The sequence below is a fragment of the Sphingobium sp. SA2 genome (assembly GCF_032227065.1).
In the GTDB taxonomy this organism is placed as follows: domain Bacteria; phylum Pseudomonadota; class Alphaproteobacteria; order Sphingomonadales; family Sphingomonadaceae; genus Sphingobium.
Genome location: NZ_JAPMXX010000001.1, coordinates 215,001 through 270,841, shown reverse-complemented (window position 1 = coordinate 270,841; position 55,841 = coordinate 215,001). Strand labels below are relative to the sequence as shown.

Annotated in this window: 54 protein-coding genes and 1 pseudogene (2 of these 55 cut by a window edge); 30 read left to right on the top strand and 25 right to left on the bottom strand. The window is 64.1% G+C overall.

Translation table 11 applies throughout. The features are described 5' to 3' along the window. On the bottom strand, positions 1–220 hold the 5' portion of the coding sequence (locus tag OVY48_RS01385) for a hypothetical protein (protein WP_313921709.1). The gene continues 41 nt to the left of window position 1, outside the view; the window shows 220 of its 261 coding nt (coding positions 1–220); the start codon lies at positions 218–220; its stop codon lies off the left edge, out of view. A gap of 287 nt (positions 221–507) precedes the next feature. Between OVY48_RS01385 and copC the strand changes: the two genes are divergently transcribed. Together copC and copD are read left to right on the top strand one after the other, a co-directional pair. Next, a complete protein-coding gene (copC, locus tag OVY48_RS01380; RefSeq protein ID WP_313921708.1) occupies positions 508–888 on the top strand; it encodes a copper homeostasis periplasmic binding protein CopC in 381 nt (126 codons plus the stop codon). A gap of 6 nt (positions 889–894) precedes the next feature. Next, complete coding sequence (gene copD / locus OVY48_RS01375; protein ID WP_313921707.1) at positions 895–1,743, top strand: copper homeostasis membrane protein CopD; 849 nt, start codon at positions 895–897, stop codon at positions 1,741–1,743. A gap of 80 nt (positions 1,744–1,823) precedes the next feature. Here the strand turns inward: copD and OVY48_RS01370 are convergent, their stop codons facing one another. From OVY48_RS01370 to OVY48_RS01360, 3 genes are all read right to left on the bottom strand, one after another. After that, positions 1,824–2,531: a cupin domain-containing protein gene (locus OVY48_RS01370; RefSeq protein ID WP_313921706.1), complete on the bottom strand. Its 708-nt coding sequence runs from the start codon at positions 2,529–2,531 to the stop codon at positions 1,824–1,826. A 117-nt stretch (positions 2,532–2,648) separates the two neighbouring features. Then, positions 2,649–5,162, bottom strand: a complete 2,514-nt coding sequence (locus OVY48_RS01365) for an ABC transporter permease (protein ID WP_313921705.1) — start codon at positions 5,160–5,162, stop codon at positions 2,649–2,651. Then, the gene (locus tag OVY48_RS01360) at positions 5,159–5,860 is read right to left on the bottom strand and encodes an ABC transporter ATP-binding protein (RefSeq protein WP_313921704.1); all 702 of its coding nucleotides are present in this window, start codon (positions 5,858–5,860) and stop codon (positions 5,159–5,161) included. The genes OVY48_RS01365 and OVY48_RS01360 overlap by 4 nt, the downstream gene beginning before the upstream one ends. On the opposite strand from OVY48_RS01360, the gene OVY48_RS01355 reads away from it, so the two are divergent. Both OVY48_RS01355 and OVY48_RS01350 read left to right on the top strand, forming a co-directional pair. Further along, the gene (locus tag OVY48_RS01355; RefSeq protein ID WP_313921703.1) at positions 5,859–6,581 is read left to right on the top strand and encodes an arylesterase; all 723 of its coding nucleotides are present in this window, start codon (positions 5,859–5,861) and stop codon (positions 6,579–6,581) included. The two genes, OVY48_RS01360 and OVY48_RS01355, sit on opposite strands and share 2 nt — an antisense overlap. Next, positions 6,574–7,626, top strand: coding sequence for an oxidoreductase (locus OVY48_RS01350; protein ID WP_313921702.1), 1,053 nt, complete (start codon positions 6,574–6,576; stop codon positions 7,624–7,626). Before OVY48_RS01355 ends, OVY48_RS01350 begins: the two co-directional genes overlap by 8 nt. A 30-nt stretch (positions 7,627–7,656) precedes the next feature. Here the strand turns inward: OVY48_RS01350 and OVY48_RS01345 are convergent, their stop codons facing one another. Continuing rightward, the gene (locus OVY48_RS01345; RefSeq protein ID WP_313922040.1) at positions 7,657–8,829 is read right to left on the bottom strand and encodes a MaoC family dehydratase N-terminal domain-containing protein; all 1,173 of its coding nucleotides are present in this window, start codon (positions 8,827–8,829) and stop codon (positions 7,657–7,659) included. A gap of 204 nt (positions 8,830–9,033) precedes the next feature. Here OVY48_RS01345 and OVY48_RS01340 point away from each other — a divergent pair, with 204 nt between their 5' ends. From OVY48_RS01340 to OVY48_RS01315, 6 genes are all read left to right on the top strand, one after another. Beyond that, positions 9,034–9,567, top strand: coding sequence for a nuclear transport factor 2 family protein (locus OVY48_RS01340; RefSeq protein WP_313921701.1), 534 nt, complete (start codon positions 9,034–9,036; stop codon positions 9,565–9,567). Between the two features lie 13 nt (positions 9,568–9,580). Beyond that, a complete protein-coding gene (locus OVY48_RS01335) occupies positions 9,581–10,462 on the top strand; it encodes an SDR family NAD(P)-dependent oxidoreductase (protein WP_313921700.1) in 882 nt (293 codons plus the stop codon). Beyond that, positions 10,452–11,000 (top strand): nuclear transport factor 2 family protein, encoded by a 549-nt coding sequence (locus tag OVY48_RS01330; RefSeq protein ID WP_313921699.1) that lies wholly within the window; start codon positions 10,452–10,454, stop codon positions 10,998–11,000. The genes OVY48_RS01335 and OVY48_RS01330 overlap by 11 nt, the downstream gene beginning before the upstream one ends. Positions 11,001–11,435: 435 nt before the next feature. Then, on the top strand, positions 11,436–12,626 hold the full coding sequence (locus OVY48_RS01325; RefSeq protein ID WP_313921698.1) for an AAA family ATPase: 1,191 nt from the start codon (positions 11,436–11,438) through the stop codon (positions 12,624–12,626). After that, the gene (locus tag OVY48_RS01320) at positions 12,623–13,639 is read left to right on the top strand and encodes a ParB/RepB/Spo0J family partition protein (protein WP_096062799.1); all 1,017 of its coding nucleotides are present in this window, start codon (positions 12,623–12,625) and stop codon (positions 13,637–13,639) included. Before OVY48_RS01325 ends, OVY48_RS01320 begins: the two co-directional genes overlap by 4 nt. Positions 13,640–13,794: 155 nt before the next feature. Further along, positions 13,795–14,982, top strand: a complete 1,188-nt coding sequence (locus OVY48_RS01315; protein WP_409592942.1) for a replication initiator protein A — start codon at positions 13,795–13,797, stop codon at positions 14,980–14,982. Between the two features lie 429 nt (positions 14,983–15,411). Here OVY48_RS01315 and OVY48_RS01310 read toward each other — a convergent pair whose 3' ends face one another. Then, a complete protein-coding gene (locus OVY48_RS01310) occupies positions 15,412–16,470 on the bottom strand; it encodes a hypothetical protein (RefSeq protein ID WP_313921696.1) in 1,059 nt (352 codons plus the stop codon). 34 nt (positions 16,471–16,504) lie between these two features. After that, the gene (locus OVY48_RS01305; protein ID WP_313921695.1) at positions 16,505–16,729 is read right to left on the bottom strand and encodes a hypothetical protein; all 225 of its coding nucleotides are present in this window, start codon (positions 16,727–16,729) and stop codon (positions 16,505–16,507) included. Here OVY48_RS01305 and OVY48_RS01300 point away from each other — a divergent pair. The 6 genes from OVY48_RS01300 to OVY48_RS01275 all read left to right on the top strand — a co-directional run bounded on the left by OVY48_RS01300 (position 16,728) and on the right by OVY48_RS01275 (position 23,862). Further along, the gene (locus OVY48_RS01300) at positions 16,728–18,176 is read left to right on the top strand and encodes an NAD-dependent succinate-semialdehyde dehydrogenase (protein ID WP_313921694.1); all 1,449 of its coding nucleotides are present in this window, start codon (positions 16,728–16,730) and stop codon (positions 18,174–18,176) included. The genes OVY48_RS01305 and OVY48_RS01300 overlap by 2 nt on opposite strands. A gap of 27 nt (positions 18,177–18,203) precedes the next feature. After that, positions 18,204–18,875 carry an SDR family NAD(P)-dependent oxidoreductase gene (locus OVY48_RS01295; protein WP_313921693.1) on the top strand — a complete coding sequence of 224 codons (672 nt, stop codon included), beginning with the start codon at positions 18,204–18,206 and terminating at the stop codon, positions 18,873–18,875. Positions 18,876–19,088: 213 nt separating this feature from the next. Beyond that, a complete protein-coding gene (locus tag OVY48_RS01290) occupies positions 19,089–19,349 on the top strand; it encodes a hypothetical protein (protein ID WP_313921692.1) in 261 nt (86 codons plus the stop codon). A gap of 194 nt (positions 19,350–19,543) precedes the next feature. After that, positions 19,544–21,181: an FAD-dependent oxidoreductase gene (locus tag OVY48_RS01285; protein ID WP_313921691.1), complete on the top strand. Its 1,638-nt coding sequence runs from the start codon at positions 19,544–19,546 to the stop codon at positions 21,179–21,181. A gap of 79 nt (positions 21,182–21,260) precedes the next feature. Beyond that, positions 21,261–22,826: a right-handed parallel beta-helix repeat-containing protein gene (locus OVY48_RS01280; RefSeq protein WP_313921690.1), complete on the top strand. Its 1,566-nt coding sequence runs from the start codon at positions 21,261–21,263 to the stop codon at positions 22,824–22,826. Positions 22,827–22,896: 70 nt separating this feature from the next. Continuing rightward, entirely contained in the window at positions 22,897–23,862 is a 966-nt protein-coding gene (locus OVY48_RS01275) for an enoyl-CoA hydratase/isomerase family protein (protein WP_313921689.1), read from the top strand. Here OVY48_RS01275 and OVY48_RS01270 read toward each other — a convergent pair. The 3 genes from OVY48_RS01270 to OVY48_RS01260 are packed head-to-tail and all read right to left on the bottom strand — an operon-like array spanning position 23,784 to position 27,370. Then, positions 23,784–25,172 (bottom strand): amidohydrolase family protein, encoded by a 1,389-nt coding sequence (locus OVY48_RS01270; protein WP_313921688.1) that lies wholly within the window; start codon positions 25,170–25,172, stop codon positions 23,784–23,786. The genes OVY48_RS01275 and OVY48_RS01270 overlap by 79 nt on opposite strands. Continuing rightward, positions 25,166–26,449: a CoA transferase gene (locus OVY48_RS01265; protein WP_313921687.1), complete on the bottom strand. Its 1,284-nt coding sequence runs from the start codon at positions 26,447–26,449 to the stop codon at positions 25,166–25,168. The genes OVY48_RS01270 and OVY48_RS01265 overlap by 7 nt, the downstream gene beginning before the upstream one ends. A 9-nt stretch (positions 26,450–26,458) precedes the next feature. Beyond that, positions 26,459–27,370: a dienelactone hydrolase family protein gene (locus tag OVY48_RS01260; protein ID WP_313921686.1), complete on the bottom strand. Its 912-nt coding sequence runs from the start codon at positions 27,368–27,370 to the stop codon at positions 26,459–26,461. Positions 27,371–27,536: 166 nt separating this feature from the next. Here OVY48_RS01260 and OVY48_RS01255 point away from each other — a divergent pair, with 166 nt between their 5' ends. Further along, positions 27,537–28,550: an aldo/keto reductase gene (locus tag OVY48_RS01255; protein WP_313921685.1), complete on the top strand. Its 1,014-nt coding sequence runs from the start codon at positions 27,537–27,539 to the stop codon at positions 28,548–28,550. 5 nt (positions 28,551–28,555) lie between these two features. Here the strand turns inward: OVY48_RS01255 and OVY48_RS01250 are convergent, their stop codons facing one another. From OVY48_RS01250 to OVY48_RS01240, 3 genes are all read right to left on the bottom strand, one after another. Beyond that, complete coding sequence (locus OVY48_RS01250) at positions 28,556–29,500, bottom strand: acyl-CoA dehydrogenase family protein (protein WP_313921684.1); 945 nt, start codon at positions 29,498–29,500, stop codon at positions 28,556–28,558. Next, positions 29,497–30,690: an acyl-CoA dehydrogenase family protein gene (locus OVY48_RS01245; protein ID WP_409592764.1), complete on the bottom strand. Its 1,194-nt coding sequence runs from the start codon at positions 30,688–30,690 to the stop codon at positions 29,497–29,499. The genes OVY48_RS01250 and OVY48_RS01245 overlap by 4 nt, the downstream gene beginning before the upstream one ends. 91 nt (positions 30,691–30,781) lie before the next feature. Further along, complete coding sequence (locus OVY48_RS01240) at positions 30,782–31,102, bottom strand: non-heme iron oxygenase ferredoxin subunit (protein WP_313921682.1); 321 nt, start codon at positions 31,100–31,102, stop codon at positions 30,782–30,784. A gap of 117 nt (positions 31,103–31,219) precedes the next feature. Between OVY48_RS01240 and OVY48_RS01235 the strand changes: the two genes are divergently transcribed. Together OVY48_RS01235 and OVY48_RS01230 are read left to right on the top strand one after the other, a co-directional pair. Continuing rightward, complete coding sequence (locus OVY48_RS01235) at positions 31,220–32,365, top strand: acyl-CoA dehydrogenase family protein (protein ID WP_313921681.1); 1,146 nt, start codon at positions 31,220–31,222, stop codon at positions 32,363–32,365. Then, the gene (locus OVY48_RS01230; RefSeq protein ID WP_313921680.1) at positions 32,365–33,279 is read left to right on the top strand and encodes an acyl-CoA dehydrogenase family protein; all 915 of its coding nucleotides are present in this window, start codon (positions 32,365–32,367) and stop codon (positions 33,277–33,279) included. The genes OVY48_RS01235 and OVY48_RS01230 overlap by 1 nt, the downstream gene beginning before the upstream one ends. Positions 33,280–33,362: 83 nt before the next feature. Here the strand turns inward: OVY48_RS01230 and OVY48_RS01225 are convergent, their stop codons facing one another. Continuing rightward, positions 33,363–34,760, bottom strand: a complete 1,398-nt coding sequence (locus OVY48_RS01225; protein WP_313921679.1) for an aromatic ring-hydroxylating dioxygenase subunit alpha — start codon at positions 34,758–34,760, stop codon at positions 33,363–33,365. A gap of 204 nt (positions 34,761–34,964) precedes the next feature. Next, positions 34,965–36,149, bottom strand: a complete 1,185-nt coding sequence (locus OVY48_RS01220; protein ID WP_313921678.1) for a CoA transferase — start codon at positions 36,147–36,149, stop codon at positions 34,965–34,967. Between the two features lie 181 nt (positions 36,150–36,330). Here OVY48_RS01220 and OVY48_RS01215 point away from each other — a divergent pair, with 181 nt between their 5' ends. The 5 genes from OVY48_RS01215 to OVY48_RS01195 all read left to right on the top strand — a co-directional run bounded on the left by OVY48_RS01215 (position 36,331) and on the right by OVY48_RS01195 (position 41,937). Further along, a complete protein-coding gene (locus tag OVY48_RS01215; RefSeq protein ID WP_069064081.1) occupies positions 36,331–37,497 on the top strand; it encodes an acyl-CoA dehydrogenase family protein in 1,167 nt (388 codons plus the stop codon). Positions 37,498–37,511: 14 nt separating this feature from the next. After that, positions 37,512–38,405, top strand: coding sequence for a CoA ester lyase (locus OVY48_RS01210; RefSeq protein WP_313921677.1), 894 nt, complete (start codon positions 37,512–37,514; stop codon positions 38,403–38,405). After that, the gene (locus OVY48_RS01205; protein WP_313921676.1) at positions 38,402–39,664 is read left to right on the top strand and encodes an acetyl-CoA hydrolase/transferase C-terminal domain-containing protein; all 1,263 of its coding nucleotides are present in this window, start codon (positions 38,402–38,404) and stop codon (positions 39,662–39,664) included. Before OVY48_RS01210 ends, OVY48_RS01205 begins: the two co-directional genes overlap by 4 nt. Before the next feature lie 155 nt (positions 39,665–39,819). Beyond that, the gene (locus tag OVY48_RS01200; protein ID WP_313921675.1) at positions 39,820–40,587 is read left to right on the top strand and encodes an enoyl-CoA hydratase/isomerase family protein; all 768 of its coding nucleotides are present in this window, start codon (positions 39,820–39,822) and stop codon (positions 40,585–40,587) included. An 18-nt stretch (positions 40,588–40,605) separates the two neighbouring features. After that, a complete protein-coding gene (locus tag OVY48_RS01195) occupies positions 40,606–41,937 on the top strand; it encodes an aromatic ring-hydroxylating dioxygenase subunit alpha (RefSeq protein WP_313921674.1) in 1,332 nt (443 codons plus the stop codon). Positions 41,938–42,013: 76 nt separating this feature from the next. Here OVY48_RS01195 and OVY48_RS01190 read toward each other — a convergent pair whose 3' ends face one another. From OVY48_RS01190 to ligK, 7 genes are all read right to left on the bottom strand, one after another. Beyond that, positions 42,014–42,859 carry a TauD/TfdA dioxygenase family protein gene (locus OVY48_RS01190; protein WP_069064076.1) on the bottom strand — a complete coding sequence of 282 codons (846 nt, stop codon included), beginning with the start codon at positions 42,857–42,859 and terminating at the stop codon, positions 42,014–42,016. Positions 42,860–42,939: 80 nt separating this feature from the next. Beyond that, on the bottom strand, positions 42,940–43,515 hold the full coding sequence (locus OVY48_RS01185) for a TetR/AcrR family transcriptional regulator (protein ID WP_096062843.1): 576 nt from the start codon (positions 43,513–43,515) through the stop codon (positions 42,940–42,942). 67 nt (positions 43,516–43,582) lie between these two features. Continuing rightward, on the bottom strand, positions 43,583–44,335 hold the full coding sequence (locus OVY48_RS01180; protein WP_313921673.1) for an SDR family NAD(P)-dependent oxidoreductase: 753 nt from the start codon (positions 44,333–44,335) through the stop codon (positions 43,583–43,585). A 117-nt stretch (positions 44,336–44,452) separates the two neighbouring features. Beyond that, positions 44,453–44,956 carry a nuclear transport factor 2 family protein gene (locus OVY48_RS01175; RefSeq protein WP_313921672.1) on the bottom strand — a complete coding sequence of 168 codons (504 nt, stop codon included), beginning with the start codon at positions 44,954–44,956 and terminating at the stop codon, positions 44,453–44,455. A gap of 94 nt (positions 44,957–45,050) precedes the next feature. After that, entirely contained in the window at positions 45,051–45,929 is an 879-nt protein-coding gene (locus tag OVY48_RS01170; RefSeq protein ID WP_313921671.1) for an amidohydrolase family protein, read from the bottom strand. A gap of 111 nt (positions 45,930–46,040) precedes the next feature. Continuing rightward, entirely contained in the window at positions 46,041–47,105 is a 1,065-nt protein-coding gene (locus tag OVY48_RS01165; RefSeq protein ID WP_313921670.1) for a 4-oxalomesaconate tautomerase, read from the bottom strand. Further along, positions 47,098–47,772 (bottom strand): 4-carboxy-4-hydroxy-2-oxoadipate aldolase/oxaloacetate decarboxylase, encoded by a 675-nt coding sequence (gene ligK, locus OVY48_RS01160; RefSeq protein ID WP_096062773.1) that lies wholly within the window; start codon positions 47,770–47,772, stop codon positions 47,098–47,100. Before ligK ends, OVY48_RS01165 begins: the two co-directional genes overlap by 8 nt. A gap of 106 nt (positions 47,773–47,878) precedes the next feature. Between ligK and OVY48_RS23805 the strand changes: the two are divergent. From OVY48_RS23805 to OVY48_RS01125, 6 genes and pseudogenes are all read left to right on the top strand, one after another. Further along, a pseudogene (locus tag OVY48_RS23805) lies at positions 47,879–49,033 on the top strand (LysR family transcriptional regulator). Positions 49,034–49,097: 64 nt separating this feature from the next. After that, on the top strand, positions 49,098–50,054 hold the full coding sequence (locus OVY48_RS01145; protein ID WP_313922038.1) for a DUF1932 domain-containing protein: 957 nt from the start codon (positions 49,098–49,100) through the stop codon (positions 50,052–50,054). A gap of 89 nt (positions 50,055–50,143) precedes the next feature. After that, complete coding sequence (locus OVY48_RS01140) at positions 50,144–51,166, top strand: amidohydrolase family protein (RefSeq protein WP_313921667.1); 1,023 nt, start codon at positions 50,144–50,146, stop codon at positions 51,164–51,166. Beyond that, a complete protein-coding gene (gene ligA / locus OVY48_RS01135; protein WP_037475071.1) occupies positions 51,163–51,615 on the top strand; it encodes a protocatechuate 4,5-dioxygenase subunit alpha in 453 nt (150 codons plus the stop codon). Before OVY48_RS01140 ends, ligA begins: the two co-directional genes overlap by 4 nt. A gap of 1 nt (position 51,616) precedes the next feature. Next, entirely contained in the window at positions 51,617–52,513 is an 897-nt protein-coding gene (locus tag OVY48_RS01130; protein ID WP_313921666.1) for a class III extradiol dioxygenase subunit beta, read from the top strand. Between the two features lie 105 nt (positions 52,514–52,618). Then, positions 52,619–53,557, top strand: a complete 939-nt coding sequence (locus tag OVY48_RS01125; protein WP_037475066.1) for a Gfo/Idh/MocA family oxidoreductase — start codon at positions 52,619–52,621, stop codon at positions 53,555–53,557. Positions 53,558–53,620: 63 nt separating this feature from the next. On the opposite strand, the gene OVY48_RS01120 is transcribed toward OVY48_RS01125, so the two are convergent. The 3 genes in view from OVY48_RS01120 to OVY48_RS01110 are tightly spaced (at most 31 nt apart) and all read right to left on the bottom strand, a layout consistent with a single transcriptional unit that may run on beyond the window. Further along, a complete protein-coding gene (locus tag OVY48_RS01120; RefSeq protein WP_037478237.1) occupies positions 53,621–53,848 on the bottom strand; it encodes a hypothetical protein in 228 nt (75 codons plus the stop codon). A 31-nt stretch (positions 53,849–53,879) separates the two neighbouring features. After that, complete coding sequence (locus OVY48_RS01115) at positions 53,880–54,752, bottom strand: helix-turn-helix domain-containing protein (RefSeq protein ID WP_313921665.1); 873 nt, start codon at positions 54,750–54,752, stop codon at positions 53,880–53,882. Positions 54,753–54,755: 3 nt separating this feature from the next. Next, positions 54,756–55,841 carry the 3' portion of an MFS transporter gene (locus tag OVY48_RS01110; protein ID WP_037478235.1) on the bottom strand. Its footprint extends 207 nt past the window's final position, so only the last 1,086 of its 1,293 coding nucleotides appear in the window; its start codon lies off the right edge, out of view — the gene reads right to left on this strand; the stop codon is at positions 54,756–54,758.

Below are 55,841 nucleotides of genomic sequence, written 5' to 3'. Positions count from 1 at the left end.
CGATCGGCGCAGGCGCAGCCTGCGCCGGTGCGCCCGGCACGATGCTGCCCGCCCAGCCGATGCCGATGGCGAGGAAGCCTGCCAGCATCAGGCTGCGCCGTGCCGCGCCTTGCTCCCGGCGGCGGGCAACGCCCTGCATCACCGCATCGTCCAGGCCCTCAAGCCGGGCATCGGTCGGCATGGCGCGCACTTGGCCCAGCCATTGATCGAGATCATTCATCGCACATACTCCATCCTCATCGCACCATACGCGCGGCGCGCGCCAATCCCTCACGATGCAGAGGCGAGAAAAAATCATGCACCCTGGGCGAGGGGTGGGGCAAGTCCATGCGTAATGTTGCGTAGAGCTTGTCGCGATCGCGGTGGAAATCACTCCCGGCGTTCGCTTCGAGCGCAGTCGAGAAGCGGCCAGCGTCGCCCTTGCGTTTCTCGACTACGCTCGAAACGAACGGACGTTGTTTCTATTCCGACCCGGCCCATTCGAACACCATCCAAGGAGTATAGTCCATGTCCCGTTTCCTGATCGCCGCCGCGGCCCTGTCGCTCGCCATCCTGCCGGGTGCGGCGCTGGCGCATAGCAAGCTGGTATCGTCCAGCCCCGCGGCCAATGCGACCGTGGCCAAGCCGACCAAGCTGACGCTGACCTTTTCGGAAAAATTCCTGGCGCCGATGAGCGGCGTGGACCTGGTAATGACCGGGATGCCGGGCATGGCCGATCACCCGCCGATGCCGATCAAGGGGTTCAAGACCGCGCTCGCGCCCGACGGCAAGACCATGGTCGTCACCCTGCCCCGCGCGCTCCCCGCGGGCGACTATGACCTCAAATGGCATATTGTGGGGGCCGACCAGCATAAGATGGAAGGCGGCTACAGCTTCAAGGTCAAGTAAACCGTCATGGACGGGGGGATGCTGGTCTTTGCCCGGTTCGGCCTGATGGCCGACCTCGCCTTGCTCATGGGCCTACCGCTCTTCTGGTGGGCGATGGGCATGGCGGGGAGCCGGGTTGTGCTGGTGGCGCTGGCGTTGGGTGGCATGGCGCTGTCGGCGCTGTGGCTGCTTGCGAGCGGGGCGAGCATGACCGGCACGGCGATGTTGCCGCCCGATTGGGCGACGGCGGAGATATTGGTGACGATGACGCCGATCGGGCCGGTGCTGGCAGTGCGGGCGGCGGCGTTGCTGGCCGCGCTGGGGCTGGCCGTCGCGGGGCGCAACCGCCTGGTCCTGATCCCGGCGGCGGTGGCGGCGGCGACGATCGCCTGGACCGGCCATGCGGGCGCGACCGAGGCTATGGCGGGGACGGTCCACCGGGCCGCCGACGTCGCGCATATCTGGGCGGCTTGCGGGTGGATCGGGGCGCTGGCGGCGTTGCTCCATGCGGTGACTGTGCGGCGGCCGAATGTCGATCGGGTCGCGGTGATGCTGGCGAAGTTTGCGCTGTTGGGGACGGTGTTCGTCGCGACTTTGGTCGTGACCGGGGTGGTCAACAGCCTGATGATCGTGGGGATTGCCGACCTGCCCGCCTTGGCGGGGAGCCGCTATGGCTGGCTGCTCGGCGGAAAGCTGCTGCTGTTCGCAGGGATGCTGGGGTTGGCGGCGCTCAATCGCTGGCGGCTGACACCGGCGCTGGAGCGGGGAGACGGTGCGATCGGGGCATTGCGGCTGTCGCTGGCGGTCGAGACGGGCGCGGCCATTGCGATAATGACGCTTGTGGCCTTGCTGGGAACGCTTGATCCGATGGGCTAAAACCGCCGTTCGTGTCGAGCGAAGACGAGACATGCGCGCGCGGGCTTCTCGACTTCGCTCGAAGCGAACGGGGTATGAGCTTATGCCGGGCGGTAGATGGCGTAGATTTTCTTGACGTGGACCTGGCTGTCCCAGCTGCACGACGCGCCCTGTTCGACCAGGAAGATGTCGCCCTTGCCGAACGTGCCTTGTGCGCCCGCGCCGTCGACGAAGGTGACGCTGCCGTCGAGCAGATACATCAGCTCATAATGGCGGTAGGTCATCGGACGGCGATGATAGGGGGTCGAATCCCAGGTGCCGCAGACGAACTCGCCATCGGCCGAGCGATAGTCGGTGAAGTTGCGGCAGGAGGGCGTCGGCCCGACCAGCAATTCGGCCAGCGGCGCGCCAGAAGGTTCAAGCGCCGCGCGGGTGTCGATCGGGATGATCTGGCCATCGGCGACCGAGCCGCCCGTGCGGCGCACGAACAGCAGGCGCGCGCCCGACGCCACGGTCCAGCCGAACGTCGCGCCTTCGCACAGGACCATGCTGTCGCCTTCGTTCAGCGTGCGCTGGTCGATCTGCACCGTGCCGGATTCGACGATGATGAATTCGTCGGCGGGCATGGCATCGACCGTGCCGCTGCCCTGCGTCAGGGCGATCAGGCCAATCGTGACCGGACCTTCGGGCTGGGGAAGCAGCGCGCGGGCGGACAGGAAGGCATCGCCCTCCCCTGCCCCGACGCGCGCGCCCGCCGCCCAGGCGCGCAGATCGACAAAGGAGCGGGTCGCGGTTGCGGTTGTTGTCATGGTGGCTGTCCCTCAAAAAAATCGGATTGGGGAGAAGCTAGCCCGGCGGCAGCGGCAGGTTGCACCAAGCGCATAAGGCCGAACCGCGCTTGGTGCCGTTTGCGTGTAACCCGACGTTCAAAGCTGCCGCAGGGCGGTGGCCGGGCGCACCGACAGCAAGGGGATCGATCCGGCGAGGCCAATGCCGAGCGTCAGCAATGCGCCGCCGCCCAGCGTCGCGAGGACGATCAGCCAGTCGGGCGACCAGGTGAAATCGAAGATCTGGACGATGACGAACCAGGCCGCGCCCGATCCGAGCGCCAGCGCGACCAGCGCCAGCATCATGGCGAGCAGGCCATATTCGAGCGCCTGGCCGCCCAATATCTGCCAGCGGGTTGCGCCGAGCGTCTTCAATATCACGCTGTCATAGCTGCGCGCCTGGCGCGAGGCGGCGATGGCGCCCACCAGCACCGCGATCCCGGCGAGGATCGCAACCGAGGCGGCCGCGACGATGGCGGCGGACATTTGCGTCATGATCGCGCCGACCTGCTCGATCACCTCGCCCACCGCGATCACCGAGACGCCGGGGAAGGCAGCGAGCAGGGCGCGCGTGACCTGATTGTCCTGGCGCGGGTCCATGGTGATGGTCGCGGCCAGGCTATGCGGCGCGGCGGACACGGTGCCGGGCGAAAAGACCATGATATAGTTGAAGCCCATCGTCTCCCAATTGATCTTGCGCAGGGAAGTGATGCGCGCGGTGATTTCCCGCCCCAGCAGGCTAACGGTCAGCGTGTCGCCAACGCCGATGCCGAGCGTCTTGGCCGCCTCCGCATCGAACGAGACGAGCGGCGGCCCGGCATAATCGGGTGCCCACCATTGTCCCTCGACCAGTTCGCTGCCTTCGGGCAGTGTCTTGCTGTAGGTGATGCCGCGCTCGCCGCGCAGGAACCAGGCACCGTCGGGCAGTTCCTTCAGGTCCGTGACGCGCTGATTGCCATAGGCGACGATGGTGCCGCGCAGCGCCGGGACGATGTTGAACTGCGCGTCGGGGGCTTGGCTGCGCACGATCGTCTGGAAGCGGTCCCCCTCCCCCGATGGGATGTCGAGGACGAACTGGGCCGGCGCCGTCTTGGGCACGACGTTGCGGATTTCACTGTCGAGGCTGGTCTGGATACCCGCCAGCGTCACGAACAGGGTCAGCGCCAGGCCGAGCGCGACGATCAGCGCGGCGGTCTGCGCGCCGGGGCGGTGGAGATTGGCGAGCGCGAGGCGGAGCAAGGGCCGACGCGGGCGCGGCGCGCGCAGGGCAAGCTGGCGCACGCCCCAGCCGATGCCGAGCAACAGGAGCAGGACGGCTGCGGTCGCGCCGAGAACAGCGGCGGAAAAGAGCGGATCGCGCGCGGTGCCGAGCGCCAGCGCGACCAACAGCGCGCCCGCCGCCGTCATGGCGATCAGGCTGCGCCGGTCGATGCCATGGCGCGCATCGACCACGCCACGGAAGAGAAGCGCGGCCGGCTGGGTCCGCGCACGGGCAAGCGGCGGCAGGGTGAAGAGGAAGGCGATCAACAGGCCATAGGCAGCGCTGGTGACGAGCGGCAAGGGATGGAGTTGGAAACCGGGGCTGACCGGCAGCACATCGCCCGCCAGTGCGACGATGGCAGGCGGCAGGAGCGCGCCGACGATCAAGCCGCAGGCAATGCCAAGCAGCGCGACACAGCCGATCTGAAGCAGATAAATGCGCGCAATGTCGGTGGAGGTCGCGCCCAGGACCTTGAAGGTCGCGATGCCGGGGCGCTTGAGCGCGAGATAGGAGGCGACGCCATTGCTGACGCCGATGCCTGCGATCACCAGCGCGGCGAGGCCGATGAGCGAAAGAAATTGACCCATGCGGACGATGAAACGGCTGGCGCCGGGCGCGGCACGATCGCGGTCCTTATATTCCCATCCGGCCGAAGCGTAACGCTTTTCCAGATCCTCGCGCACCGCCTGCGCGTCGGCTCCGGGGGCCAGGCGAAGGCGATATTTGCTGTCATAGAGGCTGCCGGGCTGGATCAGGCCGGTGCGGCGCAAGCCGTCCAGTGAAACGATCGCCACCGGGCCGAGGGTGAAGCCTTCGCCCAGCCGGTCGGGCTCATCGGCGATGATGTCGGCGATAGTGAAAGTGGCGGTGCCATAGACGAGGCGGTCGCCGGGCTTGACGGCCAGCCGGTCGGCCAGCGCCGGGCCGATGAGGATGCGGTCGGGGGCAAGCGGCGCGCGATAGACGCCGCCTTGCAGGGCCAGCGTGCCATAGAGCGGATAGGCGCTGTCCACGCCCTTGAGTTCGGTCAGCACCGCCGCCGAGTCCGGCCGCTCGCCCCGCGCCATGGCGCGCAAACGGATGGTTTCACTCAAGCGACCGAGGCGACGGAAGGCGGCCTTGTCGCCCTCTCCCGCTTCGCGCTGGGTCATGGCGATTTCGACGTCCCCGCCGAGCAACCCCTGCCCGCGTTGGCTGAGTTCCTGCGTGATCGCCGAGGTTAGGCTGCCGATCGCCGCGAGCGTCGCGACGCCCAGAAACAGGCAGAGGAAGAGCAGGCGGAGTCTCCGGAACCGGCCGAGCAGATCGCGCCGGGCGATGCGCCAACTCGACGCCCAATCCAGCGCGCTCACGCCGCGCGGTCCGAAACGATCTGGCCGTCGCGCATTTCGATGATCCGGCCGCAACGGTCGGCGAGCGCCGGATCATGGGTGATGATGACGAGCGTCGCGCCCGCCGCGCGCTGGCGGTCGAACAGAAGGTCCATGATGGTAACGCCAGTGGTTGCGTCGAGATTGCCGGTGGGTTCGTCGGCGAACAAGATGGTCGGGCGCGGCGCGACGGCGCGGGCGATGGCGACACGCTGCTGTTCGCCGCCCGACAATTGCGATGGGTAATGATCGATCCGGTGGCCAAGCCCGACCGCGCGCAATTCATCGGCGGCGCGGGCGAAGGCATCGGACACGCCCGCCAGTTCGAGCGGCACGGCGACATTTTCGAGCGCCGTCATGGTCGGGAGCAGATGGAAACTCTGCAGCACGATGCCGATGCGGCCGCGCCGGGCGCGGGCCAGGGCGTCCTCATCGAGCGCGCCGAAATCGACGCCGCCAATATGCACATCGCCGCCGGTCGCGCGTTCGAGTCCGCACAGCACCGCCATCAGCGAGCTTTTACCCGATCCCGATGCGCCCAGGATCGCGATGCTCTCGCCGCGCAACAAGGTGAGATCGACGCCCTTCAATATCTCGACCGGCGCGTCGCGTGTGCCAAGCGAGAGGGTGACATTATGCGCGCGGATCGCGATAGTGGCGGGATCGATAGGCATATGCATGAATAAGGAGCGCTCCTTGGCGGGCAGAATATCGCAATATGGGGCGTTGGCGCTGATTGTCCAACTGGCGAGCGGCTGTTCGGACAACACTCCCCCGCCGCCCCCGCCGCCCCAGGTCGCCAACAGCGCGCAGGCCGCGCCCGCCGCTGCGCCGGTAGCCGATGGCAAGCTGGTGGTGGCGTTCGGCGACAGTCTTTATGCGGGCTATAATCTGGACCAGGGCAAGGGGCTGGCCCCGATGCTGGAGCAGGCTTTGGCGGCCCGCGGCATGCAAGCGCAGGTCGTCAATGCCGGGGTGTCGGGCGATACCAGCGCGGCGGGTCTGGCGCGGCTCGCCTTCACGCTCGACGGGCTGGCGCGCAAGCCGGACCTGATGCTGGTGGGGCTTGGCGGCAATGACATGCTGCGCGGATTGAGTCCCGAAACGACGCGCGACAATCTGGACGCGATCCTTGCCGAGTTGAAGAAGCGCGACATTCCGGTGCTGCTGACCGGCATGCTTGCCTCGCCCAATATGGGGCCGGATTATGCCGCCGCCTTCAATCCGATCTTCCCGACGCTGGCGACGAAATATGACGCGACGCTCTATCCCTCCATGCTGGACGGGGTGATTGGCGACCGGGCACTGCAATTGCCCGATGGCATTCATCCCAATGACAAGGGGGTGGAAGTGATCGTCGGCAAGCTGACGCCGATCGTCGAAGGCGCCTTGCGTGACTGATGTGATCCAGGTCGGACTGGTCGGCTATGGTCTGGCGGGTCGCGTCTTTCATGCGCCTTTGTTGCGCGCCGTTCCGGCCATGCGGCTGACGACGATCAGCACGAGCCGGGTGGACGAGGTTGCGGCCCTGGACCCGGCCATTGCGTGCGTAGCGACACCGGCCGAGATTTTCGCCGACCCCGCCATCGACCTGGTGGTGATCGCGACGCCCAGCGCGACACATGCCGATCTGGCGGCGGAGGCGTTGCGCGCGGGCAAGCATGTCGTGGTGGACAAGCCGTTCGCGCTTTCGCTGCAACAGGCGCGCGATCTCGCCGCCTTGGCGGGCGAATGCGGGAAACTGCTCGCGGTTTTCCACAATCGCCGGTTCGACAGCGATTTCCTGAGCATCCGCGCGGCCATTGCCGAAGGCGTGGTCGGGCGCATTACCCATTTCGAATCGCATTTCGACCGTTTCCGGCCGGACGTGCGCGATAGATGGCGCGAGGATGGATCGGCTGGGTCAGGCATATGGTTCGACCTCGGACCACATCTGGTCGATCAGGCGCTGGCCCTGTTCGGGCGCCCCGATGGCGTGAGCGCCGACATTGCCGCCTTGCGGGACGGATCGCCATCGGACGACTGGGCGCATGTCGTGCTGCGCTATGCCGGGATGCGGGTCATATTGCATGCCAGCATGAGCGCGCCTGCAGGAGAGGCCGGCGGCAGCCCGCGCTTCCTCGTGCATGGGCAGGGCGGTACGCTGGTCAAGATGCGGCTCGACCAGCAGGAAGCGCAGCTCGTGGCCGGATTGCGCCCCGGCGATCCGGGCTGGGGTGCGGATGATGATCCGGTTGTCGTCTATGATAGGCAAGGCGGCAGGACTGTGCGGCCTGCGCTCGCGGGCTGTCAGCAAGATTATTATGCGCAGATGGCGGCGGCGATCCTGTCGGGCACGCCCCTTCCCGTCACGCTGGAAGACGCCGTTGCGGTGCAGGAAGTGGTGGAGGCAGCACAGATTTCCGCACGAGACGGCAGGCAGGTGGCGCTACCGCTGACCGACTGACCCTCCCCTTGTCGGGGAGGGTCGATCCGATCAGCCAGGCTTTTTGGGCAATTCGACTTCGGCCTTGGCCGTCGCCAGCGTCACACCGGCCTGGTTCATCAGGCGACAATCGAGCTGCACCATATGGCGGCCTTCCTCATCGACGAACTTGTCGAGGATGGTGCCGGTCGTTACCGTAATGTCGCCCGTCAGCGCAGGCCCGCGATAGTTGCAGGCGGAATGGCGCACCATGCCCCACTCCCCTGCCCAACCCGCGAAATAATCGGTGATCCACGCCCCCATCGACGCGCCATAGCCATAGCCGCGCGGCATGCCGATGAAGCGCGCCCAACGCGGGAAGAGATGCCCGCGCGACGGGCCGAAATAAGCGCCATCGGTAAATTCAGGGTTGATCGCTTCCATCACCGGATCATTTTCATGCCCCGCCATTTCCTTGACGAAGCCCAAGGCTTCCATGTCGAGGTCGGTACGGCGATGGGTGCCGCCCCATTGGGTGAAGCTATAGGCACGCCATTCCGTGGTGAAGGACACGATCGAATGCGGGCCGATCACCCGTTCGGGCAAGGCCGCGCCGATCGTGACATCGTCCCACCAGCGCCGGTCATGGCCCAGATCGTGCAGCATCTGGATCCATTCCATCTTGCGCGCTTCAAGCGATTCCAGGTCGTCATCTGTCCACACCGGATCATCGAAGCCATCGGTCGGCGCATTATCCTTGCCCGCTTCCTGATTGTAGCGGATCGTCGTCGAACGCTGCTTACAGATCAGGTCGCCAGCCTGATTATAATAGAAATTGTCGCCGCGCTGGAAACAGGTGGGGCCAGCGAATTTGGTGTCCTTGACGGTATAGTCGAAGGGAATCCGCTCGTTCCAGATGCGGTCGCCGCCCTGCATGCGCGGGCCATAAAACCACCATTCGTCACCGCCGAACAGCAGGTGACTGTTGGGGATGCCGCCGACGCAGGCGGGTGCGGAGCCATGGCCGCAATCCATCGTCACGGCAAAACTCTGCGGCGCGACCAGCCCGCCCCAGCGGCTTTGCGCGGCATAGCCCGCATCATAATGGAGGCGGTTGGGATAGTGCATCGCCTGCACCCAGCGGCGGATATCGTTATTGGCGATCGGCTCCACCATGCGGGCGGGCTGGATCGGCTTGCCCAGATATTGGTCGATATCCGAACAATCTAGCGTCGGGCTGCTCACACTGTCTCTCCTGCTCATGATCCGCCCCTTCCTGAGCAGGGGCACGCCCTAATGATGCACGCGCAGGCAGCGATGGAAAACCAGCTTGGCCGACCGATGGCGGGGTTATCGCCGGGCCGATATCCGGGCGCGCTGCTGTCGAGCGGGTGCGAAGCCGTCCATATCGGATCCATGGCAATTGCGGGAATGAGGGAGATTGGAGCCATGGCTGATGGCGAAGCCTGGCGGCCGCTGGCTGACCGGATGGCGATAGGCGATTGCCTGGCGCGACTGGCGCGGGGTGAGGACCGGCGCGATGCGGCGCTGATCCGCGCGTGCTTCTGGCCCGATGCGACGGTCGATTATGGCATTTTTGCGGGCGATTTCGACGCCTATCTCGCCTGGGTGGTGCCGGGGTCCGACGCGATCGCCGTGACCCAGCATATATTGGGACAAAGCCTGATCCAGATCGACGGCGATGTGGCGAAGATCGAAACCCATGTCAGCGCCTATCACCGGATCGATGCGGGCGAAGGCGCGCGCGATATGTGGCTTGGCGGCCGTTATCTCGACGCGATGGCGCGACGGACGGGTGTCTGGCGGATCGCGAAACGGACCATGCTCTACGATTGGTGCCAGGATGCAGGCGCGGCCGCCGACTGGTCGCAAGGGTTGATGGGAATGCCGTTCAGCGCGCCGCATTTCACCGGCCGGGTGGCAGGCGATTTCAGCGACATGTTTTTCGCGCAAGCCGATTGAGGACAGACAGGCGATGGGACAATTGACAGGCAAGGTAGCCGTGGTGACGGGCGCAAGCCGGGGGATCGGCAAGGGGATCGCGCTTGCGCTCGCCGAGCAAGGCGCGACCGTTTATGTGACCGGGCGCACGGTCACTCCCGGCGCGCATGACCTGCCCGGCACGGTCGGCGAGACCGCGGCGCAGTGCGAGGCGCGCGGCGGGCGGGGCATAGCGGTCGCGGTCGATCATGGCGACGACGTGCAGGTGGCGGCGCTGTTCGAGAGGGTTGTGCAGGAACAGGGTCGGCTCGACATTCTCGTCAACAACGCCTTCGCCTTGCCCGAAGACCTGACCACCCCCCTGCCCTTCTGGGAAAAGCCGCTGTCCAACTGGCAGATGGTGGATGTAGGCGTGCGGTCCAATTTCACCGCCGCCTGGCACGCGGCGAAGATCATGGCACCGCAGCGCTCTGGGCTGATCGTCGCGATTTCGGGCTATGTCGGCGTCACCTACACCTATGGCACAATATTCGGCACCGCCAAGTCGGCGGTCGACCGGATGGCGCGGGACATGGCGATCGAACTGGAGCCGCATGGCGTTGCCTCGCTCTCGCTCTGGCAAGGGCTGACCTTTACCGAGCGCGCGAACCGCAATCTGGCCGCCGACCCCGCCATGCAGGCACGCACCGTCACCAACCCGCTGGTCGGCTGCTCGCCTGAATTTCCGGGCCGCGTCATCGCCGCGCTGGCGGCCGATCCTTCGATCATGGCGCGGTCGGGCGGCACGTTCATTACCGCCGAAGTCGCGCGGGACTATGGCATTAGCGATATTGACGGGAAGACCATCCCGTCACTGCGCGCCGAACGGGGATCGCCGATCTGGCGGCCAATCGCGGAGGCTGGCCATGGACGTTGAGCGTATGGCGCGGCTGGACGCGCTGCTTGATCGGCAGGATATCGCCGACTGCATCGTCCGCTTCGCCCGCGGCATGGACCGGTTCGACCGGGCCTTGTTCCTGTCGGCCTTTCATTCCGACGCGACCATTGCGGCCGGGCCGTTCGTGGGTGGGGCCGAGGCGCTCTATGACTGGGCAACGGGGCTGCATGATGCCGGGCAGGAGGCGACGCATCATAATCTGTTGAACCAGATGATCGACATTGACGGTGCCCAAGCCCATGTCGAAACCTACTATCTGTTCGTCGGGCGCAACCGCGATGCCAGCAATTGGGTTGCGGGCGGTCGCTATCTCGATCGGCTGGAAAAGCGGGAGGGCCACTGGAAGATCGCGCTGCGCACCAATATCATCGAATGGTCGGGCCTGGTCCCCACCCTGCCCCTTCCTTTTGCCGACTGGCCCGGCATTGCGGCCAATGGCGTATCGGCGCGCGACGGCAGCGACCCTTCCTATCTGAGGCCGCTGGTCAATAACCGGCCTAGCCACGTCCCTGAATGACCGGTATCCAACGTGTTATCAACGCGGATGCATCGTGGTTTCGGAATCGCTTGGTCGTGCTATCGGATTGGATCAGACGTGGGATCGGTTTCATCGGTCGTGCTGCGACTCGCGATGACGGTTGCGTTACAGATGCGTGACGATGGCGCTAACTTTGCTAATCTCCGAATAAATCCCCTAAGCCGATTGACCGGCGAATGGGGGGCAGGTTTGCTATCCAGACCACGCGCAGCGCATGGATAGAGGTTGAAGGGCTATCAGGGGGCTCTAGACCCTTCCGATGCGCGACACTGCAAAGGTTGTCGTTTGAGGCTACCGCAACGCCGCAAGTGGCAATTCCCAACAGTCATCTGCTACGGTTTGACTTTGACGCGAAAATGAAGGCATTAAACGCCAACCATTTTCAACAGTCGTGATTCGGCGCTGAGGGGCATCATGTCGTTTACGGTCAACACATTGCGGAACGTCACCACCGCTTGCCAGCAAATGCGCGATCACATCAAGACGATCGTGTTCCGGCCGGACAATCACAAGACGCTCGATATCAGTTTTGGCCCGACCGTCGCCGCCGAACTGATCGGCCGGACACCCGAAGCGCTAGCCAAGGCGGAGGCCAAAGGGCGCCTGCCCCAGCCCAAGCAGCAGGCCAATGGCCGCCGCTACTACACACTCGAAGACCTGACCCATATCCGCGAGGCGCTGGGCATCCATGTCGGCAAGCAACCCGATGAGGATGCCGTCGTGCTGGCGGTGCAGAATTTCAAAGGCGGGGTCGGCAAGAGCACGATCACCAAGCATCTCGCCGATTATCTGGCGTTGCATGGCTATCGCGTGCTGGTGATCGATTGCGATCCGCAGGCGTCGACGACGACCATGTTCGACATTCAGCCTGAAACGCTGATCGACGACGAACAGACATTGGGCGCGTTCCTGTCGCCGCGGAGCACCTTCAGCGACTTTTCGCAGACCATCCGCGACACCCCCTGGCCGACGATCAAGATCGTACCATCGAGCCTGGGCTTGCAGGATGCCGAATGGGATCTGACCGCGACCCTGCGCGAAGGCGGGCAGGCGGTGCGGGAGGGTTTGCAGGCGCTGCGCATCGGCATTGCCAGCGTGACCAAGGATTTTGACGTCATTCTGCTCGATCCGCCGCCAGCTATGGGCTTCCTTGGCCTCAACGTGATGGCGGCGGCAACCGGCCTGCTGATCCCTGTGCCCGCGCGGCAGCTCGATTATCTGTCCACCATCCATTTCATGGATACGATCGCGGACAATATCGAAATTCTCGAAGAAAATGGCACGCCAGTCGATTATGGCTTCATCCGCGTCGTCTGTTCCGCCTTCTCGCCGAGCAAGCCTGGCGAGAACGACATGTGGCGGATCATGCAGGCGACCTATGCGGGATTGCTGCTGGGACAACCCATCCTCGCGTCCGAGGAAATCAAGAATGCGACCCAGGCGTTTCGGTCCATCTATGAATCCAAGCCCTCCGCGTCGCACCAGACCTATACGCGCTGCCGCGACAATCTGGACTCGGTCTTTGCCGAGGTTGAACAACAGATCCGCCAGCAATGGCCATCGACCAGCCTGACCGCTGATTCCAGCGTGGGCGTGGCGGCATGAGCCGTCGTTCCCTCATCAGCGAAGCTTTGGCATCGGCGCTGAACGATCCGGCCCCTCCCCCGGCGACGAGCGAGCCAAGCCCGGCCGCGCCGCGCACCAATTTCACCAACAAGCGGTTGGAAGCCTTTGGTGAGGCAGCGCGGATCGTCAAGCGACCGACGATCCGGTTGAAGCCGTCTGAATGTTCGGTCTGGCCTGGCAATGCGCGCGACTATTCGATGCTGGACGAGCATCGGTTGCGCAGCCTGATCGACTCGATCCTGGCCGAAGGCAGCAATCGGGTGCCTGCGGTGGTCCGGCGCACGCCCAATGCCGAACTGCCGTACGAACTGGTCACCGGAACGCGGCGGCACTGGGCGATCGCCTGGCTCAACGCCAATCATTATCCCGACATCGAACTGATCGCGATTATCGAGGATCTGGACGATGAGGCCGCGTTCCGGTTGGCGGACATCGAGAACCGTGAGCGCGAGGATATTTCCGACCTTGAGCGCGGCATGAACTACAAGGCGGCGGTCGATAATTTCTATGGCGGCGTGCAATTGCGCATGGCCGAGCGGCTCAAGATTTCTAAGTCGCAGCTCTCGCGCTATATTGCGCTGACCGAAATTCCCCCTGCCCTTGTCAGCGCCTTTCATTCGCCGATGGACCTTCAGGCGAAATATGCCGAGAAGTTGCTGCCGTTGCTGCGCGATCCGTCGTCGCGGGCGAAGCTGGAGGCGGCGGCTGAGCAGATCGCGTCCGAACAGAGTTTTCGCCGATCCGGGGATGAGCAGCCGATTGCCGGGCCGGAGGTCATGGCGCGCTTGCTCAAGGCCATGGTTGCCAAGGGCCGGGTCCAGAAAGCCGCGATCGAAAGCCCGGTTGGTGCTGCGATCGGTCAGGTGGAAAAGGATCAGCAGAAGATATTGACGCTGTCCCTGTCGCCATCGGACTTGTCGGTGGACGAGATTTTGGCGGCGCTGCGCCCCATCATTGAACGGGCGAAGATCTGCACGGCCAAGCGGCGCTAGGTGTGGGTGTGAAAAGCTAAGAATAGCCATATTATCGTTATATTTCATATTGTTATATGGATTTTCCCCCTGGGGGGAAGGCAAATGGGATCATAGTGGTGGAACAAGAGGGCGAACTCAAGACGGCGCTGAAAGAGCGCAAGGTCCAGTTCGAAATGTTCTTCACTCTGCCTGATTTCAGCGACATTTCGCTGCGCGATTATCAGGAGACGATGCAGCGGCCCTTCTTCAGCCTGTCGAAGCGCAGGCGCGTGAAGCCCATCGAATATATCAGTCCCGACAAGTCGGTAACCGTCCATGTCTCTGCCAATCCCACCTATGGCATGGCGACAATCTGGGACGCCGACATCATGATCTATCTCGCCTCTCACCTGAATGAATTGCGCGAGCGGGGGCAGAATGAATTGTCGCCGGTCATTCGAATCCAGCCCGGCGATCTGCTCAAACGCATATGCTGGGGCACCAGCGGGCGTGCTTATGAGCGCCTGGTGAGTGCGCTCGACCGGCTGCAGGCCACCACGATCAAGACCAATATCCGCGCTAGTGCCAAAAGCCGGGAGACGACCTTTTCCTGGATCGACAGCTACACCCATCTCGTGGACGAGCGGACGCAACGGTCGCTTGGCATGGAGATCACCCTGTCGAAATGGTTTTTCGATGGCGTGATGGATAAGCGCAATATCCTGTCCATCTCCCCGCTCTATTTCGAGATTACGAGCGGCCTTGGCAAATGGCTCTATCGCGCATCGCGCAAACATGCGGGCGGCAATGGTGCCGAGGGCTTCACGATCGGCTTTGAAACCCTCCACCAGAAAAGCGGTAGCGAGAGCAGCTATCCCGTATTCAAGCGCAAGCTGCTGGAGCTGGCTAAGGGCAACGACCTGCCCGATATCAGCTTGGATGTGATCGATGGCGATAGCGCACGACCGAAGATGAAGATGGTCATGCGTCGCCACCTTGCCGAACAGCTCGGCCGCAAACGCAAAGCGACTGCGAGTGTGGCCAGCGCGAAGGATGATATGGTCGATGCCGGCCTGGCGCTTGGACTCATCTCTCGCGTGTCGGAAGGGATGCGGGTTGCCGATCGGCCCGCCCGCGTCAGCGCGTCGACCGGTGGCGCGCGACCCCCCTCCCCTGCCCGCAGCTCCAGCGCCAGCAAGATGCTCGATCCAGACATTTACGCGGCCATTCGGGCTGATTTTCCGGGTTGGGACTATGACGAACTGATGCGGCGGTTCGACGCCTTTCTTGGCCAAAATCCCGCCGAACTGCCGCGCAACTATTCCAAGCGTTTCTATGGCTTCGTGAAGGAGCATCATCGCCGGAATAAATATCGGCTTTGATGGAAGACGGCGGCTAGCGCCCTTCCCTATCGACCTTCGACGTGTTTTCGAAATTTCATAAAACCGATGGCTGGTCTGTCGGCATTCGCCCGTATCGTTCGGCAACCACGTCAAAGACCGCGCAATTGCGTGACTTAGGCAGATCGGCATTCAAACCTTTCGGGTCGCAAGCGCTTTATCGCGGTGATTCTGAAAACACGTCGCATAGCGAGATGACGATCGGTCAAAACTAGTTAAGCCATATAGGCCTTGATCTATCCGGCCCGCCCGGTCGTTGGTTCGGGCTGCACGATGCAGCAAACGTGTTTTTAGAATCACGCCTTCGGACATCGGGGGACGCTCCCGCCTATCCCTCACGAAATTTGCGTACCGACTCAGCAGAACAAAAAGAGAATTAGCGAAAATTGGCCGTATAGGCCTTCTGAGGCGCTACAGACTCTTCGGCACAGATTGGTACCTGACGCCGCCTTGTTGGCTCTCAGAGAGGCTCTGGCGAGGCCTCATTTTTCCCATCGTACGACCAAAATTCATCCTCATGCCGATCTTGAGGCGGGCTGGAGGAGGGCAGGGGCTGTAAGATAGAGACACGGGTATCGCGTAGCTGCGATAGCTTGCTTGGCCAGATTGTTCGATCAGCAGTCCAAGATCGGAGGCAATCGTCAACAGCTTGATCGCGCCAGCCGATGTCAGGCCCAGCGCGGCGGCGACCTGCCGACTGGTGACGCGCGGCCGTGCCATGGCGAGCAGCAGCACATCCTTCAATTTCCCCGGACGCCGCCGCCCGGCGACATGGCCCATCGCGCGCTTCGCATAGCTCCTTAGCCGCATCTCCAGATCAAGCTGGACCTGCGCACCCGCCGCAATCGCCTTCAACCAAAGCAGTGAAAGTTGATCACCCTGAGCCAGTAGCCAAGGGGCGTGGCTGCGCTCAAGCCCCATCGCCGTCAGTCCTCCGGCCGAGCCATCCCATCGGCCCGGTCCCCAACGATCGCCGATCAACAGGCTCGCGACCAGATCGCCCCGTCCCAGGGGGGCGTGGTGGCGCCAGAGGCGGGCCAGATCGGCACTGTGAAGAAGGGGCGGGGAGGGGGGCAGGGCGCGGGCGTCTCGTTGCCATCGTTCGATCGCCATCAGCTGGTCCCCGATGGTGCGCCCGCCAGTTGTCGGATGGCGGTCTTGTCCGAGCCAGCGCAACAGCGCAGGTCCATCCTGCACCAGTGCCTCCAGGCCGATGGCGGTGCCGATGCTATCGCGCGCGGCGCTTAGATCGAAATGCGAGGTGGAGACCGCTCCCCTTGCGCCTACCTCGATATCCAGGTCGTCCAGCACCTGTCCGTCGATGCGGGCCAAGGCCTGCCGCTCGGCGATCAGGCACCGTGTTCGCCAGGGATGGCGCACCGGACTGAGCCGCCGTCGCTCCTCGATCCGTTCGATCGCCGCCTGCGCCTGGGCATAAGCGAGAAGCATATTATGATCGGGAGATGCCATGGCTATGATCCGATACTAGGCCGCTAGGTTCGATTCATATCCGAACTGAAAAACAATATAAATAGTCTAATAACAATTGTATACGGCGTATAATTAAACGGGAAAACAGATATAGAAAGTCATAAATAGGATCGCCGTGTCGATCCTTCGGCAGGCGGTCATCCGGCGCGTTGACGCTGGGATGGGTGCCGATCATCTGTGCATCCTGTTGCTGCCCCGCTGCGTTGATGGCGGACACGCTATTTAGAGGTGCCTTCATGACCATTGCCCTTTCCGACCGCGATCTGCTGCGCCAGCAATGTCTGATCGACGGCGCATGGACCGGTTCGCCCAGCATTGCGGTAACCGATCCGGCCACGGGCGAGACGCTCGCGTTCATTCCCGATCTGGGCGTTGCGGAAACGCAGGCGGCGATCGCGGCGGCGGATGCGGCGCTCCCGGCCTGGCGGGCGAAGACGGCGGCCGAACGGTCGCGCATCCTGCGGCGCTGGTTCGACCTGCTGATCACGCATCAGGATGACCTGGCGATGATCCTGACGCGCGAGCAGGGCAAGGCGCTGGCCGAGGCCAAGGGCGAGATCGGCTATGCCGCGAGTTTCATCGAATGGTTCGCCGAAGAGGCCAAGCGCCTCTATGGCGAAGTGATCCCCAGCCACCGCGCAGACAGCCGTATCGTCGTCGTCAAGCAACCGGTCGGCGTCGTCGCCGCGATCACGCCCTGGAACTTCCCGGCAGCGATGATCACGCGCAAGGCGGCGCCTGCGCTGGCGGCGGGCTGTACGATGGTGCTGAAGCCCGCGACCCAGACGCCGTTGACCGCACTGGCGCTGGCGGTGCTGGCGGAAAGGGCAGGGGTGCCAGCAGGCGTGTTCAACGTCGTCACCGGATCGTCGCGGGTGATCGGCGGCGAACTGACGGCCAGCCCGCTGGTCCGCAAATTGAGTTTCACCGGATCGACCGAGGTCGGCAAGACGCTGATGGCGCAATGCGCGCCGACGATGAAGAAGCTGTCGATGGAGCTGGGTGGTAACGCGCCCTTCATCGTCTTTGCCGATGCCGACCTGGATGCGGCGGTCGAAGGGGCGATGGCGTCCAAATATCGCAACAGTGGCCAGACCTGCGTATGCGTCAACCGCATCCTGGTGCAGCGAGAGGTTGCGCCCGCGTTCGAACAGAAGCTGGCGGCCGCCGTCAAACAGCTGAAAGTGGGGCCGGGCACGCAGGAGGGCGTCGCCCAAGGACCGCTGATCGACGATAAGGCGGTCCAGAAGGTGGAGGAGCATGTTGCCGACGCGCTGGCCAAGGGCGGTCGGATCGTCACGGGAGGGCATCGACACGCACTGGGGCACAGCTTCTACGAACCCACTGTCGTTGCAGACTGCACGCCCGACATGCTGCTGGCACAGGATGAAACCTTCGGCCCGCTCGCGGCGCTGTTCCTGTTCGATACGGAGGAAGAAGCGGTCGCGCTGGCCAATGATACCGAGGTCGGGCTGGCGGGCTATTTCTATACCCGCGACCTAGCCCGTGCCTGGCGGGTCGGGGAGGCTCTGGAGGTCGGCATGGTCGGCATCAATACCGGGCTGATCTCGACTGAGGTGGCACCCTTTGGCGGCATCAAACAGTCCGGCATGGGCCGTGAAGGGTCGCGCCATGGCATCGAAGATTATGTCGAGATGAAATATATGTGCATGGCGGGCCTTTAAGGCGCGGACCAGGGAGAGGGCAGGGCAATGACAGGCATAGTGGCGGTAACCGGCGCGGCGGGCGCATTGGGGCGCAAGACGGTGGAGATATTGGGGGCCGCCGGGTGGACGGTCGTGGGCATCGATCTGGGCGAGGTCGCTGCGGACGGCGTCGCGCTGGCGCTCGGCGGGGTCGATCTGACCGATGAAGCGGCGATGGCCGGCGCGGCTGCGCGGATTTCGGCCGAACTGGGCCAGCTCGATGGACTGGTGAATATCGCGGGCGGCTTTGCCTGGGAAACGGTGGCGGATGGCAGCGTCGCGACCTGGGACAGGCTCTATGCCATGAATGTCCGCACGGCGCTGATCGCCAGCCGCGCATTGCTGCCGCTGCTTACTGCGAGCGGAGGGGCGATCGTCAATATCGGCGCGGCGGCGGCCACGAAGGCGGCGGCAGGGATGGGGGCCTATGCTGCGTCCAAGTCCGGCGTCGCCCGGCTGACCGAAGCGCTGGCGGAAGAGGTGAAGGCGCAGGGGGTGCGGGTCAATGCGATCCTGCCCAGCATTCTCGACACCCCGGCCAATCGCGCCGACATGCCCGACGCGGACTTTGGAAACTGGGTAACGCCGACGCAACTGGCGGGGGTGGCGGCTTTCCTCCTGTCGCCCGCTGCGGACGCGATTACGGGCGCGCTGATCCCCGTGACGGGTCGGGTTTGAGATGCTGGCGCGCTTAATGTGAACCGGAGATGAAAAATATCCAAACCTATCGGATATTTCGCCAATATGCGGTAAAATTCTGACACTAAATTCCGTATCGGTGCGGCGAAACCCCCTATTTTTCGGCCCTTTTTGGAATTGGCACGCTCCCTGCAATGCTGTCGGCATGATCCACAACGGATCGCCACACATTGTTCAGGGAAGATAATCATCATGAAGACCATCGCTTTTGTCGCCGCCATCGCCGCCGCCACTGTCGCCGTTTCGGCTGCTGCCACCCCCGCTTTCGCCCAGCCCACCGGCACCTATGGCCAGGCCAAGGTCCGCTACGACCAGAAGACCGAGCGCTATTGCTTCAAGGAAGTCGTGACCGGATCGCTGATCCCCGTCACCACCTGCCAGTCGAAGGAAGAATGGGCGCAGGCCGGCCTCACCATCAGCCACAAGTCGACGGTCCAGCTCGCACAGCGCTGAATGTCTCCGGCCCGGCGGCCGCCCGATCCGGCGGCCAGCCATCCTGACGGCGGGCGGTGTCCATCCTATGATGGGCATCCCCGCCGTCGCGCATTTGGGCCAAGGCCCGCGCGCCACCCTTGCCACTATCGCTAGTTGCCCCGCGCCGTTGGAAGACGAGAATGGCGGGACAAAAGATAGGGGAGGGAAGTGCGATGAGCGACATCGACGTGATCGTGCTGGGGTCGGGCGCGGCGGCGCTGACGGCGGCCGTGACGGCCCATGAATATGGCGCGCGGGTCGCTGTGTTCGAGAAATCGGACAAGATCGGCGGCACGTCGGCCTGGTCCGGTGGGCAGATATGGATACCCAATCATCCCCATATGGCCAAGGGCCGGACCGATAGTCGGGAAGAGGCGCTGACCTATCTGAGCGCCCTCTCGCATGGCATGATCGACCCGGCGATGGCCGAAACCTTCGTGGATACAGGCGCGGACATGATCCGCTTTCTGGAGGCCCGCACGCCGGTCCATTTCTACAGCATTCCCGATTTCCCCGATTATCATTCCGAGTTTCCCGGTGCCAAGCGCACCGGCGGGCGGACGTTGGAATGTCCGCCTTTCCCCTATCAGGAGCTGGGCGACTGGTCCGAGCGGATGGAGGCGTCGCCTTATTATCCGGACTACACCATGACCGTCGGTGAAACGACGCTAGGCCAGCCCGTGCCCCAACCCGCCAGTGCGGAGGTGAAGGCACAGCGGCGCGCGGTCGATGCGCGCGGCATGGGGGCGGCATTGGTCGGACGGTTGATGAAAGCCTGCCTCGACCGGGGCATTGAACCTCAAACCGGCAAGCGCGCGATGGAACTGATCATGGACGGCGCGGCCGTGGCGGGGGTGCGGTTCGAGGATGGCAGCACGGCGCATGCGCCCAATGTCGTGATCGCGACCGGCGGCTTTGAATGGAACAAGGATCTGGTGCGGGCCTTCACCCGTGGGCCGATGACACATCCGGTGTCGGTGCCGACCAATAGCGGCGATGGCCTGAAGATGGCGATGCGGGTCGGCGCGATGCTGGGCAATATGCGCGAGGCCTGGTGGATGCCGGTGATCGAAGTGCCGACTGACCTCAACAGCATGGGACGCCAGCTCTTCACCTATGAACGAACCATGCCCGGCGGGCTGATGGTCAATCGCAAAGGCAAGCGATTCACCAATGAAGCGTCCAATTACAATGCGTTCGGCGCGGCTTTCCATGAGCAGGATGTCAGCGCCTTCACCTATGCCAATCTGCCCTGCTGGTTCATTTTCAACGCCGCCTTCTATGGCCATTATCCGTTCCTCGTCGGCGGGCTGACCGATAGTTTCGAGGCGGGGGCGACACCGCCACAATGGGTGCCGGGCGCGCCGACGCTGCGCGCGCTGGCGGAACGGGTCGGCATCGACCCCGACGGCCTCGAAAAGACGGTGGCCCGGTTCAATCAGCATGCCGAACAGGCCAATGATCCCGATTTCCAGCGGGGCGAGGCGAATAACGACCTGTGGTGGGGCGACCCGCGCTGGCGCGGAGACAAGCGCGCGACGCTGGGGCCGCTGGGCGATGGCCCCTATTATGCGATCGAGGTGAAGTCGGGTGCGCTGGGGACCAAGGGCGGCCCGTTGACCGATACGCGCTCGCGCGTCCTCAATGTCGACGGCGTGGTTATCGAGGGGCTATATTGCGCGGGGAACGCGATGGCGTCGCCCATGGGGATGACATATGGCGGCGCCGGTGGAACGCTCGGCCCGGCCATGGTGTTCGGCTATCTGGCGGGCAAGGATGCGGGCGAACGCAGCGGCGGGATGACGGGCTAAGGGCGCGTCGCCCGTCGTTCAGCATCGATCTATTCCGGGTCTGCCAGAATGGGAATCAATGCTGTGGGACAGGGGACGCATGCCGCTATTACGGGACGGAAAATTGAAGATCGGCCGCCGATCGGGTGCGCTGATGCTGGCGGCGTTGCTGCTCGCGACGGGCGCAACCGCTGCGCAGGCGGCGACCTATTATATCGACGCCAATCTGGGGCAGGACAGCAATGCCGGGTCCGCCACCGCACCCTGGCGGTCGCTGGGGCGGATCAAGGCCACGTCCTTGCAACCCGGCGATCATATCCTGCTGGCGGCAGGATCGGTGTGGAAGGAGCCGCTGGTCATCACCCGGTCGGGCCGCAAGGATGCGCCGATCACGGTCGGGCCGACCGGCATGGGCCAGCGCCCGCGCATCGATGCAGGCGGGGTCGCCGCGCATGGGGTCGCCATCCTGAACGCCGAATATGTGCGGATCAGCGGACTGGAAGTCACCAATGACGGCCCGCCCGCCGGGTCGCGCTTTGGCGTGCTGGTGTCGGCGCAGGACAGCGGGGTGACGCGCGGCATCCGCATCAGCGACATGTATATCCATGACGTGCGCGGCACCAATGACCGCAAGGATAATGGCGGCATCGTCTTCAGCGCGCTCGGCCCCAAGCGACCGACCCGGTTCGAGGATATCCGCATCGAGCGCAACATCGTCTGGCGCGTCGACCGGTCGGGCATTGCCGGGATCAGCGACCAGGTGACGAAGGCGCGCTGGTTCCCCAGTGCCGGGGTAGTGATCCGCGACAATCTGGTCGAGGATGTCGGCGGCGATGGCATCGTCCCGCGCGGCACGGACGGCGCGCTGATCGAGCATAATATCGTGCGCTATGCGGGCAGCCGCGCGCCGGGCTACACCGCCGCGATCTGGCAATGGAGTACCGACCATAGCCTCATTCAGTTCAACGAAGCTGCCTTTACCCGCACCCGCTATGACGGGCAGGGGTTCGATTCCGATTTCAATTCGCGCCGCACGACGATCGCCTATAATTATAGCCATGACAATGCGGGCGGATTTCTGCTCGTCTGTTCGCCAAAGCGTAGCGATCAGGATAATCTGGGCAATCGCGGCACGGTGGCGCGGTCCAATGTCAGCCGCAACGATGGCAGCCGGGCGTTCCAACTGGCGGGCACGGTCGCTGATGTCCTGATCGAGGGCAATGTCGTCCATGTCGGCCCGAAGCAGGACATACAGATGGTGATCGCCACCCAATGGGATGGCTGGGCCAGCGACGTCCGCTTCCGCAACAATGTCTTCGCCGTGGCGGGCACCGTGCGCTACGGCCATGAAGTCGGTCGCAACGGGCCGGATTATCTGATCGAGCCAGGCTTTGGTCCCGCCACCCATATCCGTTTCCAGGGTAACCGCTTTCTCGGCCGCCATATCGACCCGCCGCAGGATGAGAAGGGCGTGATGCAGCCCGACTATGCGCTGCCGGAGGTCGACTGGGCGGTGCCTATGTTCGATCCGGCGAACCCCGATGGCTTTGCCGCCTTCATGGTGCGGCATCGCGGCTGGATGGAACGGATGCTGGCCCGCGAACTGGGCGCGCCGGTTGTCCCGTTAGAGCCGATGCAGACATCTTTCGTCGAGGCGCGGCGATAGCGGGCAGGCTGGCGTCGCGGGCTGATCCCCCTATAGTCCTGCCGATGGACAATGGGTGGATGAGGCAGCGATGATCCTGAGCGCAGACGCGCTGGCCTTGCTCGCGGCAAGTCACCCAGCGCCGGAGGATTTCGGCCCGCGCAGCGAGCGGCCCTGCCTCGCCTTCACGCTGGTGGGGAGCGATGCCGGGCTGGCGGACTGGTTGCGGGGGCTGCCCTGCCCGGTCATTGGCATCGGTGCAGGGCCATTGGCTAGCGCTTGCGATGTCTTGCTGGCGGACGAGGCGGGATTGGCGGCGATCATCGCTAATGTCGCGGCGCGGCCCTTTGCGGCGATGCTGCTGGTGCAGCAATTGCGCCTGAGCGAACAATTGCCGATGGCCGCGGCGCTGACGGCCGAGAGCCTGGCCTTTGCGACGATCCAGCGGGGTGGCGAATTTCTGGTGTGGCGGGCGGGCGCTCCTGCTGCACAGTCGCACGCCGACGAGGCGGGGCCACCGGTGATGGTGGAGATGGAGGGCAGTCGATTAACGCTGCGCCTCAACCGCCCGGCCAGCTTCAACGCGGTCAATGTCGCGATGCGCGATGCCCTGTATGAAGTTCTGCGTGTTGCTCTGCTCGATCCGGCGATCACGACCATCCATCTGTCGGGTGCGGGACGCTGTTTTTCCGTTGGCGGCGATGTGGCGGAATTCGGCCTTAGCCATGACGTGGCCGAAGCCCATTGGGTGCGCACGCTGCGCCTGCCCGCTACATTATTGGCACAGCTTGCGCCGCGCGTGACGGCCCATGTCCATGGCGCGGTGGTGGGGGCAGGGGTGGAGATGGCCGCCTTTGCCGGACGGGTCGAGGCGCGGGCGGATAGCTGGTTCCAATTGCCCGAACTCAAATATGGCTTGCTGCCGGGGGCAGGGGGAACGGTCAGCCTGCCGCGCCGGATCGGGCGGCAGAAGACGGCCTATATGGCGCTGTCGATGCGGCGCATATCGGCGGCGCTGGCGCTCAAATGGGGATTGGTGGACGCGATCGTGCCATAGACAAGGCGGCCCGCGACCCATGTCGCGCGCACGGTAACGGCGGCCAGATCGGCGCAGGCGGCGGCCCAATGGCGGTCGATCAGGCACAGGTCGGCGCGCTCCCCCATCGCGATCTTGCGCGGCACGGCAGGGGCGTGGGGCTGCCCCGTATAGAGCGCTAGCGCCTCTTCGGGCGTCAGCACCTCGTCGGGGCCAAGATCGTCGGGGCGCTGCACGGCGGCGGCCATCGACGCCCAAGGGTTTAACCCGCCAAAGGGCGCGTCGCTGCCCGCCGCCAGCCCTATGCCCGCCGCACGCAGCCCGCGCAGACGATAGAGCCAGGGGCGATCCTCCGGCCCAACATCGCGACGATAGGCATCGCCCCGCTCGGCGATGAAATGCGGTTGCGACACCGCGACCAACCCTAGCCGCGCCATCCAGTCGGCATTGTCGGGCGTCACGATCGCGGCATGTTCGATCCGGTCGCCGACCATCGCGCCTGCTTCCTCGATCGCCGCGAGGGTGACGACCAGTTCGGCCTGGGTCACGCAATGCGACGCGACGGGGCGGTTTGCTGCGTGCGCCCGCGCGACCTCCGCGACGAGCTGGTCGAGCGGCAGCAGGTCATGGTCGTGATAATGGAGCTTCACCGCCCCCCGGCGGGCCAGGCCGACCGGCGGCGCATCGTCCAGCGTCGGACCACCCATCACCAGCAGATGTTGCGGCAGGCCCGCCTGCGCATAGCGCAGATAATCGGCCCGGTCGTTACGCGGCGTGACCTCGGTCAGCCCCGTGACGCCCAGCGCGGCCAGGCGATCGCCGACCGGCCGCAGGTCGAGCGGCGTCACGGGCAGGCGGCCGCGCAGCCAGGCATCGCCGTCGATCAGCCGACCATCGGCAGGCGCGCCGTCGCCCAGTTCGCGCAGCGCCAGGCTGTTGAAGATCCACATCCGCCCACTGCGATGCTGGATACGGACGGGGCGGGCAGGGCCGTTGCGGTCGAGCCACTGCCGGTCGATCTCCCCCGCCACACTGGCATGATAGCCCACACCGCGCAGCCAGTCGTCGCCAGGTGCGTGATGCAGGGCAGCGATCAGGCCTGCCTCATTGTCCACGTCCGGCGGGCCGCAGCGCACCGACGTCAGGCTGGCGGCGGTGGCGTTCAGATGGATATGATGGTCGTGCAACCCCGGCAACAGCGCGCCGCCACGCGCATTGAGCGTCGGCTCTTCGGGCAGCTGGGGCAGGGCAGGGGCCATCGCCGCTATCACGCCATCGGTCAGGCGGATATCGTAGCGCTGGCCGTCCACTTCCGCATCACGGATCAGCATGACGCCAGCACCCGGTCATTGTCCGCACCCGGCAGCGCCGCCTTGCCGACCGGCGCGCGCAAAGGATACAGCGGCGCATCGTCGGCTTGCGCCTGCGCTTGCCAGTCGCGCAACAGGGCAGGGGACGCAAGGCCCGCGTGGCAGGCGAACGCCGTAGTGCCCGCCAGCGACAGCGCGATCAGCCCGGCCTGCCCCTGTCGCCATGCCACCAGCGCGGCGAGCGTGGCATGCAGCCCGGTCAGGGGATCGGCGATGGCATCGCCCACGAACAGCGCTTCGCCCCATCCCTCGGCCATGATCGCGGCCAGGCCACCCGCCACCGCCGCATCGTCGCCAAAGCCGATCCGGTCAGGATCATCATGCGCGGTGATACCGATCCAGATCGCGCCGCGCGCGACTTCGGCGTCGCGATCGATCCCCAATTGGCGCAGCGCACGGGGGCGCGAGGCCTCTATCACGATGTCGGCTTGTGCAACCAGCGCGGCCAGTGCGCGCCGGTCCGCTTTGTCTTGGAAGTCGAGCGTAACGCTCGCCTTGCCCGCATTGAGCAGGTCGTAAAATTCGCCATGTCCGAACCGCGCACCATCAAGCCGGGTGCGACTCTCCACCTTGACCACCTGCGCGCCCGCCATCGCCAGCAGCGATCCGCACAAGGGACCGGCCCAGAGCGAGGATAGGTCGACAACCAAAGGCGGGCGATCAAGCACGGTGCGGACAGACTTGAGGGCTGGAAAGAACCGGGCAGGGGGGCGGGGCGGCACCACGGCAGCGATGGCCATGCTCATCTCGACCCCGCGCGCCAGTAGCGTCGTGCTGTCACAGCCCGCCGCTGCCCGCTCTATCGCGGCCCAGTCCGACAGGTCGGCCGCATGGTCAGCGAGCAGGATGGGCAGCAGGTCGCGGTCCGCCTCCCGCGCCAGGTTGAGCGCGACCTCGCCATCACTGATCCGCATCAATCGGCAGGATCGGTTGGCCGACAGCCGTCCTCCGCGCGTCAGGCCCAGCAATCGCGCCCGCTCGCCCAGCAACAGCGCGCCGTTAAGCGGCCAGGCCGTATCCGGCGCGATAGCGCGCAGCGCCATCATCACGCCGTCGGCCGCGCTGGCCAGCGCCGCCGGGCAGACCAGCGCCGGGCCATCGGCGCGGCCCGTCACCGCCATCAGCCCCGCGCGCCGCCAGGCCAGCGGCGCAGGATCGGCCCGGCCATCCAGCGCGATAGCGTCCAGCCCCAATTGCGCCAGCAGCCTATGCGCATAGGTCGTGGCGGCACCCGGCACGAAGGCGGCTCAGCCAACCGTCCGGCGAAACAGCGCCAATGTCCGCGCCCAGGCGAGTTCCGCCGCCGCCTTGTCGAAACGCGGCGTCGTATCATTGTTGAAGCCATGTTCGGCGCCGTCATAGATATGGGCTTTGTAGCGCACCTCGGCCTGTTTCAACGCAGCCTCATAATCGGGCCAGGCCGCGTTGGTGCGCGTATCATTGCCGCCATAATGGATCAGTAGCTCCGCCTTGATCTTGGGCACATCGGCCAGCGTCGGCGGGCTGCCATAAAAGGGCACCGCCGCGCGCAAATCGGGCAGGCGCGTCGCCAGCATGTTGGCGATCCAGCCGCCAAAGCAGAAGCCGACGGCAGCGATCTTGCCATTGCTGCCCGCCATGGTCCGGGCATAGGTGGCGGCCGCGACGAAATCCTCGCCGATCTTGTTGCGATCGAGCGTGGCAAAGGCCGTGCGCGCCTTATCCTCGTCCCCCGGATAGCCGCCGATCGTCGTCAGCGCATCGGGCGCGACCGCCATATAGCCATCGACCGCGAGCCGCCGCGCAATATCCTCGATATGCGGATTGAGCCCGCGATTTTCATGCGCGACGATGATGACCGGCAGTTTTGCGTCCTTCTTTGCCGCGGGCCGCGCGACATAGGCGCGTACCGTGCCATTGCCATCGGGGGACGCGATATCGACATGGCTGATGAGAATCCGCTTGTCGTCGGGCTTGATCACCTGCCCGCGCGCGAAATCGGGGCTGAGCGCGGCGAGCGTCGCCGTAGCCGCCACGGTGCCGCCGACATGCAGCGCGCATTGACTAAGGAAGCCGCGCCGGTCGATCGCGCCATGCACATAGGCGTCGAACAGGTCCAGCACCGCGCGCGGAAAGGCGGCCGCTCCTGTCGTATCTCCATTGCCTGCGTCCTGCGTCATCGCACTATCCTTCCGTTCCAAGCCCCTGCCGCCGACTATCGCCGCCTTTCTGCCCCAAGCCAATAGGCTGTGCCCCATGATGCAACCTTATCGCCCCGCTGGCCCAGAGCATGATCGCCCGCTAAGGGGAGGGCCACGCCAACGGACACAGGATAACGCCTCGCTCATGAGCCTATTGCCCTCGCCCCGCACTGTCGGTCCCTTTACGGTCAAGGCCATCGGCCTTGGCTGCATGAACCTGAGCCACGCCTATCTGCCCCGCCCCGACGCGCAGCAAGCCGAACGGTTGCTGCGTCACGCGCTCGATGTCGGCGTCAATTTCTTCGATACCGCGGCGCTCTATGGCTTTGGTGCCAATGAGGAATTGCTGGGCCGCACGCTGATGCACCGGCGCGACGACTTCACGCTGGCCAGCAAGTGCGTGCTGGGCGGCAAGGACGGGCAGCGCGGGATTGACGGATCGCCAGCGGCCATCACCGCGACGCTGGAAGATTCGCTGCGGCGGCTGCAGGTCGAGCATATCGATCTCTATTATCTCCATCGGCTCGACCCCAATGTCCCGATCGAGGAGTCGGTCGGTGCGCTGGTGCGTGCCGTCGAAGCGGGTAAGATCGGTGCGATCGGCCTGTCCGAAATGTCCGCCGCGACGCTGCGCCGCGCCCATGCGGTGCATCCGATCGCGGCGATGCAGACCGAATATTCGCCCTGGACCCGCAATGCCGAAGTCGCGGTGCTGGATGCGTGCGGGGAGCTTGACGTCGCCTTCGTCGCCTTCTCGCCGGTCGCGCGCGGCGTGCTGGCGGGCGGGGTCGGCGCGGACGGCGTGTCGGAAGGGGACATCCGTGCCGCCATGCCGCGTTTCCAATCGCCGCATTTCGAGCGGAATATGGAACTGGCCGCCGCCTTTGGCGCAATCGCGGCGGATGGGGGCTGCACCATGGCGCAGCTTAGCCTCGCCTGGGTATTGTCGCGCCGTCCTTGGGTGGTCGCGATCCCCGGCACGACCAGCATCGCCCATCTCGACGAGGATATGGCGACGCTGACACTCGACCTGTCGGCCGATACGCTGGCGGCGGTCGACGCGCTGTTCACCTTCGAAGCGGTGTCCGGCCCGCGCTATCAGCGCTCCGCGCAGGCGCAGGTGGATACCGAAACCTGGGACGGCGAACCGATGGCGTGAAGGCGTCAGGCGGCGAGCAGACGTCGCCCGGCCGCTTCCTCCCAATGTTCCGCGTCGCCGCCCAACGCTGCGTTCAGCGTCGCGCGCTTGAGGAACAGGTGGCAGGGATGCTCCATGGTGAGGCCGATGCCGCCATGGAGCTGGATCGCTTCCTCCGCGATCAGGCGATAGACATTGGCGGCATGGGCCTTCATCGCGCCCATGCGGGTCGCGTCGGCATTGCTGTCGTCGGCGCGCCCCCAAAATAGCGCTTCCGCGGCTACCAGCGCGGTCTTCATGTCAGCGACGCGGTGCTTGAGCGCCTGGAACAGCGCCAGCGGCCGGTCGAACTGTCGCCGCGTTTCCAGATAGTCGATCGTCATGCGCAGCGCCGCGTCGGCTCCGCCCAGGCTGTCGGCCGCGAGGGCGAGGCTGCGCAGTGCCGACAGGCGATCGCCCAGCGCTGCCGCTGCTTCCCCTCGCGCCAGCACTATGCCTTGTTGCTCACCGGCATCGACATCGAACAGCCGCCGCGTCTTGTCCCACGTCGCCCGCGCCGTCAGGCCAAGGCGCTGCGTCGGTAGCAACGCCACCCGCTCCTGATCGACAAACAGCAGATGGCTGGCCCGGTCGGCATCGGGCACGGCGGTCAGGCCTTCGCTCAGCGACGCGGTCATCATCTCGCCCGCCATCGCCCGGCCCAGCAATTCATCCTGCCCCGCGCCGCTCAGCGCCTCGATCACTAGCATCTGCGCAATCGTCGGCCCCTCCACCAATGTCCGCCCCAGCGCCTGATGGATCACCCCCACCGCCTCGCGGCCAAGGCCCAGCCCGCCCTGATCCTCCGGCACGGCCATCATCAGCCATCCCATGTCGGTGATTAGGGTCCAGCTCTGCGCCGCATCGGGGGTCAGGTCGCCGTCGAATGCCTTGGCGGCTGCGTCCTGCAATTCGCTTCGCGTCATGCTCATGTCGCGCTCTCCTTCACCGTCCAGCTTTTGGGTTCGCGCGGCATTCCCAGCAGCCGTTCGGCGATGATGTTGCGCTGCACTTCGTCGCTGCCGCCTGCGATCGTCCAGGCATAGCTGTTCATGAAATCGGCCATCCAGTTGCCCGTTTCCATGCCGCCGCCAAAGGTGATCGGCGCGTGATATTGCGCGTCCAGCCCGCCAATCCGCAGCCCAAGCGCCGTAAAGTCACGCAGCGTGCGCGAATAGGCCAGCTTGACGATGGAGGCGTCGCCCACCTTTTCCTCACCCGCGATGCGATTGGCGAGAAACTGGTCGGCGACGGCGCAGGTCGCATCGACCTTGCTGGCCAGCCGCCCGACATCGCGCAACACGCCCGCATCCTCGCTGCGCCCATGCGCGCGAATAAGGTCTGCAATCCGCCACATCGCCCCGCGCATCCGCGCGCTCAATTCCAGCAGCGTTAGCCCGCGCTCGGACGACAAAGTCGATTGCGCCACGGCCCAGCCCTGGCCTTCCTCGCCCAGCCGGTTGGCCACCGGTATCTCGACATTGTCGAGGAAGATTTCGGCAAATTCCTCGTCGCCATGAATTTGGTGGATCGGCCGCGCAGTGACCCCTGGTGCCTTCAAATCCAGCAGCAAATAGGTTAGCCCCGCTTGCTTGACCCCTTCACTGCTGGTCCGCACCAACAGCAGGCATTGGTCGGCAAACTGCCCCATGGTCGACCAGAGCTTCTGCCCGTTGACAACATAGACATCGCCCTTGCGCTCCGCCCGCGTGCGCAATGCGGCAAGGTCCGACCCCGCGCCCGGCTCCGAAAAGCCCTGACACCAGATTTCACCCTCAAGGATGCGGGGAATGTAACGCTGCTGCTGTTCCGCGCTGCCCCATTCGAACAAGGTCGATGCGGCATGATAGGTGGACATGAAGGACAGCAGCAGGCGCGGCGTATCGGCGCGCGCAAACTCCTCGTAAATAACTTTCTGCTCGGCCAGCGATCGCCCGCCGCCCGGCCAACCTTCGGGCCAGTGCGGCACGGCATAGCCACCCTTCACCAGCGTCGCGAACCAACTGCGTTGCATGGCGAGAAAGGCGGCTTCGCTCGTGCTGTGCGCGCGCCAGTCCTTTGGCGCATGAATGGCGAGCCATTCGCGCACCTCCTGCCGCAAGCTGTCCAGTGCGTCGCTCAAGTCCCGTGCCTCCACAAAATACGCATCTGCTAGGTCGCAAATATGGCCCCCCACGCAAGGGGCGCACCCGCAATATCCCCAAGGCGATGGTCTAGATCGCGACCTCGATCATCCCGTCCGCCACGCGCACGGCATAGGTAGCGATGGGGTCGCTGGCGGGGCCGGTCAACGCCTCGCCTGTTTCCAGGTCGAACCGCGCACCATGCGCCGGGCAGGCGATCCATCCCAACCGCATCCGCCCGCAGGCCAGCGGCTCCTGCGCATGGGAGCACATATTGTCGAGCGCATGGATGCGTCCCTCGAAATGGCACAGCATGATCGACCGGCCCGCCGCTTCCACTGCATGGACGCTGCCATCGGGGATATCGGCCAGTGGCAGGAGGGGAATGTAAGAGGCGGCGTCCTTGTCCATGCCTGTGCATGGTACCGCTCCGCCGCTCTTGTCCAAGCCCACCTTTGCCATATCACCGGGGCGTTCTCTTGGGCGGTCGTCTATTCTCGCCCTGCGGCATCCCGTAATCACTGGCCCATGGACTTTGCATGGACAGATCAGGAAACGGCCTTCCGCGCCCGGCTGCGCGCGCTGCTGGCCGATACGCTGCCGGACGATTGGGAGCGTTTCTCGCAGCATGGCCCGGCCTCGCCTGCGTTAACCCGCTATGCCGAAAGTTTTTGCGGCACGCTGGCGGAGCAGGGCTTGCTGATCCCGCATTGGCCGGTCGCATTGGGCGGGCAGGGGCTGGACCCCTGGCACCAGACCATCCTTGCCGAAGAACTGTGGATCGCGGGCGAACCGCGCGGCGGCCAATATATGAACGTCAACTGGATCGGCCCGACGCTGATCCGCTACGGCTCGCCCGATCAGCAGGCGCGCTATCTACCGCCGATCGCGGAAGGCAAGGCGCTGTGGTGCCAGGGTTTTTCCGAGCCCGGCTCCGGCTCCGACCTCGCTTCGCTGCGCACGCGCGCGGAACGGGATGGCGATGTCTATCGCGTGACGGGCCAGAAGATTTGGACCAGCTATGCGGGGTTGGCCGACACCTGCTTCCTTGTCTGCCGCACCAGCGACGACCGCAAGCGCGGCATTTCCATCCTGCTGGTGCCGATGGACACGCCCGGCATCACCGTCCGCCAAATCCCTTCGCTGATCGGCGAAGGCGATATTCACGAGGTGTTTTTCGATGACGTGACCGTGCCGGTCACCGCGCGGCTGGGCGATGAGGGCCAGGCGTGGGAGATTATCGGCTATTCGCTGACCAATGAACGGCTGGGCATACCCCGTTATGCGCTGGCCCGCGCCGCGCTCGACCGTGCCGTGGCGGTGCTAAAGGAGCAAGGGGGGGTCGACAGCGAAGCGGTCAGGATCGAAGCCGCTCATGCGGCAGCCCTCACCGAAGCCGCCCGCATGGCGAGCTACGCCATCGTCGATCGCCGGGCCAAGGGCGAGGCGATCGGCGCGGAATCCAGCTCCGCGCGTTTTGCCACTGTCATGGCCGAGCGGCGCGTGTGCGAGTTCATCGTCGAATATCTGCCGGAGGCTCTGGCCGACGCGCACCCCTATCTCAAAATGCATCACCAGCGCGGCATCGTCGCCGGGATTGCGGCGGGGGCGGCGGAAATCCAGCTCAACATCATCGCCACCGATGTCCTCAAATTGCCCAGGGAGCCGCGCTGATGGACCTGTCGCTCACCGACGATCAGGTCGCGATCCTCGACGCGATCGACGCGCTGACCCGGCCCTATGCGGGCGCATCGTTGCATGAAGCCGGCTTTGCCCTGCCCGATGCGCAGCTCGACCGCGAACTGGCCAAGGGTGGATTTCTCGACATAGGATTCGATCCCGATCTCGGTGTAGTGTCCGCCGCGCTGGTGGTCGAACGCCTCGCCCGCCTGCCGCAAACGGTCGAAGCCGCGGCCAGCGCGCTGATCCGTCCGCTATTGGGCGATGATCTGCCGCGTCCGCTCTGCCTGGTCGAAGAAGGCCGCACGACCCGCCCCATTCGCTTCCTGCGCGAAGGCGCGACCGTGCTGATCGTCGGTCCATCCGGCGTTTCGACTTTTATCGCTACGACAGAGCAGGTCCGCGCTGAACCCGAAGCGCTTTATGGTTATCCCATGGCCACGCTGCTCGCCACGCCCGCCGACCGCATTAGCCATGCCGTTTCTGTAGAGGACATCCTCACCCGCTGGCGCGTCGCGCTCGCCGCCGAAGCCGCCGGCCTGCTCGCCGCCGCGCTCGACAGTACCGTCGCCCATGTCACCGACCGCCAGCAATTCGGCCGCCCGCTCGCCACCTTCCAGGCACTGCGCCACCGGCTGGCCGAAGCGCAGGTCCGCGCCAACGGCGTGCGCTGGCTGGCGCTCAAGGCCGCCGCCACGCTCCACCCCGGCGACGCTGCGCTCGCCGCGCTTCACGCCCAGGAATCGGCTCGTACGACCGTCTATGATTTCCACCAATTTTTCGGCGCGATGGGCGTCACGCTCGAACATCCGCTGCACCTGTGGACCTATCGCCTCAAGGCGCTGATCAGCGACCTTGGCGGACGGGGCGGGCAGGGACTGGCGGCTGCAGAGGCGCTTTGGGGTTAGAAATTCAGCGTTCCCCGGCTAAGGCCGGGGTCCAGTCCCGCGCTCTGAACTGGACCCCGACCTCCGCCGGGGAACAAGCGTTTCTAAAACCCCAGATCCAGTATCGGTCCGTCGAAATTCCCCGCCAGTTTCTGCGTCGCTGCGCTCAGCTTTTCCGGCTCCACGCCCTTCAGATAGCCGTCGATGATCCGCTGATAGTTGGAAATCAGCCCTTCTATCTCCTTCGACAATCGCATGAAGTCGAAGCCTTGGGCGTGCAGCCCCTTCTGCTGAATCGGGATATTGCTATAGTCCTGACGCGGGATCATCGGGAACTGGTCGCTGTCATAGGGCAGTGTCACGGCTTCCATCACTGGCGGCGGCTCCTGGCCTTCGGGGAAGTGGGTCAGCGACCATAGCTCGAACAGACAGCTTTCCGGTCCCAGCGGGCGGATGCGATAGGCGGCCATGCTGGAAAGGAATGGCAGCAGGAAATAATTGGGGAAGATGAACTCCACCGCTTTCACCGGCGTATTGACCGCAATGTGATTGAGGTCGGGCGCCGGTTCGCCGCGCGCCAGCCCCGCCTGCGTCACGCAATGGTTGAGCGTGCCGAACCACTGCATGATCGCCTGGCCCGGATCGTCGGGCAATTCGACGTCGATCAGCGTGCGCGCCACCGCCACATCCTTGGCGTGGCACATGCCTGCCATGCCATCGCTCAACAATTGCAGATGGTCGACCTGATCGACGATATTGTCTCGCATCGACCGATTGGGGTTGATCGGTACGCCGATCCCGCCCGTGTCCATGCCATACATCATATTATAGAGGATCGGCACCTTCTGCTGAAGCTGCGGGTGCGTGCGCATGACATGATAGCCCTCCATGAAGGCTTCCATCGCCGTCTTCCAGTTGGCCGGCAGCACCGTGGCGAATTGCCATTCGGCGCGCATCTTGTCGGCATTATAGGCGTCCAGACCCGCCGCTAGCGGCCCCAATTGCTGCCGAAATCCTGGCGCATCATCATCGAAATTGATGAACACGCAGCCCATCTCGATCTCGCTGCGGCACGGGCGCAGCGCCAGATCGGCTTCGTCCAACTGCCCCTCGCTGAACAGATGGCGGCCATAGACGAAGGTGTTCTTCCCCTCGATATTCCAGCGCCAGCCATGGAAGGGACAGATGAACCCCTTGCCCTTGCAATTGCCATGGCTCCCCTCGGTCAGCGGCACGCCGCGATGGCGGCAGGCATTGTGGAAGGTGCGAATGCCATCCTTGGTCCGCACGATGATAACCGATTGGCCAAGATTGCTATATTCGATCCAGTCGCCGACTTCGGGCACCTGCTCCACGCGGCACGCCATCTGCCAGACATGTGGCCAAAGCTCTTCGCACTCGCGCTTGTAGAATGCTTCGTCATAATAGCGCGGCGTGGGGATGCGTTCGGGATCGGTAATCTCGAACGGAACCGATGTCGTCGCTGCCAAATCCTCTGCCATGTCACCCTGTCCGCTATTAGCTTTGAGGGCGAAGGGTAAAGGCTGGGGAGGGGGGTTCAAGACGGATCGGGCGGGCACCCCGCTTCATCGCCGTGGCGGTGGAAATCCATAAAAATCCTCCCCTGTAAGGGGAGGGGGACCGCGCGCGAAGCGCGTGGTGGAGGGGTGTCACGCTATCGTGAGGGTGACACCCCTCCGTCAGGGCTACGCCCTGCCACCTCCCCTGCCAGGGGAGGAATGGCGTAATTCCTCCCGCACCGCATCCCCATGCGCGCCCAGCCCTGGCGCACCGCCCGCCACTTTCCCCGGTGTTGCGGAAAACCAGGTCGGAACGCCCGGAAAGCGCACCGTGCCATGCTCGGTCTCCACCGTCTCGAAAAAGCCGATGGCGTTCAGATGGTCATTCTCGAACAGCTCATCCGTCGTCCGCAACGGTGCGGCGGGAATATGCAGCGAGGCCAGCAAATCCAGCCATTCCTGCGTCGTGCGCTGCGCGAATGTCCCACCCAGCAAGCCATAGACGCGGTCGATCTGCTTCGCCCGCTTGGGCAGGCTGTCGAACTCTTCGCTCGCCCATTCCGGCTCCACCGCGCCGATAAAGGCGTTCCAATGCTTGTCATTATAGACCAACGCCGCGACATAGCCGTCCTTGGTCGCATAGGGTTTGCGGTTGCGCGCGACCACGCGGTGATAATGGGCGGGGCCGATCGGCGGATCGAACATCGCGCCACTGGCATGTTCGGTCAGCATGAAGGCGGCCATCGTTTCGAACATGCCCACTTCCACCTCCTGCCCCTCGCCGGTGCGCTCGCGGTGGAACAGCGCCATCATGGTCGCGTACAGGCCGGTCAGCCCCGCCACCTTGTCGGCGATGATCGTCGCCATGAAATCGGGCTTGCCGGTCATCAGCGCCTGTAGATGCGGGATGCCGCATTCGGCCTGGATGGTATCGTCATAGGCCGGCTTGTCCGCCTCCGGCCCACGCCGACTATAGCCATAGCAATTGGTGTAGACGATGTCGGGCTTGATTGCCTTCACAGCCGCATAATCGAACCCCAACCGCGCGATCGCCTTGCCTCGCATCGAATGGATGAAGATATCCGCCGTCGCGATCAGCGCGCGCAGCACATCCTTGTCGGCCTCGCGCGTCAGGTCCAGCACGATGCTGCGCTTGCCGCGATTGACGTTGGTGAACACGCCGCCCAGGTCCGGCGCATTGCCGCCATTGATATAACGGGTCTGGTCGCCACCGCCCGGCGGCTCCACCTTGATGACGTCCGCGCCCATATCGGCCATGATCTGCGTCGCATAGGGGCCAAAGACCATCGCGGTCAGATCGACCACCCGCACGCCTGTCAGCGGCCCACCATGGCCCTTTGGCTCGCCCATGTCTCTCTCCTGTTCCATGCCGTCGGGCTAGGACAGGCGGCGCGGCGACGCCATGGCCAACCACTTCGCCCCACCGATATGTCGGATGTTGAACAGCCGTTCGATTGTGCGCCTTATCCCCCACTGATACCCAAAAGGCCGACAATCAGGACCGCCCCTTGCGGCAATCGGGACCAGAAACGTGGATTTTGCCTTTACCGACGACCAGCAGAATATTCGCGACGCCGTGCTGGCCCAATGCAGCCAGTTCAGCGACGATTATTGGCTCGCGCGTGATCGGGATGCCCAATATCCGGTCGAATTTCACACGGCGATGGCGCAGGCGGGATGGCTCGGCGTCGCCATGCCGGAATCGGTCGGCGGCGCTGGCCTTGGCATTACCGAAGCGGCCATCATGATGCAGGCGGTGGCCGAAGCGGGCGGCGGCATGACGGCGGCCTCCACCATCCATGGCCCGGTATTCAGCCTCGAACCCATCGACCTGTTCGGCACCGAGGAACAGAAGCAGCGCATGATCCCGCCGATCCTGTCGGGCGCGGAAAAAATGTGCTTTGCTGTCACCGAACCCAATACCGGGCTGGACACGACCAAGCTCAAGACCCGCGCTGTGCGCGAAGCGGGCGGCTATCGCGTCAATGGCGAAAAGATCTGGATCACCAACGCCCATGTCGCCGACCGGATGATGCTGCTCGCGCGGACGACCCCGATCGATGAGGTGGAGAACAAGACCCACGGCCTGTCGCTCTTCTATACCAAACTCGACCGCGATAGAATCGAGCATCAGCTGATCCCGAAGATGGGCCGTCATGCGGTCGGCTCCAACATGCTGTTCATCAACGACCTCTTCATCCCCGAAGAAGACCGCATCGGCGAGGAGGGGCAGGGCTTCCGCATCATCCTCAAAGGGCTGAACCCCGAACGCATTTTACTCGCGGCCGAAGCGGTGGGCATTGGCCGCAACGCGATCCAGCGTGCCGCGCGCTACGCCCGTGAACGCATCGTGTTCGACCGGCCGATCGGCATGAATCAGGGAATTCAGCATCCGCTCGCCAAATGCTGGGCGCAGTTGGAAGCCGCCAATCTGATGGTGATGCAGGCCGCGACCAAATTCGACAAGGGCGAGGAATGCGGCGTCGAGGCCAATGCGGGCAAATATCTCGCCGCCGAATTCGCGTTCGAGGCGTGCCATACCGCCATGCTGACGCTGGGTGGCATGGGCTATGCCCAGGAATATCATGTCGAACGATTGCTGCGCGAAGTGCTGATTCCGCGCACCGCGCCGGTCAGTCCGCATATGATCCTTAACTTTCTCGCCGAAAAAGTGTTGGACTTGCCCAAATCCTACTGACCGGAGAGAAAATCATGTCCACGCCCGCCACCCTCTCGATCAAGATGCGCTCCTGGCTGTTCGCGCCCGGCGACAGCGAGAAGAAGATGGCCAAGGCCGCCGACAGCGCGGCGGACATCGCGCTGTTCGATCTGGAAGACGCCGTCACGACCGACAATAAGGCGCTGGCGCGCCAATTGGTCCATGATTGTCTCGCCAGCCGTCCCGAAGGCCGGGACCGTTTGTGGGTCCGGGTCAATCCGCTGGACGGTCCCCATACGCTGCTCGATCTTGCCGCGATCATGCCTGCGCGCCCCGGTGGCATCATGCTGCCCAAAGTCGATGGGCGGCAGGATGTGGAGCGGCTCGACCATTATCTCTCCGCGCTTGAAGTCGCCAATGGCATTGATGAAGGCTCGACCCTGCTGATCGTGCTGGTCACCGAAACGGCGAAAGCGATGTTCCATACGGGCGATTATAAGGGCGCGCCGCGCGTCGTTGCGCTCACTTGGGGCGCGGAGGATCTGGCCGACTCGATCGGCGCCAGCAACAACCGCAATGACGACGGCAGCTATGGCTTCACCTATGAACTGGCGCGCTCCATGTGCCTGCTCGGCGCAGCGGCCGCCGGCGTGACCGCGATCGAAACGATCCAGGGCGATTTCCGCGATCTCGAAGGGTTGAAGGCCCGTGCGGAAAAAGTACGGCGCGATGGCTATCGCGGCATGCTGGCGATCCACCCGGCGCAGGTCGATGTGATCAATGCCGCCTTCACGCCCACCGAGGAAGAAATCGCGCAGGCGCTTGAAGTAGTTGATATATTTGCGAAAAATCCGGGCGTCGGGGCGATCGGTTATAAGGGCGGGATGCTTGATCGTCCCCATCTCAGCCGCGCCGAACATTTACTCCGACAAGTAGGGCGATTGTGAAAAGCGAAACCAGTGTCCGCTTCGCTGTACACTTAAAGGCCGGTGACCATATCGTCATCGGCCAGGCCTGTGGCGAACCCACGACCCTGGTCGAGGCGCTGATCGACCAGGGCCGCGGCATTCCGGGCCTTTCCGCCTTTATCGCCACCAGTTTTTCCGGCCTCTTCACCCCCGCCACCGCCGACAGCTTCGCCCTCTCAAGCATGGGCGCGATCGGTGCGCTGCGATCCATGACCAAGGCAGGGAAATTACAGGTCATCCCCGTCCATGTGAGCCAGGTCGGCCCGCTCATCACCGCCGGGGTCATACCCTGCGACGTGGCCCTGATCCAGGTCAGTCCGGCGGATGAGCATGGCAATCATAGCTGCGGCCTGATCAGCGATTATGTCCGCGCCGCCGTCGACAAGGCGCGGGTCGTCATCGCCGAAATCAACGAAGCGGTCCCCTTCACGCCGGGCGAAACCATCCCGGCCTCGGCGATCGACGTCGCCATCCCCGTCAACCGGCCGCCGGTCCAGGTCGCCCCTGCCGCGATCGGCCCGACCGACGAAGCCATCGCCCGCCACTGCGCCGCCTATATCGGCGATGGCGCGGTGATCCAGACAGGGGTTGGGGCCGTCCCCGACGCGATCCTGCGGCTGCTGCACGACCGCAAGGATCTGGGCGTCCATTCCGGCATGCTGGGCGATGGCCTTGTCGAACTGGTGGAGGCAGGCGTCATCACCAACGCCCGCAAGGAAGTCGATCCCGGCGTGTCGATCAACGGCGCGCTCATCGGCACGAAGCGCCTCTACGACTGGGCGCACCGCAACCCCGCCATCCGCATGTGCGCGACCAGCTATACCCATGATGCCGCTGTGCTGGGCCGCCTCTCGCGCCTGGTCACGATCAACAGCGCGCTGGAGGTGGATTTGACCGGACAGGTCAATGCCGAACAATCGGGCGCGGCCTATCTAGGCGGCACGGGCGGGCAGGTCGATTTCGTGCGGGCCGGGGCTAGGTCACCCGGCGGCCGCTCGATCATCGCGCTGTCGGCGTCGGCCAAGGGCGGCACGCTCAGCAAGATCGTCGCCCAGCTTTCCGGCCCGGTCACCACCGCCCGTACCGACGTGGACGTCATCGTCACCGAATATGGCGCGGCCGAACTCAAGGGGCAAAGCCTCGCCGAGCGCACTCGCCGCCTGATCGCCATCGCCCATCCAGACTTTCGCGAGGAATTGAACCGGGCCGCCCATATCATCGCGCAAAGGGGGTTTTAGATGAAGTCTCGCCGGTCGAAGCCTGAAATCCTCCCCTGTAAGGGGAGGTGGCAGCACGCAGTGCTGACGGAGGGGTGTAACCCTATCGATAGGGCGACACCCCTCCGTCTGGCTGCGCCAGACACCTCCCCTGCCAGGGGAGGAATGTCAGCGACATGACCGACGCCATTCTTTTCGACGCCCGCGCCGATGGCATTGCCGTCCTGACGATCAACCGCCCAGACCAGCGCAACTGCCTCAGCCGCGAAGTGCGCGAGGGCTTGCGCGCCGCATGGGACAGGTTCGAAACGGACCCGGCGCTGCGGGTCGCCATCCTGACAGGATCAGGCGACAAGGCCTTCTGCGCGGGTGGCGACCTCAAGGAAATGGTCGAAACCGGCATGACCGTTCCGCCGCGCGCCATGTTCCCGCTGCCTTACGACACGATCGAATTGACCAAGCCCACGATCGCCGCCGTCAACGGCGTCGCTTTCGCGGGCGGCTGGATGATCGCGCAGGCCTGCGACCTGTGCGTCGCCAGCACCACTGCGCGCTTTGCCATCACCGAGGTCAAGGTCGGCCGCTCGTCCCCCTGGGCCTCACCGCTCATTCACATGATCCCGCAGCGGATCATGATGGAGATCATCCTGACCGGCAAGCCGATCACCGCGCAGCGCGCTTATGAGATCGGTCTCGTCAACCGTCTCGCCGAACCCGAAGCGCTGCTGGACGCCGCCATCGCGCTTGCCACCGAAATATTGGACGGCGCGCCTTTGTCGGTGAAGGCGGGCCGCGACACGGTGATGCTTGCGACCGAGATGGGCCGCTCCGCTGCGCTCCAGGCCGCCCGTGCCGCGTCGGAATACACCTACCAAAGCGAAGACGCACAGGAAGGCCCCCGCGCCTTCGCGGAAAAACGCCCGCCCCGGTGGCAGGGCCGATAGATGACAAGCGAGGATGCCATGACAGATCTTACACAGCCGGTCACCGTCCCGGTCGAGGCTTATATATCGCCCGCCTATGCCCGCGCCGAACAGGACCGGTTGTGGCGCAAGGTCTGGCTGCAGGCCGCCCGGCTGGAGGACATCCCCAATGTCGGCGATTTCGTCACCTACGACATCCTTGAAGACTCGGTCATCGTCATGCGGGCTGGCCCCGACGAACTGCGTGCCTTCCATAATGTCTGCCCGCATCGTGGCCGCCGCCTGATCGACACGCCGGCGGGGGCTCGCAACGCACGCGGCAACCGGACGAGCATCATCTGCGGCTTCCACGGCTGGACCTTCGATCGACAGGGGCAATGCACCTTCGTCAACCATCAGGATGACTGGCAGGGCAAATTGACCGCGGAACGCACCGCGCTGGGCAAGGTACGGGTCGACACCTGGGGCGGCTGGGCATGGATCAGCCTTGATCCCGACGGGGAGTCGCTGACCGACTATCTGGGCGTGGTGCCGGGCATGCTCGATCCCTTCGGCCTTCAGAATATGCGCTATCGCTGGCGCAAATGGATCATCTTCGACTGCAACTGGAAAGTCGCGCTGGAAGCGTTCAGCGAAACCTATCATGTCCAGACCACCCACCCCGAATTCAATGCCTTCGGCGAATTTCGCGGTTGGGCGCGCCAACATGGCCTGCACAGCAATATCGGCTATGACGCGCCCAAGAATATGGACGAGAACCAGGCCAAATTGCGGGTCGGATCGGGCGAAGACCCGCGCCTCTCGACGGCGGAGATGCAGCTCTTCACCTGGGAAAATGCCAACACCAATACGACCATGACGCTGGTCAACGCGGCGCAGCGACTGAAGGAAGAATTGCCCGAAGGCACCCCCGCGGCCCAGGTACTCCAGCACTGGCTAGCCAGTGCCCGCGCCGACGACGCCAAGCGCGGCGTCATCTGGCCGGTGGTCGAACCATCCCATACCGCCAGGAGCGGCACCGCCTGGCAGATATTCCCCAATTTCCAGATCGGCCACGCCGTCAACAACATGCTCTGCTATTCGGCCCGTCCCTATCAGGGCGACCCGGACAAATGTATTTTCGAGGCGGCGGTATTCGAGTTGTTCCCCGACGGCGAAGCACCCGCGACCGACTGGGAATATACCAAACCGGAGGAATGGCCGCCGGTCCTGCAACAGGATTTCACCAACATGGCCGCCGTCCAGCAGGGCATGAAGAATGTCGGCTTCCGCGGCACCCAGCCCAACCCCTATATGGAGCGCTCGGTCGCCAGCCTGCACCAGAATCTGGCGCGTTACATGGGCACCGGGGGACCAAAGTCGATCGACTAAATATCTGAGATACCTATTGAGAAGCCCGCCGCCATATCTGGCGACGGGCTTCTAACTTGCCGGCGCTCAAGCCGTTTTATTCGAACGGCTCTTCGCCCTGCAACTTGGTGCGATGCATCATGCGGTTGGAAGCGGGATCATAAGCTTCGGCGCGGTGCATGGTGCCGGTATTGTCCCAGATCACCAGATCGCCGACGCTCCATTCATGGCTGTAGCTGAATTCTTCCTGCGTTGCCCATTCACGAAGCCCAACCAGAATTTTCGCACTTTCCATGGGGGTCACGTCTTTGACACGATGCGCGGTGCAGCCAAGGACCAGCGACTTGCGGCCCGATTTGTGGTTCCACACCAGCGGCAGTTCATTCTCGCCGATCCGCTGCATCCCCTCAATCTTGGCGAGGCTGGGTTCGGGTTCATAATAGAAGACCGTCGCCCACACCGAATGGATCACGCGCAGCTTCTCATACTCCGCTTTCTGCGCGTCGCTCAGCGCCTCATAGGCGGCATAGGTGTTGCAGAAGCCGGTATTGCCGCCCCAGGGTGCCTTGACCTTGCACGACAGCAGCGACGCCAGGATCGGCGTGTCGTTCATCGTGCCGTCGATATGCCAATAGAGCGAGCCTTTGAGATATTCGGCGCTCTGCGGATTTTCCTTCACGTCCAGCGTGATCTTGTGAATCTTGTGGTTGGTCCCGTCCTGCATTTCGGGCGCGAATGTGCCGAGCGTCTTGGTGAAGGCGATCTGCTCGTCATCGTCGAAATCGATCTTGGGAAACACGAGCACGCCGCGCTGTTCCAGTAGCTCGCGCAGTTGCGGTCCCAGATCGCCCGCCAGCAATTCCGCCTTGCTGTTCAGGATGCGGCTACCGATGTTCGGCTTGATCTCTTCATGCGCCATGCGCGTGATTGCGGTGCTTGCCATGTCCGACTCTCCTCAGTCTTCCCTATGTCTTGAACACATGTTCAGCATGGGGTCGAAAAAAAGTCAACATGCCTCATTTTTCAGGCGAGGAGCTTATCCAGCCAGCGTTCGACCGCGTGGCGCGCATCGTCATGCCCGGCGCTGACGTCCAGACCCTTTTCCATGACCAACGCCCGTCCTGCACTCGCGAGCAGCACACTCATGGCCGCAGCCGTCATGCCTTGCTCGGCCAGTTTCGGACCGAGCAGCCGGTCGAGACAGGCGGTCTGGCGCGCGCGCATCGCTTCGCTGTGGCGCGTGATCTCCGCGCGGATCGCCTTGCGGTGATTGGCCAGCGCGACAAATTCCATCGCCAGCGCCGTGCGGCTGGTATCGGTAAAGAAACGCCACAGCGCGCGCACAGGATCGTCGCTGGCCAGCGCCTGATCGATCATCGCGTCACTTTGCTGCGCGCCGCGCCGGAATACAGAGAGCAGCAGGTCATCGGTGGTGGGGAAATAATAATGCACCAGCGATGGCGGCAATTCCGCGCGCAGGGCAACGCGCCGCGAACTGGCGGCGGCATAGCCTTCATCGCGGATCACCTGTTCGGCAGCGTCAACGATGCGGGCGCGGGTTTCGGAGCTTTCGGCTCCAATGCGACGTTTCTGAACCATGGTGCCAGCATAAGAGCCGGTGACGCGTGCGCAAGGCGCTTGGGGCACGGCGCTCTTCTGTTCGGGCTTAATGTGAACCCATATAGCGGCCGCCATTGGTACTGATCGTCTGGCCGGTAATGTAGCTGGCCTCCTCCGACGCCAGATAGGCGCAGGCGGCGGCAATATCCTCCGGCTTGCCCACCCGCTTCATCGGCAGGGTCTGGGCAAAGGCATCGACGTCGATCGGTGCCGCGCGCAGCATGGGCGTGTCGATGAAGCCGGGCGGCACCATGTTGAACGTCACGCCACTGGCGGCGAATTCCAGTGCCAGCGCCTTGGTCATGCCCATCAATCCGCCCTTGGACGAGACATAATGGCCCTGGGCAAAGGAACCGGACTGGACCGAGGAGGAGGTGATGTTGATCACACGGCCCCATTGGGCGGCGAGCATGTCGGGCAAGACTTCCTTGGTCAGCAGATATGGTCCGCGCAGGTTGATGTGGATGACCTTGTCGAACAGATCATCGTCAATCTCCATGAACGGGGTAAAGGGCGCGATGCCGGCATTGTTGACCAGGATGGCGACGGGGCCGAGCGTGGCGCGGGTTTCCTCCGCCGCTGCGTGGATGGCGGCCTTGTCCGAACAGTCGGCGGCGATGGCAATGGCGGTGCCACCGGCATCCTCGATCATCTGCGCGGTTTCGGCGGCACCTTCGGCATTGATGTCCCAGATGGCGATCTTCGCCGTGTCTTCGGCTAGGCGGATGGCGATGGCCCGCCCGATGCCCGACCCCGCGCCCGTCACCACCGCGACCTTGCCATTGAGAGAGCGTGTCATCGAAAAATCCTTCCTGCCATGCCGACCATTTCGTCGTTTGAACGGGTGATCAACATCGCTGCCGAGCCTGTCAAGCAAGGCCGGCTTTGATCGCCTCGGCGAACCGGTGGCGCAGGGTCAATACCGCGCAAACAGCGCCGCAGGCAGCACGGCATAGGTCGCGTCTTGGGTGGGATCAGGCTTTGCGCCATGATCGGCGGCCGGAAGCAGCAGCTTCATATCGAACTGGACGTCGCGCCGCGCGAACAGCCAGCGGCCGTCTTCCTTGCGATAATTGTCGACATAGCGGACGCTTTGGACGTCATGCGCGAGGCCACCCTTGCCATCGGGGATCAGGTGCCAGGCGATGGCATAGACTTCACCTTGCGCCGTGTCGCCATCGACGCTGATTAGATGATTGCAGATATGGTGACTGCCAATATGCATGTGGGGCAGCGACCGTTGGAGAAAGGCGTAGTAGTTCGTGACCGGGCCGCTGGAATAAGGACCGTGATTGTCGATCCCATCGTCCGTATAGAGCGTGCGCAGCAGCGCGAGATCCTTGCGATCGACGCCACGCGAATAAAGCTGCGCCAGCTGTCGTATCTCTTCCTTGGCGACCAATATGTGCAGCGCGTCCATCCGGCCTCTCCCTTTTCCAATGGGAAGGGTCTAAGCCGGATGGTGTCGGCGCGTCATCACAGCCTTGGCCGATATCGGCCCGGCGATCCTGCTCCTAGCCCTTTGCCTCCTCCGGCCAATAAAGCTTCATAGGATTGTCGATCAGCAATTTGCGTTGCAACTCCGCCGTCGGCGCGATGCGTGGGATCATGTCGACCAGATGCCCGTCGTCGGGAATTGCATCCTGCATATTGGGGTGGGGCCAGTCGGTGCCCCACAGCACGCGATCCTGATAGTCAGCGACGAGCGGCGCGACCGCATCGGCAAAGGCGTTCCATGGGTCGCCATTCGGATCGAGGCGGTCGGGACAGGTGGCCTTGAACCAAATGTCGTCGCGGGAATCGAGAAAGGCGCGAAAGGCCTTCATATCCGCGCCGTCCGGTCCCTGGGTCACGTCGGGGCGGCCCATATGGTCGATCACGAGAGGCACGGGGATGGCGTCCATGAAGGGGCGCAATTCTTCGAGGATATCCGCCTCGAAATAGATGACGACATGCCAGCCCGCGGGTAGGCGGCTAGCGACTTCCAGAAACTTGTCCTTGGGCGCGTCGTCGACCAGGCGCTTGAGGAAATTGAAGCGGATGCCCCGGATTCCGCCGTCATGGAGGGCCAGGAGGTCAGCCTCTGAAATCGCCGGATCAACGACAGCGACGCCGCGCGCCTTGCCATCCGATTTTGCGATGGCGTCGAGCGTCGCGCTATTGTCGGTGCCGTGGCAGCTGGCCTGGACGATGACGTTGCGGGCAAAGCCGAGATGGTCGCGCAGGGCGAACAGCATGTCCGGTCCGGCGTCTTCGGGCAGATATTTCGCCTTCGCGCTGAACGGGAAGTCCGCCATCGGCCCGAACACATGGCAATGTGCATCAATCGCGCCGGGCGGGGGCGTGTAGAGCGGCTTGGATGGGTTGCCGTGCCATGAAACGATCCGAGTCATATCCTAAAAACTCCGTTCGCCCTGAGCCTGTCGAACCGTAGGTCGGCGAAGCCAACGGCTGTTGTTTTCTCAAGAAAAGTGCAGGGCTTCGACAGGCTCAGCCCCAACGGGTTAAGAAAAAATGGTACCATCCATCAATTTGCGGGCGGTGCGCAGCATGGCGGCGCTGGTGACCGTGCCGCTTTCGTCCAGTTCCATGACGCAGGTGGTTTCGCCGGTGGGATGCTCCACCGACAGCGTCTTGCGCGAACCGTCAGGGATGTTGGCGACGTCGGCGGCGGGCGACCCGTCGATCAGGCAGGCCGTCGCGACGCTGACTGCACCCAGCACGCCGATCGATGCATGGGCGCGATGCGGAATGAAACTGCGCACCGTAACCGCGCCACCATTGCGGGGCGGGGCGACGAGCATCATCTTAGGGACTGACTTTTCCGTGACGTCGCCCAGGTTCATGCGTTCGCCGACGGCGAGGCGGATCTTTTCGATCCGGGCCTTCAAGTCGCTGTCCTTGTCCAGCGTATCGCGATCCTCATAGCCGGTAATGCCGACATCGCGCGCCTGCATCACGACGCAGGGCATGCCATTGTCGATCAGGGTGACGCGGACGCCCTCGACTTCGTCATAGGCGTTGCCGGTCGGGAGCAGCGCGCCGCAGGACGAGCCAGCGGTGTCGCGAAATTCCAGCGGGATAGGTGCGGCGCTGCCGGGGACGCCGTCGATGCGAGCATCGCCGTCATAGCGGACAGTGCCGCCGGGGGTCTGGACCGTGGCGATGGCGATCTGGCCGGTATTTTCCATGAAGATGGCGACCCGCGTTTCGTCCTGTTGCGCGGCGACAAGGCCGCGCTCGATCACGAAGGGGCCGATCCCGGCGAGGATATTGCCGCAATTCTGCGCGTCGCTGACGATCGCTTGGTCGACGAAGACCTGCAGAAAAAGATAATCGATATCAACGCCTTCGCGGACTGACTTCTTCACGACCGCGACCTTGCTGGTCAGTGGGTCCGCACCGCCCATGCCGTCGATCTGGCGCGGGTCGGGGGAGCCCATGGCGCGCAGGAGGAAGGCGTCGCGGGCGGCTGTGTCGGTGGGGAGGTCGTCGGCCAGAAAATAGCCGCCCTTCGAAGTGCCGCCGCGCATCCACATAACCTTAGCGGAGGCAGGGGTCTCAGACATATTTGAGGCCCATTTCTTCGAGGCGGGGGCGCATATTATAGATGTCGAGGCCGAGTTCGCCTGCGGCGAGGCGGACGCGCTTGGCTTCTTCGGCGGCTTCGCGAGCCCGTGCCTTTTCCAGCACGGCAACGGCGTCGGCGCGTGGCACGACGCACACGCCGTCATCATCGGCGATGATCACGTCGCCCGCGTTGACCAGCGCATTGGCGCAGACGATCGGGACATTGACCGACCCCAGCGTGCCCTTGATCGTGCCCTGGGCGTGGACCGCTTTCGACCAGACCGGGAAATTCATCTGCTTCAAGTCGCGCAGGTCGCGGACGCCCGCATCGATGATCAGGCCGCGGCAACCGCGCGCTTGGGCGGAGGTCGCAAGCAAGTCGCCAAAATAGCCATCGGTGCAGGGGCTGGTCGGCGCGAGGACAAGGATGTCGCCTTCCTTGAGCTGTTCGATCGCGACATGGACCATCCAATTGTCGCCGGGAGGGGCGGAGATGGTGACGGCGCTGCCCGCGATCCGGGCACCGGGATAGATGGGGCGCATGTGCGGGGCGAGCAGGCCGGTGCGGCCCTGCGCTTCATGAACGGTCGCTACGCCGCACTGGGCGAGGCCGTCGATGACGGAAAGGTCCGCCCGTTCGATATTCTGAACGACGATGCCGGACATGGGCGCTTGCTCCTCTTTCCTAAACCAGACAGCGACATGGACAATAGTGGCGCGATGCTCAAATCCGTTCTGGCGCGGCTGCATAAAATTTTGCTAATTGTCAAAAATGCAGGTCGATCAGTTCAATATCCGGCATCTTGCCGCAATGGCCGCCGTGGTGGAGCAAGGCAGTGTCAGCCTGGCGGCGCGGGCGGTGAACCTGACCCAGCCTGCGGTGACCCAGGGCATCGCCAAGCTGGAGGCGCAACTGGGCGCGGCTTTGTTCGAGCGGCGACCGGGCGGGATGGTGCCAACGCCGGTCGCGCTGCGCTTCAAGCCACGCGTCGATGTGGCGTTGCGGCTGATCGGCAGCAGCCCGGTAACGGCCGCGCAAATCCGGGCCTTCGTCGCGCTGGCGCGCGGTGGCAGCTATGCGGCGGCGGCGGTGCAGGCCGGGGTGGCGGAGCCATCGTTGCACCGCGCGGTTGGCGATTTGGGGCTGGCGCTGGGGGGTGCGGCTGGCCGAGCGGCGGGGGGGGGGGGCTGATGCTCACCCGCGCGGGCGTGACGCTGGCGCGCCGATTGCGGGCTGGCGCTCGCCGAGTTGCGCCAAGGGCTGGAAGAGATTGCCGAACTGACGGGGGAAGATAGCGGGCGGATTTTGGTGGGAGCCATGCCGCTTAGCCGGGCACGGCTGCTGCCGCTGGCGATCACCAGCTTTCGCCGGGACTTTCCGCAGGTCGATATTTCCGTTGTTGAAGGGTCGCATGCCGAACTGGTGGGCCCATTGCGCGATGGCGAGATCGACATGATGGTCGGCGCATTGCGCGATGCGACCATCGGGCTGGATCTGGTGCAGCAACCCTTGTTCGAGGATCGGCCGACGATCTTCGCGCGGGCGGGGCATGTACTGGAGCAGGGCTGGAATGGCGATGATCTGCGGCACTTTCCCTGGATATTGCCGCCCGAAGGGACGCCGCTGCGGCAATTATGGCAGGCGATGTTCGCCGCGCTGGGTGGCGACCTGCCTGCCGTGCCGATCGAGTGCGGCTCCGTGATGACCGTGCGGCAATTGCTGGTGAGCGGCGATTATCTCACCTTGCTGTCGGTCGATCAGTTACGCGTCGAGTTGGACAGCGGGATGCTGGCCGATATCGGTCCGGCACCGGGCGAGATCAGCCGCACCATCGGTGTCACCAGTCGCGCCGATTGGCGACCGACCCGGTTGCAGCAACAGTTCATGGCGGCGATCGAACATGCGGTCGCAACCATGAATTCGTAAAATCTTATGTGACGCCCCCGGATATGATTGGCCGGGCGGGATACAATCCGGCATGTCCTTTCTTATGGAGCAGGAAGTCGGTCTTATCGGGTTTGGCGAGGCAGGGTCCACCTTTGCACTGGCGGGGGATTGGGCTGCGGCCGCCCATGTCTATGATGCCAAGACCGATGCGGCAGCCACGCGCGACGCCATGCTGGCGGCCTATAGGCAGGCGGGTGTGCTGCCCGCGCGCTTTCTGGAAGACGCGCTGGATGGCGTCGGGCTGATCCTGTCGCTGGTGACGGCGGACCAGGCGCTGGCGGTGGCCGAGGCTGCTGCGGCGATGATTGCGCCAGGCGCGCTTTATTGCGACATGAACAGCGTTGCGCCGCAGACCAAGCAGGCCGCGGAGCGCGCGATCGCGGCGGCGGGTGCCCATTATGTCGATGTTGCTGTGATGGCGCCGGTCGATCCGGCGCGGTTGAATGTCCCCCTGTTGTTGAGCGGTGGCCGTGCCGACGAAGCGCAGGCGCGGCTGGCGGCGCTGGGCTTTGCGAAGACCCGCATCGTGGGTGCCGATGTCGGGCGCGCCTCATCGATCAAGATGATCCGCTCGGTCATGGTCAAGGGGATGGAAGCGCTGACCGCCGAATGTGTGTTGGCGGCCGAGGCGGCGGATGTGCTTGACGAGGTGTTGGCGTCGCTCGACGCGAGCGAGAAGGCCAAGCCCTGGGGTGCGCGGGCCGACTATAATCTCGACCGGATGCTAGTGCATGGCCTGCGCCGTGCGGCCGAGATGGAGGAAGTGGTCAAGACGCTCGAAGGGCTTGGCACGGGGGCCGCGATGACGCGCGGTACGGTCGCGCGGCAGCGGGCGATCGGGGCGCTGGGGGTTAAGATGGTGCCGGAGGGGTTGGGCGCGAAGATTGCGCGCGTCGTGTGTGATTCTTCACTCCGTCATCCCCGCGAAGGCGGGGGTCCAACTCCGGCCCTGGCGGTGGCGGAAGCGTTGGGAGATGGGTTCCCTCCTTCGCGGGAATGACGGGGTTGTTGGGACGGGCGTGGTGCGCTGTCGCCTGAGACCCCAGCGTTCGCTGGGGTGACGGAATAAGGGTTGAGGAAAGAGACGCGATGAGCCTGATTATCGATTGCCATGGCCATTATACGGTGTTGCCCAAGGGGCATGACGCCTGGCGCGAAGAGCAGAAGGCTGCGTTCAAGGCGGGCACGGCCTGTCCGCCCTATCCCGACATCAGCGACGCGGAAATTCGCGAGACGATCGAGGCGAACCAGTTGCGGCTGATCAAGGAGCGCGGTGCGGACTTGACGATTTTTTCGCCGCGCGCGTCGGCCATGGCGCCGCATGTCGGCGACGAGGCGATGGCCAAGGAATGGGCAATGCGCTGCAACGACCTGATCGCGCGGGTGGTGGCGATGTTCCCCGAAACCTTCGTTGGTGTATGCATGTTGCCGCAATCGCCCAAGGCCGACATGAGCAACAGCATCGCCGAGCTGGAACGCTGCGTCGAGATGGGTTTCATCGGCTGCAACCTCAATCCCGATCCGGGTGGCGGGCATTTCACCCATCCGCCGCTGACCGACCGTTACTGGTATCCCTTCTACGAGAAGATGGTCGAGCTGGACGTGCCGGCGATGATCCATGTGTCGGGCAGCTGCAACCCGGCGATGCATGCGACCGGCGGCTATTATATCGCCGCCGATACCATCGCCTTCATGCAGTTGCTGGAAGGCGACCTGTTCAAGGATTTCCCGACGCTGCGCTTCATCATCCCGCATGGCGGCGGCGCGGTGCCTTATCATTGGGGGCGCTATCGCGGCCTCGCCGACATGCTCAAGAAGCCGGACCTGTCGATGCATCTGATGAACAATATCTTCTTCGACACCTGCGTCTATCATCAGCCGGGTGTCGATCTGTTGGCCGACGTGATCGACAACAAGAATATCCTGTTCGGATCGGAAATGGTCGGCGCGGTGCGCGGCATCGACCCGACCACTGGCCACTATTTCGACGACACCAAACGCTATGTCGATGCGCTGGAGATCAGCGATGCCGAGCGCGCTGCGATCTTCGAGGGCAATGCCCGCCGGGTGTTCCCGCGCCTTGATGCCCAGTTGAAGGAGAAGGGACTATGATAACAGAAGATCCCAAGCACCAGGATATCCATGAATATCTGGCCGAGATGGAGGATATTCCCGGCACCCGTGTCTTTACCGCCAAGCGGGCGCGGCAGGGCTATCATATGAACCAGTTTGCGATGAGCCTGATGAAGGACGAGAATCGCACCCGGTTCAAGGCCGACGAGCGCGCCTATATGGACGAATGGCCGCTGACCGAGGACCAGAAGGAAGCAATGCTGGCGCGCGATTATAATCGCTGCCTCGATCTGGGCGGCAATGTCTATTTTCTGGCGAAGCTGTTTTCGACCGATGGCATTCCGTTCGCCGAAGCCGTCAGCACCATGACGGACATGGAATTCCCGCAATATCGCGAGATGATGATGAACGGTGGTCGTTCGCCCGAAGGCGTGCGGTCGATCAGGGCCAATGAAGCTGCGGCTGCGGCCAAGAATGAGGATCGCTGATATGGCGCGAATTACTGCTGGTGTGGCGTCGAGCCATGTGCCGCTGCTGGGCGTGGCGTCGGACTTCAACAAGGATCGGGACGAGTATTTTGGCCCCATTTTCGCGGGCTATGACTGGACGCGCGAATGGGAGAAGGCCGAAAAGCCCGATGTCATCATCCTCGTTTATAATGACCATGCGTCCGCCTTCGACATGAAGATCATCCCGACCTTCGCGATCGGCTGTGGCGAGCGCTACAAGTCGGCCGATGAAGGCTGGGGCCCGCGCGCTGTGCCGGACGTCGAGGGGCATCCTGACCTTGCCTGGCATATCGCGCAGAGCCTGGTGCTGGACGAATTCGACATGACCATCATCAACGAGATGGATGTCGACCATGGCCTGACCGTGCCGCTTTCCATGATGTTCGGTAAGCCCGACGCCTGGCCGTGCAAGGTCGTGCCTTTGGCGGTCAACGTCGTCACCTATCCGCCGCCATCGGGCAATCGTTGTTGGGCACTGGGCGAGGCGGTGCGCAAAGCGGTCGAGAGTTTTCCCGAAGATCTGAATGTTCAGATCTGGGGCACGGGCGGCATGAGCCACCAGTTGCAGGGGCCGCGCGCGGGCCTGATCAACAAGGAATGGGACAATAAATTCCTGGACGGGCTGATCGGTGACAGCGACCATCTGCGCCGCATTCCGCATATCGAATATCTGCGCGAAACCGGCAGCGAAGGTATCGAGATGGTGATGTGGCTGGTGATGCGCGGCGCGCTGGGGAAGAAGACCCGCGCGCTGCACCGCCATTATCATGTGCCTTGCTCCAACACCGCGATCGGCCATCTGGTGCTGCGCCCGAACAATGGCGAAGGGCTGGACATGACCGGAAGCGATACGGTTACGGCGATCGCGGCGGAGTAAATCGGCGGGGTGGGCGCATGAGATCAGGCGCAGCGCCTGCCTCACGGCCCCACCCCAACCCCTCCCCTGAAGGGGAGGGGCTTTTTGATTGGTACGGAGATTATTATGCGTATTGCTTTGGCTGGCGCGGGTGCCTTTGGCGAAAAGCATCTGGATGGCCTCAAGAATATCGATGGCGTGACGGTGACGTCGCTGGTCGGTCGCCGGCTGGACGCGACCCAGGCGATTGCCGACAAATATGGCATTGGCCATGCGACCACCGAATTGGCCGAGACGCTGGCCCGCGACGATGTCGATGCGGTGATCCTGTGTACGCCGACGCAAATGCACGCGGCGCAGGCCATTGCCTGCATGGACGCGGGCAAGCACTGCCAAGTCGAAATTCCGTTAGCGGATAGCTGGGCCGATGCGCAGGAGGTGCTGGCCAAACAACAGGAAACGGGCCTTGTCTGCATGGTCGGGCATACGCGACGGTTCAACCCCAGCCACCAATATGTCCATAATCTGATCACCGCAGGCGATCTGAACATTCAACAGATGGATGTGCAGACCTATTTCTTCCGCCGCAAGAATATCAATGCGAAGGGCGAAGCGCGGAGCTGGACCGACCATCTTCTGTGGCATCACGCGGCGCATACGGTCGATCTGTTCGCTTATCAGGCGGGCAAGATCGTGTCGGCCCATGCGATGCAGGGGCCGATCCATCCCGAACTGGGGATCGCCATGGACATGTCGATCCAGTTGAAGAGCGAGAGTGGGGCGATCTGCACCTTGTCGCTGTCGTTCAACAATGACGGGCCGCTCGGCACCTTCTTCCGCTATATCGGCGACACGGGCACCTATATCGCGCGCTACGACGATCTGGTTAATGGCAAGGAAGAGCCGATCGACGTGTCAAAGGTGGACGTGTCGATGAACGGCATCGAGTTGCAGGACCGCGAGTTCATCGGCGCGATCCGCGAAGGCCGCGAGCCCAATTCGAGCGTCGCGAAGGTCTTCGACTGCTATCGCGTGCTAGGCGAATTGGAACAACAGCTGGTCTGATCGACATCCCTTCGGGGTCGCACGAAAGGGCGCAGTCGGGGCAACCGGCTGCGCCCTTTTGCGTCAGGCCGTCAGCAGCGGATGCGCCATGCGCAGATCGTCGAGCATATTTTCTATGAGCGCGACGTCCGCAATCGTACCGGTCGGCGTCGCGTTCCAGTTGCAATGGGGGTGGGTGGCGCGGCTATACACGCGCAGCGGGCCGATCACCCGGCGCCAGTGATGCTTGCTGCTGCCATGGTCGCGCACCAGTCGGGCCACGAGCAGGTCGATGAGCTTGTCGGCCGTCATGCGCCAACCCTTAAAGGCGCAGGCGGGTGCGTCAACTCTCGCGCGCGGCGCGCCAGCTGCGCGGCGGCTGGCCGACATGGCGGGCGAAGAAGCGCGAAAAATAGGCGGGATCTTCGAAGCCGACGGCATAGGCGATGTCGGTGACCGACAGCTGGGAATAAAGCAGCATCCGGCGCGCCTCCAATAACGCGCGGTCGTCGAGCATCTGCGCGGGCGAGCTGTTCGCGACGCGCGCGCAGGCCTGGCGCAGGGCCGTGAGGCTGACGCCGAGCGCGCGGGCATGGGCGGATACCGGCTCGCGCAGGCGGAACCGCTGGTCGATCCGTTCCCGCAGGCGCGCAACCAATGCGGCCTGGCGCGGGGTGCCGGGCTGAACCTGCTGGCCCAAAGTGGCATGACGTAGCGCCAGCACCATGAGATGCAGCAATGCGGATTCGACCGCAGCGCGCTGGCCTGGCCCGGCCCAGCTTAACTCCTGATCCATGCGGGTGATGGCGTCTTCTGCTGCGGCGCGGTCCGATCGAGGGAGCGCGACGGCTTGAGGGTGGGCGAAGAGAGGAACGAGGTCCGCATCGCGCAGGACGAGGTGGCGCAGATAGCTGTCGGCGATGGTGACCACGGCCCCGCGCGATTCACTGGCCCAGGTAAAACCATGGACGATGCCCGCCGGGATGAGCAGCAGGCAGGGGGCGTCGAAGCGAACCGCAGCCTCCTCCGCCTGCATCGCCCCGCCCCCTTCGGCGATCAGGATGATATGATTGAGGTCGCGATGGACATGGGGGCGGATTGTCCATTCGCTGGGTCGCGAGCGGTCGTCCAGACTTTCGACATGCACGAACCCCTCCGCAACGCTGCGCTGTGGCTCGCCATAAAGATAGAAGCTGGGGAGGGGCGAGGCGGTCATGGCTTATCGGCGTTGGCGCAGCGCCAGCAGCAATCCCGCGCCCAGCAACGATCCCGAAGCCATGACGATGGCGACGAGTGGCAGGGTGAAGTCGAGGCTGAACAGAAAGCCCGCCAATATCGGCCCCAACGCTGCGCCGCCCCGGCCCACGCCGATGACGATACCGGTCCCGCCCGCGCGCACGGCGGTCGGAAAGGACTGGGCGATCAGCGCATAGAGACCCACGACCGCAGCGTTCGTGAAGAAGCCGGCGGATGCCGCAATCAAGCTGAGGCCAGACAGTGTCGTCTGTTCCTGGCCGAACAACGTGACCATGATGGTCGATGCAACCATGGTAATGATGACCAGAGGGCGGACAGCGATGCGCCAGCTTAGGACGCTGAGCAGTAACGCACCCACTAGCCCGCCGACATTGGCCCAGACCAGCACGCTACCTGCGCTGGACGGAAGATAGCCCATATCAACAACGATCTTGGGCACCCATTTCAGGATGAAGTAGAAAGTCATGATGTGGCAGAAATAGGCGAGCGTCAGCAGGATGGTGGTGCGCGCCAGGCCGGGGGCGAACAGCGCGGTAAAGGAGGGTTTGGGCGCGGCTGCGTCCAGCGGCGGTAGCGCCGTGGCAGGGGCGTGGCCCATGCGGGCGAGCAGGCGATTGATCTTCAACAGCGCGCCTTGCGGTCGCGTCTGTACCAGGAAACCGATCGATTCGGGCAACAGCCATAGCGACAGCGGCAGGAACAGGGCGGTGACGATTCCCCCGAACAGGAAGATATCGCGCCAATCACCCGCGATCAGCAGATAGGAAGCGACCGATCCGCCCAGTATGGCGCCGACCGGATAGCCCGCCGCCATGATCGCGACCGCCAGGCTGCGCGCGCGCGCATTGGCGAGTTCGGCGACCATCGCGTTGGTGCAGGCAAGCATCCCGCCGATACCAAGGCCGGTTATCAGGCGGATAAGGGAAAGGGAGGTCACGTCCCAGGCGATCGTGGCTGCGCTCATCCCGCCCGCCATGACGACCAGGCACCCGATGATCGTGGGTCGGCGGCCGATGCGATCGGCGACATTGCCGAGCAATACCGACCC

Excerpts from the sequence above, each read along its gene's own strand:
- OVY48_RS01180 (WP_313921673.1), bottom strand. The coding sequence starts at position 44,335 with ATGACACGCTCTCTCAATGGCAAGGTCGCGGTGGTGACGGGCGCGGGG.
- OVY48_RS01125 (WP_037475066.1), top strand. The coding sequence starts at position 52,619 with ATGCGTATTGCTTTGGCTGGCGCGGGTGCCTTTGGCGAAAAGCATCTG.
- OVY48_RS01305 (WP_313921695.1), bottom strand. The coding sequence starts at position 16,729 with ATGAAGGCACCTCTAAATAGCGTGTCCGCCATCAACGCAGCGGGGCAG.
- OVY48_RS01200 (WP_313921675.1), top strand. The coding sequence starts at position 39,820 with ATGACCGACGCCATTCTTTTCGACGCCCGCGCCGATGGCATTGCCGTC.
- OVY48_RS01140 (WP_313921667.1), top strand. The coding sequence starts at position 50,144 with ATGAGCCTGATTATCGATTGCCATGGCCATTATACGGTGTTGCCCAAG.
- OVY48_RS01225 (WP_313921679.1), bottom strand. The coding sequence starts at position 34,760 with ATGGCAGAGGATTTGGCAGCGACGACATCGGTTCCGTTCGAGATTACC.
- OVY48_RS01290 (WP_313921692.1), top strand. The coding sequence starts at position 19,089 with ATGAAGACCATCGCTTTTGTCGCCGCCATCGCCGCCGCCACTGTCGCC.
- OVY48_RS01220 (WP_313921678.1), bottom strand. The coding sequence starts at position 36,149 with ATGGGCGAGCCAAAGGGCCATGGTGGGCCGCTGACAGGCGTGCGGGTG.
- OVY48_RS01190 (WP_069064076.1), bottom strand. The coding sequence starts at position 42,859 with ATGGCAAGCACCGCAATCACGCGCATGGCGCATGAAGAGATCAAGCCG.
- ligA (WP_037475071.1), top strand. The coding sequence starts at position 51,163 with ATGATAACAGAAGATCCCAAGCACCAGGATATCCATGAATATCTGGCC.
- OVY48_RS01315 (WP_409592942.1), top strand. The coding sequence starts at position 13,795 with ATGTTCTTCACTCTGCCTGATTTCAGCGACATTTCGCTGCGCGATTAT.
- OVY48_RS01230 (WP_313921680.1), top strand. The coding sequence starts at position 32,365 with ATGGACCTGTCGCTCACCGACGATCAGGTCGCGATCCTCGACGCGATC.
- OVY48_RS01355 (WP_313921703.1), top strand. The coding sequence starts at position 5,859 with ATGAATAAGGAGCGCTCCTTGGCGGGCAGAATATCGCAATATGGGGCG.
- OVY48_RS01360 (WP_313921704.1), bottom strand. The coding sequence starts at position 5,860 with ATGCATATGCCTATCGATCCCGCCACTATCGCGATCCGCGCGCATAAT.
- OVY48_RS01300 (WP_313921694.1), top strand. The coding sequence starts at position 16,728 with ATGACCATTGCCCTTTCCGACCGCGATCTGCTGCGCCAGCAATGTCTG.
- OVY48_RS01295 (WP_313921693.1), top strand. The coding sequence starts at position 18,204 with ATGACAGGCATAGTGGCGGTAACCGGCGCGGCGGGCGCATTGGGGCGC.
- OVY48_RS01170 (WP_313921671.1), bottom strand. The coding sequence starts at position 45,929 with ATGACTCGGATCGTTTCATGGCACGGCAACCCATCCAAGCCGCTCTAC.
- OVY48_RS01145 (WP_313922038.1), top strand. The coding sequence starts at position 49,098 with ATGGAGCAGGAAGTCGGTCTTATCGGGTTTGGCGAGGCAGGGTCCACC.
- OVY48_RS01115 (WP_313921665.1), bottom strand. The coding sequence starts at position 54,752 with ATGACCGCCTCGCCCCTCCCCAGCTTCTATCTTTATGGCGAGCCACAG.
- OVY48_RS01235 (WP_313921681.1), top strand. The coding sequence starts at position 31,220 with ATGGACTTTGCATGGACAGATCAGGAAACGGCCTTCCGCGCCCGGCTG.
- copC (WP_313921708.1), top strand. The coding sequence starts at position 508 with ATGTCCCGTTTCCTGATCGCCGCCGCGGCCCTGTCGCTCGCCATCCTG.
- OVY48_RS01185 (WP_096062843.1), bottom strand. The coding sequence starts at position 43,515 with ATGGTTCAGAAACGTCGCATTGGAGCCGAAAGCTCCGAAACCCGCGCC.
- OVY48_RS01330 (WP_313921699.1), top strand. The coding sequence starts at position 10,452 with ATGGACGTTGAGCGTATGGCGCGGCTGGACGCGCTGCTTGATCGGCAG.
- OVY48_RS01325 (WP_313921698.1), top strand. The coding sequence starts at position 11,436 with ATGTCGTTTACGGTCAACACATTGCGGAACGTCACCACCGCTTGCCAG.
- OVY48_RS01320 (WP_096062799.1), top strand. The coding sequence starts at position 12,623 with ATGAGCCGTCGTTCCCTCATCAGCGAAGCTTTGGCATCGGCGCTGAAC.
- OVY48_RS01285 (WP_313921691.1), top strand. The coding sequence starts at position 19,544 with ATGAGCGACATCGACGTGATCGTGCTGGGGTCGGGCGCGGCGGCGCTG.
- OVY48_RS01270 (WP_313921688.1), bottom strand. The coding sequence starts at position 25,172 with ATGCTGATCCGTGATGCGGAAGTGGACGGCCAGCGCTACGATATCCGC.
- OVY48_RS01250 (WP_313921684.1), bottom strand. The coding sequence starts at position 29,500 with ATGAGCATGACGCGAAGCGAATTGCAGGACGCAGCCGCCAAGGCATTC.
- OVY48_RS01130 (WP_313921666.1), top strand. The coding sequence starts at position 51,617 with ATGGCGCGAATTACTGCTGGTGTGGCGTCGAGCCATGTGCCGCTGCTG.
- OVY48_RS01120 (WP_037478237.1), bottom strand. The coding sequence starts at position 53,848 with ATGACGGCCGACAAGCTCATCGACCTGCTCGTGGCCCGACTGGTGCGC.
- OVY48_RS01210 (WP_313921677.1), top strand. The coding sequence starts at position 37,512 with ATGTCCACGCCCGCCACCCTCTCGATCAAGATGCGCTCCTGGCTGTTC.
- OVY48_RS01165 (WP_313921670.1), bottom strand. The coding sequence starts at position 47,105 with ATGTCTGAGACCCCTGCCTCCGCTAAGGTTATGTGGATGCGCGGCGGC.
- OVY48_RS01275 (WP_313921689.1), top strand. The coding sequence starts at position 22,897 with ATGATCCTGAGCGCAGACGCGCTGGCCTTGCTCGCGGCAAGTCACCCA.
- OVY48_RS01280 (WP_313921690.1), top strand. The coding sequence starts at position 21,261 with ATGCCGCTATTACGGGACGGAAAATTGAAGATCGGCCGCCGATCGGGT.
- OVY48_RS01175 (WP_313921672.1), bottom strand. The coding sequence starts at position 44,956 with ATGGACGCGCTGCACATATTGGTCGCCAAGGAAGAGATACGACAGCTG.
- OVY48_RS01310 (WP_313921696.1), bottom strand. The coding sequence starts at position 16,470 with ATGGCATCTCCCGATCATAATATGCTTCTCGCTTATGCCCAGGCGCAG.
- ligK (WP_096062773.1), bottom strand. The coding sequence starts at position 47,772 with ATGTCCGGCATCGTCGTTCAGAATATCGAACGGGCGGACCTTTCCGTC.
- OVY48_RS01335 (WP_313921700.1), top strand. The coding sequence starts at position 9,581 with ATGGGACAATTGACAGGCAAGGTAGCCGTGGTGACGGGCGCAAGCCGG.
- OVY48_RS01255 (WP_313921685.1), top strand. The coding sequence starts at position 27,537 with ATGAGCCTATTGCCCTCGCCCCGCACTGTCGGTCCCTTTACGGTCAAG.
- OVY48_RS01340 (WP_313921701.1), top strand. The coding sequence starts at position 9,034 with ATGGCTGATGGCGAAGCCTGGCGGCCGCTGGCTGACCGGATGGCGATA.
- OVY48_RS01370 (WP_313921706.1), bottom strand. The coding sequence starts at position 2,531 with ATGACAACAACCGCAACCGCGACCCGCTCCTTTGTCGATCTGCGCGCC.
- OVY48_RS01195 (WP_313921674.1), top strand. The coding sequence starts at position 40,606 with ATGACAGATCTTACACAGCCGGTCACCGTCCCGGTCGAGGCTTATATA.
- OVY48_RS01260 (WP_313921686.1), bottom strand. The coding sequence starts at position 27,370 with ATGACGCAGGACGCAGGCAATGGAGATACGACAGGAGCGGCCGCCTTT.
- OVY48_RS01240 (WP_313921682.1), bottom strand. The coding sequence starts at position 31,102 with ATGGACAAGGACGCCGCCTCTTACATTCCCCTCCTGCCACTGGCCGAT.
- copD (WP_313921707.1), top strand. The coding sequence starts at position 895 with ATGGACGGGGGGATGCTGGTCTTTGCCCGGTTCGGCCTGATGGCCGAC.